This window comes from Pseudomonas sp. P5_B3 (genome assembly GCF_056400405.1).
Genome location: NZ_JBFULI010000010.1, coordinates 1 through 57193, shown reverse-complemented (window position 1 = coordinate 57193; position 57193 = coordinate 1). Strand labels below are relative to the sequence as shown.

51 protein-coding genes (1 of these 51 cut by a window edge) are annotated in these 57193 nt (G+C 59.6%); 24 read left to right on the top strand and 27 right to left on the bottom strand.

The features are described from left to right. The 4 genes from AC1DRN_RS08955 to rpsU form a co-directional block, all read right to left on the bottom strand. Positions 1-2207 carry the 5' portion of a bifunctional diguanylate cyclase/phosphodiesterase gene (locus AC1DRN_RS08955; RefSeq protein WP_477786672.1) on the bottom strand. It extends 1540 nt beyond the left edge of the window, so 2207 of the gene's 3747 nt are visible here — the first part of the coding sequence; the start codon lies at positions 2205-2207; the stop codon falls past the left edge of the window. A gap of 122 nt (positions 2208-2329) precedes the next feature. After that, entirely contained in the window at positions 2330-4177 is a 1848-nt protein-coding gene (gene rpoD, locus AC1DRN_RS08950; RefSeq protein ID WP_223456930.1) for an RNA polymerase sigma factor RpoD, read from the bottom strand. Between the two features lie 67 nt (positions 4178-4244). Beyond that, complete coding sequence (dnaG, locus tag AC1DRN_RS08945; RefSeq protein ID WP_223456932.1) at positions 4245-6212, bottom strand: DNA primase; 1968 nt, start codon at positions 6210-6212, stop codon at positions 4245-4247. A 459-nt stretch (positions 6213-6671) separates the two neighbouring features. After that, positions 6672-6887 (bottom strand): 30S ribosomal protein S21, encoded by a 216-nt coding sequence (gene rpsU, locus AC1DRN_RS08940; protein ID WP_002551877.1) that lies wholly within the window; start codon positions 6885-6887, stop codon positions 6672-6674. Positions 6888-7086: 199 nt separating this feature from the next. On the opposite strand from rpsU, the gene tsaD reads away from it, so the two are divergent. Then, a complete protein-coding gene (gene tsaD / locus AC1DRN_RS08935) occupies positions 7087-8112 on the top strand; it encodes a tRNA (adenosine(37)-N6)-threonylcarbamoyltransferase complex transferase subunit TsaD (protein ID WP_223456933.1) in 1026 nt (341 codons plus the stop codon). Between the two features lie 23 nt (positions 8113-8135). On the opposite strand, the gene plsY is transcribed toward tsaD, so the two are convergent. Further along, the gene (plsY, locus tag AC1DRN_RS08930) at positions 8136-8705 is read right to left on the bottom strand and encodes a glycerol-3-phosphate 1-O-acyltransferase PlsY (protein ID WP_223456934.1); all 570 of its coding nucleotides are present in this window, start codon (positions 8703-8705) and stop codon (positions 8136-8138) included. 74 nt (positions 8706-8779) lie between these two features. On the opposite strand from plsY, the gene folB reads away from it, so the two are divergent. Both folB and folK read left to right on the top strand, forming a co-directional pair. Next, positions 8780-9136: a dihydroneopterin aldolase gene (gene folB / locus AC1DRN_RS08925; RefSeq protein WP_223456935.1), complete on the top strand. Its 357-nt coding sequence runs from the start codon at positions 8780-8782 to the stop codon at positions 9134-9136. Beyond that, a complete protein-coding gene (folK, locus tag AC1DRN_RS08920) occupies positions 9127-9645 on the top strand; it encodes a 2-amino-4-hydroxy-6-hydroxymethyldihydropteridine diphosphokinase (protein WP_223456936.1) in 519 nt (172 codons plus the stop codon). Before folB ends, folK begins: the two co-directional genes overlap by 10 nt. Before the next feature lie 82 nt (positions 9646-9727). Here the strand turns inward: folK and AC1DRN_RS08915 are convergent, their stop codons facing one another. The 11 genes from AC1DRN_RS08915 to AC1DRN_RS08865 all read right to left on the bottom strand — a co-directional run bounded on the left by AC1DRN_RS08915 (position 9728) and on the right by AC1DRN_RS08865 (position 23923). Beyond that, complete coding sequence (locus AC1DRN_RS08915) at positions 9728-10957, bottom strand: multifunctional CCA addition/repair protein (RefSeq protein WP_223456938.1); 1230 nt, start codon at positions 10955-10957, stop codon at positions 9728-9730. 63 nt (positions 10958-11020) lie between these two features. Further along, the gene (locus AC1DRN_RS08910; protein WP_223456940.1) at positions 11021-12583 is read right to left on the bottom strand and encodes a SpoVR family protein; all 1563 of its coding nucleotides are present in this window, start codon (positions 12581-12583) and stop codon (positions 11021-11023) included. Then, entirely contained in the window at positions 12580-13851 is a 1272-nt protein-coding gene (locus AC1DRN_RS08905; RefSeq protein ID WP_223456942.1) for a YeaH/YhbH family protein, read from the bottom strand. Before AC1DRN_RS08905 ends, AC1DRN_RS08910 begins: the two co-directional genes overlap by 4 nt. 203 nt (positions 13852-14054) lie before the next feature. Further along, complete coding sequence (locus AC1DRN_RS08900) at positions 14055-15977, bottom strand: PrkA family serine protein kinase (protein WP_108216905.1); 1923 nt, start codon at positions 15975-15977, stop codon at positions 14055-14057. A gap of 297 nt (positions 15978-16274) precedes the next feature. Then, the gene (gene glpE, locus AC1DRN_RS08895; RefSeq protein WP_223456945.1) at positions 16275-16604 is read right to left on the bottom strand and encodes a thiosulfate sulfurtransferase GlpE; all 330 of its coding nucleotides are present in this window, start codon (positions 16602-16604) and stop codon (positions 16275-16277) included. Positions 16605-16637: 33 nt separating this feature from the next. Continuing rightward, complete coding sequence (locus AC1DRN_RS08890) at positions 16638-17519, bottom strand: symmetrical bis(5'-nucleosyl)-tetraphosphatase (protein ID WP_223456947.1); 882 nt, start codon at positions 17517-17519, stop codon at positions 16638-16640. Beyond that, a complete protein-coding gene (gene apaG / locus AC1DRN_RS08885) occupies positions 17519-17899 on the bottom strand; it encodes a Co2+/Mg2+ efflux protein ApaG (RefSeq protein ID WP_223456948.1) in 381 nt (126 codons plus the stop codon). The genes AC1DRN_RS08890 and apaG overlap by 1 nt, the downstream gene beginning before the upstream one ends. Before the next feature lie 115 nt (positions 17900-18014). Then, entirely contained in the window at positions 18015-18833 is an 819-nt protein-coding gene (gene rsmA, locus AC1DRN_RS08880; RefSeq protein ID WP_223456949.1) for a 16S rRNA (adenine(1518)-N(6)/adenine(1519)-N(6))-dimethyltransferase RsmA, read from the bottom strand. After that, positions 18830-19819 carry a 4-hydroxythreonine-4-phosphate dehydrogenase PdxA gene (gene pdxA / locus AC1DRN_RS08875; RefSeq protein ID WP_223456952.1) on the bottom strand — a complete coding sequence of 330 codons (990 nt, stop codon included), beginning with the start codon at positions 19817-19819 and terminating at the stop codon, positions 18830-18832. The genes rsmA and pdxA overlap by 4 nt, the downstream gene beginning before the upstream one ends. Then, the gene (surA, locus tag AC1DRN_RS08870) at positions 19816-21132 is read right to left on the bottom strand and encodes a peptidylprolyl isomerase SurA (protein WP_411740676.1); all 1317 of its coding nucleotides are present in this window, start codon (positions 21130-21132) and stop codon (positions 19816-19818) included. The genes pdxA and surA overlap by 4 nt, the downstream gene beginning before the upstream one ends. Beyond that, positions 21113-23923, bottom strand: a complete 2811-nt coding sequence (locus tag AC1DRN_RS08865; RefSeq protein WP_223456956.1) for an LPS-assembly protein LptD — start codon at positions 23921-23923, stop codon at positions 21113-21115. Before AC1DRN_RS08865 ends, surA begins: the two co-directional genes overlap by 20 nt. Positions 23924-24053: 130 nt before the next feature. Between AC1DRN_RS08865 and AC1DRN_RS08860 the strand changes: the two genes are divergently transcribed. Genes AC1DRN_RS08860 through AC1DRN_RS08850 form a run of 3 tightly spaced genes read left to right on the top strand, consistent with a single transcriptional unit; the run spans position 24054 to position 26510 of the window. After that, positions 24054-25073, top strand: coding sequence for an aminoglycoside phosphotransferase family protein (locus AC1DRN_RS08860; protein ID WP_223456959.1), 1020 nt, complete (start codon positions 24054-24056; stop codon positions 25071-25073). Continuing rightward, positions 25070-25741 carry an N-acetylmuramate alpha-1-phosphate uridylyltransferase MurU gene (gene murU / locus AC1DRN_RS08855; RefSeq protein ID WP_223456961.1) on the top strand — a complete coding sequence of 224 codons (672 nt, stop codon included), beginning with the start codon at positions 25070-25072 and terminating at the stop codon, positions 25739-25741. Before AC1DRN_RS08860 ends, murU begins: the two co-directional genes overlap by 4 nt. Before the next feature lies 1 nt (position 25742). After that, entirely contained in the window at positions 25743-26510 is a 768-nt protein-coding gene (locus AC1DRN_RS08850) for a TerB family tellurite resistance protein (RefSeq protein ID WP_223456963.1), read from the top strand. Between the two features lie 138 nt (positions 26511-26648). Here the strand turns inward: AC1DRN_RS08850 and AC1DRN_RS08845 are convergent, their stop codons facing one another. Beyond that, positions 26649-27638 carry an alpha/beta hydrolase family protein gene (locus AC1DRN_RS08845; protein ID WP_223456965.1) on the bottom strand — a complete coding sequence of 330 codons (990 nt, stop codon included), beginning with the start codon at positions 27636-27638 and terminating at the stop codon, positions 26649-26651. 73 nt (positions 27639-27711) lie between these two features. On the opposite strand from AC1DRN_RS08845, the gene AC1DRN_RS08840 reads away from it, so the two are divergent. The 10 genes from AC1DRN_RS08840 (at position 27712) to trpE (ending at position 40162) form a co-directional block, all read left to right on the top strand. Beyond that, positions 27712-30108, top strand: a complete 2397-nt coding sequence (locus AC1DRN_RS08840) for a PAS domain-containing sensor histidine kinase (protein WP_477786671.1) — start codon at positions 27712-27714, stop codon at positions 30106-30108. A 75-nt stretch (positions 30109-30183) separates the two neighbouring features. Then, complete coding sequence (locus AC1DRN_RS08835) at positions 30184-30813, top strand: response regulator (protein ID WP_008051638.1); 630 nt, start codon at positions 30184-30186, stop codon at positions 30811-30813. A 354-nt stretch (positions 30814-31167) separates the two neighbouring features. Then, positions 31168-32292 carry an ABC transporter ATP-binding protein gene (locus AC1DRN_RS08830; protein WP_223456969.1) on the top strand — a complete coding sequence of 375 codons (1125 nt, stop codon included), beginning with the start codon at positions 31168-31170 and terminating at the stop codon, positions 32290-32292. 46 nt (positions 32293-32338) lie between these two features. Then, complete coding sequence (locus tag AC1DRN_RS08825; protein ID WP_223456971.1) at positions 32339-33382, top strand: ABC transporter substrate-binding protein; 1044 nt, start codon at positions 32339-32341, stop codon at positions 33380-33382. 158 nt (positions 33383-33540) lie between these two features. Then, complete coding sequence (locus AC1DRN_RS08820; protein WP_223456973.1) at positions 33541-34788, top strand: ABC transporter permease; 1248 nt, start codon at positions 33541-33543, stop codon at positions 34786-34788. 12 nt (positions 34789-34800) lie between these two features. Next, on the top strand, positions 34801-35625 hold the full coding sequence (locus AC1DRN_RS08815) for an ABC transporter permease (protein ID WP_046039496.1): 825 nt from the start codon (positions 34801-34803) through the stop codon (positions 35623-35625). 231 nt (positions 35626-35856) lie between these two features. Continuing rightward, positions 35857-37005: an iron-containing alcohol dehydrogenase gene (locus tag AC1DRN_RS08810; protein ID WP_223456975.1), complete on the top strand. Its 1149-nt coding sequence runs from the start codon at positions 35857-35859 to the stop codon at positions 37003-37005. A gap of 115 nt (positions 37006-37120) precedes the next feature. Further along, on the top strand, positions 37121-37795 hold the full coding sequence (rpe, locus tag AC1DRN_RS08805) for a ribulose-phosphate 3-epimerase (RefSeq protein ID WP_223456976.1): 675 nt from the start codon (positions 37121-37123) through the stop codon (positions 37793-37795). After that, on the top strand, positions 37792-38610 hold the full coding sequence (locus AC1DRN_RS08800; RefSeq protein ID WP_223456977.1) for a phosphoglycolate phosphatase: 819 nt from the start codon (positions 37792-37794) through the stop codon (positions 38608-38610). The genes rpe and AC1DRN_RS08800 overlap by 4 nt, the downstream gene beginning before the upstream one ends. Positions 38611-38680: 70 nt before the next feature. Next, positions 38681-40162 (top strand): anthranilate synthase component I, encoded by a 1482-nt coding sequence (trpE, locus tag AC1DRN_RS08795; protein ID WP_223456978.1) that lies wholly within the window; start codon positions 38681-38683, stop codon positions 40160-40162. A 169-nt stretch (positions 40163-40331) separates the two neighbouring features. Here the strand turns inward: trpE and estP are convergent, their stop codons facing one another. After that, on the bottom strand, positions 40332-42242 hold the full coding sequence (estP, locus tag AC1DRN_RS08790; protein WP_223456979.1) for an esterase EstP: 1911 nt from the start codon (positions 42240-42242) through the stop codon (positions 40332-40334). Between the two features lie 408 nt (positions 42243-42650). On the opposite strand from estP, the gene AC1DRN_RS08785 reads away from it, so the two are divergent. The 4 genes from AC1DRN_RS08785 to AC1DRN_RS08770 all read left to right on the top strand — a co-directional run bounded on the left by AC1DRN_RS08785 (position 42651) and on the right by AC1DRN_RS08770 (position 45981). Beyond that, positions 42651-43244, top strand: a complete 594-nt coding sequence (locus tag AC1DRN_RS08785; protein ID WP_007980194.1) for an aminodeoxychorismate/anthranilate synthase component II — start codon at positions 42651-42653, stop codon at positions 43242-43244. 9 nt (positions 43245-43253) lie between these two features. Further along, positions 43254-44303: an anthranilate phosphoribosyltransferase gene (gene trpD / locus AC1DRN_RS08780; protein ID WP_108231610.1), complete on the top strand. Its 1050-nt coding sequence runs from the start codon at positions 43254-43256 to the stop codon at positions 44301-44303. After that, a complete protein-coding gene (gene trpC, locus AC1DRN_RS08775) occupies positions 44300-45136 on the top strand; it encodes an indole-3-glycerol phosphate synthase TrpC (protein WP_223456980.1) in 837 nt (278 codons plus the stop codon). The genes trpD and trpC overlap by 4 nt, the downstream gene beginning before the upstream one ends. A 143-nt stretch (positions 45137-45279) precedes the next feature. Beyond that, a complete protein-coding gene (locus AC1DRN_RS08770) occupies positions 45280-45981 on the top strand; it encodes a lipoate--protein ligase family protein (protein ID WP_223456981.1) in 702 nt (233 codons plus the stop codon). Here the strand turns inward: AC1DRN_RS08770 and crp are convergent. Beyond that, positions 45978-46622, bottom strand: a complete 645-nt coding sequence (gene crp, locus AC1DRN_RS08765) for a cAMP-activated global transcriptional regulator CRP (protein ID WP_223456983.1) — start codon at positions 46620-46622, stop codon at positions 45978-45980. The genes AC1DRN_RS08770 and crp overlap by 4 nt on opposite strands. A gap of 228 nt (positions 46623-46850) precedes the next feature. Between crp and AC1DRN_RS08760 the strand changes: the two genes are divergently transcribed. Together AC1DRN_RS08760 and speD are read left to right on the top strand one after the other, a co-directional pair. Further along, the gene (locus AC1DRN_RS08760; RefSeq protein ID WP_007941657.1) at positions 46851-47273 is read left to right on the top strand and encodes an OsmC family protein; all 423 of its coding nucleotides are present in this window, start codon (positions 46851-46853) and stop codon (positions 47271-47273) included. Between the two features lie 239 nt (positions 47274-47512). Further along, positions 47513-48304, top strand: coding sequence for an adenosylmethionine decarboxylase (gene speD / locus AC1DRN_RS08755; RefSeq protein ID WP_007986012.1), 792 nt, complete (start codon positions 47513-47515; stop codon positions 48302-48304). Positions 48305-48436: 132 nt separating this feature from the next. Here the strand turns inward: speD and coq7 are convergent, their stop codons facing one another. From coq7 to hemJ, 6 genes are all read right to left on the bottom strand, one after another. Next, on the bottom strand, positions 48437-49084 hold the full coding sequence (gene coq7 / locus AC1DRN_RS08750; protein ID WP_096515638.1) for a 2-polyprenyl-3-methyl-6-methoxy-1,4-benzoquinone monooxygenase: 648 nt from the start codon (positions 49082-49084) through the stop codon (positions 48437-48439). 148 nt (positions 49085-49232) lie between these two features. Continuing rightward, on the bottom strand, positions 49233-49571 hold the full coding sequence (locus tag AC1DRN_RS08745) for a histidine triad nucleotide-binding protein (RefSeq protein ID WP_007906873.1): 339 nt from the start codon (positions 49569-49571) through the stop codon (positions 49233-49235). 80 nt (positions 49572-49651) lie between these two features. Next, positions 49652-50440 (bottom strand): SDR family NAD(P)-dependent oxidoreductase, encoded by a 789-nt coding sequence (locus tag AC1DRN_RS08740; protein WP_223456986.1) that lies wholly within the window; start codon positions 50438-50440, stop codon positions 49652-49654. Between the two features lie 61 nt (positions 50441-50501). Next, positions 50502-51467, bottom strand: coding sequence for a DUF805 domain-containing protein (locus AC1DRN_RS08735; protein ID WP_223456988.1), 966 nt, complete (start codon positions 51465-51467; stop codon positions 50502-50504). A gap of 93 nt (positions 51468-51560) precedes the next feature. Beyond that, positions 51561-52529, bottom strand: a complete 969-nt coding sequence (locus AC1DRN_RS08730) for an NAD(P)H-dependent flavin oxidoreductase (protein WP_223456990.1) — start codon at positions 52527-52529, stop codon at positions 51561-51563. Between the two features lie 33 nt (positions 52530-52562). Further along, positions 52563-52994 (bottom strand): protoporphyrinogen oxidase HemJ, encoded by a 432-nt coding sequence (gene hemJ, locus AC1DRN_RS08725; RefSeq protein ID WP_223456992.1) that lies wholly within the window; start codon positions 52992-52994, stop codon positions 52563-52565. 135 nt (positions 52995-53129) lie between these two features. Between hemJ and argC the strand changes: the two genes are divergently transcribed. Further along, a complete protein-coding gene (gene argC, locus AC1DRN_RS08720; protein ID WP_008051660.1) occupies positions 53130-54164 on the top strand; it encodes an N-acetyl-gamma-glutamyl-phosphate reductase in 1035 nt (344 codons plus the stop codon). A 166-nt stretch (positions 54165-54330) separates the two neighbouring features. Beyond that, on the top strand, positions 54331-54681 hold the full coding sequence (gene erpA / locus AC1DRN_RS08715; RefSeq protein ID WP_007906865.1) for an iron-sulfur cluster insertion protein ErpA: 351 nt from the start codon (positions 54331-54333) through the stop codon (positions 54679-54681). A gap of 68 nt (positions 54682-54749) precedes the next feature. Here erpA and AC1DRN_RS08710 read toward each other — a convergent pair whose 3' ends face one another. Together AC1DRN_RS08710 and AC1DRN_RS08705 are read right to left on the bottom strand one after the other, a co-directional pair. Beyond that, on the bottom strand, positions 54750-55841 hold the full coding sequence (locus AC1DRN_RS08710; RefSeq protein ID WP_223456994.1) for an anhydro-N-acetylmuramic acid kinase: 1092 nt from the start codon (positions 55839-55841) through the stop codon (positions 54750-54752). A gap of 3 nt (positions 55842-55844) precedes the next feature. Next, positions 55845-57193 (bottom strand): peptidoglycan DD-metalloendopeptidase family protein (locus AC1DRN_RS08705; protein WP_477786670.1); only part of this gene is annotated, 1349 nt, incomplete at its 5' end.

The following is a 57193-nucleotide window of genomic DNA, read 5'->3' as shown; positions in this document are numbered from 1 at the left end:
TGCAGGCCCGAGGCGAGCAGGCGCGGCGTGTGGCCCAGCGCTTCGCTTTCGCTGTAACCGGTGATTTCGGTAAACGCACGGTTGACCGCGCTGATGTGCTGTTGGGTATCGGTGATCAACACGCCTTCGGCGGTGCTTTCGAACACGGTGGCGGCCTGTTGCAGTTTTTCCTGCATCAGGTGCCGCTCGGTGATGTCCCGGGCGATGGTCAGCATGCAGTCCTCATCGCCAATCGGCAGCGGACGGCTGGACACTTCACAAAGGCGGATCAGCCCGTCGCTGCGGCGGATATGGCAGCTGAAATCGCGAACAAAACCGTCGCGGTGCAGCAGATCGAGCATTTGCTTGCGTTCATTGAGGTTGACCCAGATTCCCAGGTCCAGCGCTGAACGATCCACCGACATGGCGCTGTTGAACCCGGTGATGCGGCTAAAACCCTCGTTGACCTCCAACAGCAAGCCATCGCTTTGCCGGGACAGCAGCAAGCCGTCGGGGGAGGCATGGAAGGCCTTGGCGAATTTTTCTTCGGAAGTTTGCAGCTGTTGCTGGGTTTCCTTGAGCTGGGTGATATCCCGCACCACGACCACCAGTGCCGGTGTCATGTCGAGGTTGAACGGTTCTGCAGAGATCAGGCCGGTAAACACCTGGCCGTTGCTGCGACGAAAGGGCATTTCCAGGTTGCGGATGCTGCCGGCCTGCAAGCGTTGCAACAGGCCTGGTCCAACACCGGGAATCCCCCAGATGTTCAGGTTGGTGGCGGTCTGGCCAACGACGTCCTCGGCCTTGAGGCCGATCTGTTCTTCGAATGCTTCGTTGACTTCCAGCAGGCAACCGTCGCTCAGGCGCGCGATCACCAGAATGTCCGGGCATTGCTGGAACACGGATGCGAATTTCTGTTCCGACAGGCGCAATGCTTCTTCGGTGCGCTTGGCGTCGGTGATATCGATCATCAACCCGCGCAGCACCGGCTCATGCCCGTGTTCGATCAGGCTGACGATATCGCGCACCCACAGGCAGCGGCCGTCGGCGGTGATCACCCGGTAGTCGAGGCGGTGATCGCGCCCGGCCAGCACTTCGTGATCGCAGAAGGTCTGGGCGCGGGTCAGGTCGGCGGGGTGAATGATGTTGCGCCAGAAGCCCGGAATCAGCCAATGGGACAGGGGATAACCGAGAAGGTCTTCGGCGTGGGGCGATACATAGCTGTAGGTGAAGTCGGTGACTTTTGCTTCCCAGGCGATGGCCGACAGGCTCTCCACCAGGCCGCGGTAGTGGTATTCGCTGCTGCGCAGTTCCTGTTYAAGGTCGACCCGGCGGGCGATTTCCGAGCTCAAGCGGCGGTTGATGCGGATAACCACCGCCAGTACGGTAGTCAGCAGCAGCAATCCGGGCAGGCCATACACCAGCAGGTCATTCCAGAAAGTTCGATGATCGAGGACGTTGCCGACCCAATGCTCTTGAATGGCGCTGACTTCAGCGGGGCTCATGTCTGCCAGGACTTTGTCGAGAATACCGACGAGCATTTGGTTGTTGCGAGGTACCGCCATGGCCAGTTGATAGCGATAGGGGGTTTCACCGCTGACATACAACCCATCGAGCCTGAGTTGGCGCAGGCTCCAGACGCTGGACGCCAGATCGCCCACCACTGCGTCCACTGCGTCAGTGGCCAGTGCCTGCAATGCCGAGCTGACGTTGGGCATCGCTACCAGGTTCAGGTCGGGATGGTGGGTGCGCAGCAGCTCGTGGGGGGCGTAGTTTTCCACCACGGCGATTTTCAGTCCGTACAGTTCTTGCAGGTTATGTGGCTGGGGGCCCCCGACATGGGCCAGGATGACAATCGGAAAATCCAGATAGGGACGGGTGAACGACAGGTATTTCTGGCGTTCCGGGGTCGACATGATGCCCGGTAGCAGGTCCAGTTTGCCCTTTTTGGCTTGTTCCAGGACGGCGGTCCAGCTCACTGGCTCGATGGGGGTGAGCCGGATTGCCAGCCTTTTGCGGATGACCTCGATGTAATCCGCGGCAAGGCCCTGGTAGCGGCCCTCATCGTCGCGAAACTCGAAGGGCGGCCATGATGCATCGACACCCAGGCGCAAGTCCGGGTGAGCCGCCAGCCAGCTACGTTCTTCGTCGGTTAGAGTCAGCGCGCCAGCCGTTGCGGTCCAGGTCATCAGCGACAGCAAAAAAAGCACGGTCGGCAGTCTGGGCATAACGGTCTCGTTATGGCTCGGGGGAATGTTTCGAGTGTAGACGGCTACAGGGCGGAGGGGGGGAGCGGGGGGATTTAATCTGTACAAAGCAAAACCCCCGGCCTGGGCCGGGGGTTCTGTGATCACTCGTCGAGGAAGGAGCGCAGATGCTCGCTTCTCGTCGGGTGGCGCAGCTTGCGCAGCGCCTTGGCTTCGATCTGACGAATCCGCTCACGGGTCACGTCGAACTGCTTACCAACCTCTTCGAGGGTGTGGTCGGTATTCATGTCGATACCGAAGCGCATGCGCAGTACCTTGGCTTCACGGGCAGTGAGGCCGGACAGCACTTCGCGAGTCGCTTCTTTAAGGCTCTCAACGGTTGCAACATCGATTGGCGACTGCATGGTCGAGTCTTCGATGAAGTCACCCAGATGGGAGTCTTCGTCATCACCGATCGGGGTTTCCATGGAGATCGGCTCTTTTGCGATCTTCAATACCTTGCGGATTTTGTCCTCAGGCATTTCCATGCGTTCGCCCAGCTCTTCCGGGGTCGGTTCGCGACCCATTTCCTGCAGCATCTGCCGGGAAATGCGGTTGAGCTTGTTGATCGTCTCGATCATGTGCACCGGAATACGGATGGTGCGGGCCTGGTCGGCGATCGAGCGAGTGATCGCCTGACGGATCCACCAGGTGGCATAAGTCGAGAATTTGTAGCCGCGGCGGTATTCGAACTTGTCTACCGCTTTCATCAAGCCGATGTTGCCTTCCTGGATCAGATCGAGGAATTGCAGGCCACGGTTGGTGTACTTCTTGGCGATCGAGATCACCAGACGCAAGTTGGCTTCAACCATCTCTTTCTTCGCGCGGCGGGCCTTGGCCTCACCGATCGACATGCGACGGTTGATGTCCTTGATCTCGGCGATGGTCAAACCGGTTTCGGTTTCCAGCGCGGTCAGCTTCTGCTGGCAACGGATGATGTCCGGCTGCAGACGACCAATGGCTTCGGCGTATTTGCCTTTGCCTTTGGCCAGGGCATCAGTCCAGCTTTCGTCGACTTCGTTGCCCGGGAACTGGCGCAGGAAATCGGCACGCGGCATGCGTGCATCACGAACGCAGAGCTGCATGATTGCGCGCTCTTGCTGACGCAGGCGATCCAGGGCACTGCGAACACGCTCGACCAGGCCTTCGAATTGCTTCGGCACCAGTTTGATCGGCATGAACAGCTCGGCCAGGGCCAACAGCTCGGCAATTGCTGCCTTATTGTTGCGACCGTGCTTTTTCAGCGCCTTGCGGGTGATTTCCATCTGATCGGCCACAGCGCCAAAGCGCTGAGCAGCGATGATCGGATCCGGACCGCTTTCGGCTTCTTCTTCGTCATCCGAGGCTTCGGCGTCATCGTCGTCAGAGTCGTCGTCCGCTTTTGCGGCCTTCGCGTCGATCGGCGGCGGCACTTCTGCCGCAGGTGGCGCGATGCCGTCGTCCGGGTCGATATAACCGCTCAGGACGTCAGACAGGCGACCACCTTCGGTGGTGACGCGGGTGTACTCGGAGAGAATATGATCAACCGTGCCAGGGAAGTGCGCGATTGCGCTCATCACCTCACGGATGCCCTCTTCAATACGCTTGGCGATTTCGATTTCGCCTTCACGCGTGAGGAGCTCCACCGTACCCATTTCGCGCATGTACATGCGCACCGGGTCGGTAGTGCGACCAATGTCGGTCTCGACCGCAGCCAACGCTGCAGCGGCCTCTTCGGCTGCGGCTTCGTCGGTATCGGCGTCGGCCAGCATAAGGGAATCCTTATCTGGCGCAACCTCGAATACGTTGATCCCCATGTCATTGATCATGCGGATGATGTCTTCCACCTGTTCCGGATCTGAAATATCCTCCGGCAGGTGGTCGTTGACCTCCGCGTAAGTCAGGTAGCCCTGCTCACGACCAAGGGTGATCAACTCTTTGATACGAGACTGCTGTTGCGCTTTTCCGGACATAACACCCTATCCACTGAAGGTCTTGGCGGGCAAAAAACAAGCCGAGGATTATACCTGAGCAATGACCTCACGCGCCAGTTGAGGTCGGGTTTGATGCGGAAACATTGCGACTCAAGAGGTCGCGCAGTTGATTTTTCTCTTCGCTGGTCAATTCGCTTTGACGCGCTTTTCGCAGAAGTTGTTCCAGGTTTCGCTCGCGTTGGCGGGCTGACAAGCTAGTAATGGTGTCGAAAAACTGTTGTTCAAGGTTATCTCCATCAATCAGCCATTCCTTTTCCGCCAGGGCCTTGAGCAAGCGGCCCTGTTCTGTGCCGTGCCAGCGCGCGATCAGTTGAATTGAGTTTAGCTTGGGATTCTTCTGCACAGCTTCGAGCAGCGCCACCAGCAATTGCGTGTTGGTGTGATCCTCGGCGGCGAAGTGCCCGGCATCCTCGACTTTTTCGGCCAGTTGCGGGTGATGCAGCAACGTGCGCAAGGCGGCGAGGGTCGGCGGTTCTACGGCGGCGGGCACCCGTGGCGTGCGGGGTTGATCGCGATCACCGCCCCGTTTGCCATTCTTGTCCCACGGTTTCTTGTCCCATTTCTTGCCTCCTGCACCGGGTTTCTTCGGCGTCCATTCCTGCTGCGGCGCATACATTTCCTGTGCCTGCGGCTGATGATAGTCGCTGTAATCGGGCATYGCGTCGTAATCGATGCTCGGGTCGTAAGCCGGCGGCGCTTCTTGCGGGGCGCTTTGTGCCAATTGACTCACCGCTTCGCCGCTCAGGCCGGTGATTTCGCTCAGGCGCTGACGCATCAGGGTGCGCAGGTTGGCGCCCGGGACTTTGTCGATCAGTGGCGCGGCGAGGGTGGCCATGTGGGCCTTGCCCTCGAGCGAGCGCGGGTCGGCTTCTTCCGTCAGCTGCTGGAAGAAATAATCGGCCAGAGGCTGCGCGTGCTGGTTGATCCGTGCGCGGAAGGCATCGGTGCCTTCAGAGCGGACCAGGGTGTCCGGGTCTTCGCCTTCGGGCAGGAACAGAAAGCGTGCACGACGACCGTCCTGCAGGCTCGAAAGTGTCGCCTCCAAGGCCCGCCATGCCGCATTGCGGCCGGCCTGGTCGCCGTCGAAGCAGAACAGCACGCTGGGCACGACGCGAAACAGCCGCTTGAGGTGTTCCTCGCTGGTGGCGGTGCCCAGGGTCGCGACGGCATTGCGCAGGCCTTGCTGGGCCAGGGCAATGACGTCCATGTAGCCCTCGACGACGATTATTTCGTCGAGGTTGCGGTTGGTCTTGCGTGCTTCGTACAGGCCGTAGAGTTCCTGGCCTTTATGGAAAACCGGGGTTTCCGGGGAGTTCAGGTACTTCGGCTTGTCGTCGCCCAATACCCGGCCACCGAAGGCGATGACGCGGCCGCGACTGTCGCGGATCGGAAACATCACGCGGTCGCGGAAACGGTCGTAGCGTTTGCCGCTTTCGGCGTTTTCGATCAGCAGGCCGGCATCGATCATGGCTTTTTGTTGCAGGGTATCGCTGCTCAAGTGCTTGAACAGGTTGTCCCAGCCAGGTGGAGCAAAGCCGAGGCCGAAGTCCCTGGCAATTTCGCCGGTCAGCCCGCGCCCTTTCAGATAGTCCACGGCGGCCTTGCGCGATGGATGGCTTTTCAGGGCTTGGCGATAAAAGTCGGCGGCAGCGGTGAGCAGCGGATACAGCGGCGAATCAGTCGGCTGCCGCGGTTTGTGCGGGCGGCCGCTTTCTTCGCGGGGAATTTCCATGCCGGCGGCTTTGGCCAGTTCTTCGACCGCCTGGACGAAATCCAGGTTGTCGTGGTCCATGATGAAGCCGAGGGCGTTGCCGCCAGCGCCGCAGCCGAAGCAGTAATAGAACTGCTTGTCGGGGCTGACGCTGAATGACGGAGTCTTTTCTTTGTGGAACGGGCAGCAGGCGGTGTGGTTCTTGCCGGCCTTTTTCAATTGCAGGCGCGAGCTGACCACATCGACGATGTCGGTGCGGTTCAGAAGGTCGTCAATGAAGCTCTGGGGAATTAGCCCGGCCATGGCGTTCTCGTCATCTGCGCTGAAAAGGGGTCCGAAACATTGTTTGAGGCGCGCAAAGTGTGCGGCTCGACCAGTGTCGTCTGCGTAATCGCTATCGGGAAGTGTATCTGCCGAAAATCCACTGACGTTAATGCCAATCAGTATTCGACTGTTTGAATGTGTTGCGCTGAATCCGCTGCGGCCAATCATAGGCCCCGGATAGCTCATCATCTGGCACGCAAGCAGGTGCCTTGGGCTGATCGTCGTGAGAGGAATCAGTGGGTGTGCTCGTCAGTAGCCTTGAAAGGCTCGTCAGAAAAGACGTGCACCGCTGGCAAAAGAGCCAGGTCTGACGCGGTGAAGCAGATTTGTCTCGGTCGCGTCTGCGGCTTTGACAGTGAAGCATCAAGCGTTTTACGCAATGCCATAAGCCCGGCTGAGGGCCGGGCTTGGCAGAAGCTTGCTACGATCGTCTGTGTATTAGTACAGACGAACGGCGCGGCGCTGTTCGCGCTGAACTTTCTTGGCGTGACGCTTAACAGCGGCTGCTGCTTTGCGCTTACGCTCAGAAGTTGGCTTCTCGTAAAATTCGCGGCTACGAACTTCAGCCAGTACACCGGCTTTTTCGCAGGAGCGCTTGAAACGACGCAGAGCTACGTCGAAGGGTTCGTTCTCTTTTACTTTGACGGCTGGCATCCAGAGCTACCTTCATTCATTACCGGGGTCAACATCCTCGCGGCAAAAGAGCACTTGAAGACGTCGGTTTTTAAGGGTTGCGGATGTTAACCCCTCAACGCTCGGAATGCAAAGCCTCTGATCGAAAACCGCTGGTCGGGGCATCACGCGACGACTATTATGCGCGCCTTCGAATTCAGCCTAAACAAGGCGCAAACCCATGCTAGTACTGGGATTAGAAACCTCCTGCGACGAAACCGGTGTCGCACTTTACGACAGTGAACGCGGCCTGCTGGCTGACGCGCTGTTCAGTCAGATCGACCTGCACCGTGCCTATGGCGGTGTGGTGCCGGAGCTGGCTTCGCGCGATCACGTCAAACGCATGCTGCCCTTGATCCGTCAGGTGTTGGCTGAGGCCGACTGCGTGCCGACCGAGATCGATGCGATCGCCTACACCGCGGGTCCTGGTCTGGTGGGCGCGTTGCTGGTAGGGGCTTCCTGTGCTCAGGCGCTGGCCTTTGCCTGGGGTATTCCGGCCCTTGGCGTGCATCACATGGAAGGCCACTTGCTGGCACCAATGCTGGAGTCGCAACCGCCGGAATTCCCGTTCGTCGCTTTGTTGGTGTCGGGTGGCCATACGCAACTGGTTCAGGTCGACGGAATTGGTCAGTACACGCTCCTGGGCGAAACCCTGGATGACGCTGCCGGCGAAGCCTTCGACAAGACGGCCAAGATGATGGGCCTCAATTATCCGGGCGGACCGGAGATCGCTCGCCTTGCAGAGCATGGCGTTGCAGGACGTTTTGTCTTCCCGCGTCCGATGTGCGACCGCCCGGGCCTGGATTTCAGCTTCAGCGGCCTGAAAACTTTTGCGTTGAACACCTGGCAGCAGTGCGTCAGCGCCGGGGACGACGGCCAGCAAGCCCAATGCGACATCGCGCTGGCGTTCCAGCAGGCCGTGGTGGAGACTTTGACCATCAAGTGCAAGCGCGCCCTGAAAGCCGCCGGCATGAAGCGCCTGGTGATCGCTGGGGGCGTCAGTGCCAACAAGGCGTTGCGCACTTCCCTGGAAAAAATGCTCGGCGACATGAAGGGCGATGTGTTTTATGCCCGTCCGCAGTTCTGCACCGATAACGGCGCGATGATCGCCTTTGCCGGCTGCCAGCGCTTGCAGGCCGGTCAGCAGGAAAGCCTGGCGATCAGTGTGCAGGCGCGTTGGCCGATGGAGCAGTTGTCGGCGTTGTGATGAATGGCGCTCATGCCCGGCAACTAAAAATGCCGTTCGCGCCCGGCAAACAGGTCGCGTAGATTGCCGCGATGGCGCCAGACGATCAGCCCGGTGAGCGTGCTCATGGGCAGCAGGGCCGCTGGTTCTTGCCAGGCCAGCAACGGCAGGGTCAGCGGTGTGGCGATCAGGGCGGCCAGGGAGCTGGTACGGGTCAGGTAGAACGTCAGGAGCCAGGTGCAGACTGCCAGAAGGGCTGCGGGCGGGTACAGTCCCAGTAACATGCCGGCAGCGGTGGCGACACCTTTGCCGCCGCGAAAGCGGAAGTACAACGGAAACAAATGGCCGATGACGGCATAGACGCCGATCCAGGCTTGCTCCTGTTGCGAAAGGCCCGCAAGACGCGCAATCAGTACCGGCAGCAGGCCTTTGCAAAGGTCGCCGAGCAGGGTCAGGATGGCGAGCTTCTTGCCGGCCAGGCGCAACATGTTGGTGGCACCGGCATTGCCAGAACCACTCATTCGCGGATCGGGGATACCGGTCAGGCGGCTGAGCAAAATGGCAAAGGACAGAGAGCCGAGCAGGTAGGCGAGGATCGCCAATAACCAAAACATGCTAACTATTCCGGGCGAGGAAGCCCTGATTCTAACGGCGCATTGCGCCCTTGTCGTGTAGCGGAGAGAAGTGCTTGGACAGAGTGTTTATCGAGGGCCTGGAAGTCGACACGGTGATTGGTGCCTACGACTGGGAGCGAAGCATCCGACAGTGCTTGCGTCTTGATCTGAGCTTCGCCTGGGATAATCGCCCGGCCGCAGCCGGTGATGACCTGACCCTGGCGCTCGACTACGCCAGTGTTTCCTCGCGCATTCAGGCGTTTGCCGAGCAGGCGCAGTTCCAGCTGGTTGAAACCTTTGCCGAGCGCCTGGTTGAAGTGCTGATGAGCGAATTCAAGATCACCTGGGTGCGCCTCAAGCTGACCAAGCCAGGTGCGATTCCTGCCGCCACCGGCGGCGTGGGCGTGGAGATCGAGCGCGGATGTCGCTGACTCAGGTGTACCTCGGGCTCGGTAGTAATATCGAGCGTGAAACCCATTTGCGGGCGGGGCTCGATGCTTTGGCGGCGTTCCTTGTCGATATCCGCTGTTCGGCGGTGTTCGAAAGCCTGCCGGTGGGTATCAAGAGCGGGCCGTTCTTCAATTTCGTGGTGTCGGCGTATACCGATCTGCCATTGATGGAGCTGGATCGGCGGCTGAAATTCATCGAGGCAGATAACGGTCGTTATGCACCGGATCGCCGAGGTTTGCCGCTGGATATCGACGTGTTGCTGTTTGGTGATCTGGTGGGCAACTTCGATGGCTTGATCTTGCCGCGGGCAGAAATTCTGAAAAATGCTTTTGTTCTGTGGCCGTTGTCGTTGATTGCGCCTGATCGGGTGCATCCGGGTGTAGGCAAGAGCTTTGCGACCTTGTGGGCTGAAGCGCAGATTGATCAGGTGTTGGCGCCAGTGGCTTTCGAATGGCGTGGTGAGCAGCTGACACCTTCAGATTTGATGTGACAGTTATGACGCCATCGCGAGCAAGCTCGCTCCCACAGGTAGGATGCAGTCCTTGTGGGAGCGGGCTTGCCCGCGAAGCTTTTCAGGTCGATGCACTTTCCTTGTAAGCTTTCAGCGCCTTCAGGCGCTCGCGCTTGATCGCCTCACCGAGTTCCGGTCCCTTGAATCCCTTTTCCAGCAATGGCTGAGCCGCCACGCTGCGAGCAGCGGTTGCTGCGCCGCGCAAATAATCCGCCTGTGGATAACTTCTTTCTTCCAGTCCTTTGCGCCCGCGCGCATCCATCTCGCATGCAGCGATGAACTCCTCGAACCGCTGTGGCCGACGGAAAACGTCGAAGCTTTGCAGCAGTTCCAGCAATGTCGATGGCTTCAGCTCATGGGCGCGATGCCCGTGGGTGTGATACTCGCCCACCAGCAGAGCCAGTTCCTGGCAGTCTCTCGGCACCTTGAAGCGTTCATTGACCGCTTTGATCAGCTTCAACCCCTTGAGCTCGTGGGCTATGTGTCTCGGCCATTCTTGCTCTGGCGTCAGGCCTTTGCCCAAATCGTGCAGCAGGCAGGCCCAGCGTACGGTCAGTGGCTGTTTGTGTATGGCGGCTTGCTGCAAAACGCTCAGGGTGTGCGCGCCGGTATCGATTTCCGGGTGATGGGCCGGGGGTTGTGGTACCCCGAACAGCGCGTCGACCTCGGGCATAAGTACCTTGAGTGCGCCGCATGCGCGCAAAACCTCAACAAACACCTGTGGCTGATCTTCCATCAGTGCGCGGGAAATTTCCTTCCAGCTGCGCTCCGGGGTCAGCGCCTCAAGTTCGCCTGACTCGCTGAGTTGGCGCATCAACTCCAGGGTTTCCGGGGCAACGGTAAAACCCAGCGTCGCGTAGCGCGCCGCGAATCGGGCAACACGCAGTACCCGGAGCGGATCTTCGGCAAATGCTGGGGAAACATGGCGAAGCAGGCGTGCTTCGAGATCGCGCTGGCCGTGGTACGGGTCAGTCAGGTTTTGCTGATCGTCTTCGGCCATGGCATTGATGGTCAGGTCGCGACGGATCAAGTCTTCTTCGAGGGTGACTTCAGGGCTGGCGTGAAAAGTGAACCCGCCGTAACCGCGCCCGCTTTTGCGCTCGGTGCGGGCGAGGGCATATTCCTCGCCGCTTTTTGGATGAAGGAACACCGGGAAGTCCACACCCACCGGGCGAAAGCCCTTGGCGAGCATTTCTTCGGTGGTGGCGCCGACCACGACCCAGTCGATATCGGTAACCGGTTTGCCCAGCAGGCGATCACGTACTGCACCGCCGACCTTATAAATACGCATAAAAAACCTCCGTTAGCTCGACAGGATAACCGTTGCATCGAGCTTTCGGAGGCACAAACCGRATCAAAGATGGATGACGGCCAGGTCCAGGCGGCCGTAATCACCTTCGCTGTGATCACTTCTGGGTGGTACATGGTGGGTTTTCATCACCTGATCGCCTTGCAGGGTTTCCAGGTGAATATCGAAGCCCCAGAGGCGGTGCAGGTGTTTGAGTACTTCTTCGGTGGAATCACCCAGCGGTTTGCGGTCGTGTTGCTGATGGCGCAGGGTCAGGGAGCGGTCGCCACGACGGTCGATGCTGTAAATCTGCACGTTGGGCTCGCGATTGCCCAGGTTGTATTGCGCCGCCAGGGTTTCACGGATGATGCGGTAGCCGTCTTCATCGTGGATCGCTGGCACCAGCAGATCGTCCTTTTGGTCGTCATCGAGAATGCTGAACAACTTCAGGTCTCGGATCACCTTCGGCGACAGGTACTGCAGGATGAAGCTCTCATCCTTGAAGCTGCTCATGGCGAACTTGATGGTGGACAGCCAGTCGGTGCCGGCAATTTCCGGGAACCAGCGGCGATCTTCCTCGGTGGGTTCTTCGCACATGCGTCGGATGTCCCGGTACATGGCAAACCCGAGAGTGTAAGGGTTGATTCCGCTGTAGTAAGGGCTGTCGAAGCCCGGCTGAAAGACCACGCTGGTGTGGGATGTCAGGAATTCCATCATGAAGCCGTCGGTGACCAGACCTTCGTTGTACAGGTCATTCATCAGCGTGTAATGCCAGAACGTGGCCCAGCCTTCGTTCATCACTTGGGTCTGGCGTTGAGGGTAAAAATATTGAGCGATCTTGCGCACGATCCGCACGATTTCCCGTTGCCACGGCTCCAGTAGCGGAGCGTGTTTTTCGATGAAGTACAGGATGTTTTCCTGCGGCTCGGCGGGGAAGCGTGCATTGTCCTTGTCACTGTACTTGTCAGCGCCTTTTGGAATGGTGCGCCACAAATCGTTGATCTGCTTCTGCAAATGCTCTTCCCGATCCTTTTGCCGGCGGCGTTCTTCCTCTGCGGAAATCGGATAAGGGCGTTTGTAGCGGTCGACCCCGTAGTTCATCAGCGCATGGCAGGAGTCGAGCAGGTCCTCGACCGCGTCGATGCCGTGGCGTTCTTCGCATTGCATGATGTACTGCTTGGCAAACACCAGGTAATCGATGATCGAACTGGCGTCGGTCCAGGTGCGGAACAGGTAGTTGCCTTTGAAAAAGCTGTTGTGCCCGTAGCAGGCATGGGCCACCACCAGCGCCTGCATGCAGATGGTGTTTTCTTCCATCAAGTAGGCGATGCATGGGTCGGAGTTGATCACGATCTCGTACGCCAGCCCCATCTGGCCGCGGGTGTAGGATTTTTCAGTGCTGAGGAAATGTTTGCCGTACGACCAGTGGTGATAACCCAGCGGCATACCGACGGAAGCGTAGGCGTCCATCATCTGCTCGGCGGTGATAACTTCGATCTGGTTCGGGTACGTATCGAGGGCGTAACCCGCCGCAATACGACTGATTTCGCGGTCGTAGGCCTGGATCAGCTCGAACGTCCATTCGGAGCCGGTGGAAATGGGTTGGCGCTTCTGCTCTTTGGCGGTCATGTCACTAACCTGCGCTGGAAGAGTTCACGGAAGACCGGATAGATATCCCCGGCCGAGACCAGTTGTTGCTGGGCAAATGTGTCGGAAAAGGCTTCGGCAATGCGCTCGTATTCGAACCACAGGGCCTGGTGTTCGCGCGGGGTGATCTCAACGTAAGTGTAGTACTGCACGAATGGCATGATCTGGTTGATCAGGATGTCACGGCAGATCGGAGAGTCATCGTTCCAGTTGTCACCGTCGGAGGCCTGGGCGGCGTAGATGTTCCACTCGTTGCTCGGATAACGCTCGGCCATGATCTCCTGCATCAGTTTCAGGGCGCTGGAGACGATGGTGCCGCCGGTTTCCCGGGAGTAGAAAAATTCCTCCTCATCCACTTCGCGGGCGCTGGTGTGATGGCGGATGAACACGACGTCGATCTTTTCGTAGTTACGCTTGAGAAACAGGTACAGCAGGATAAAGAAGCGCTTGGCGATGTCCTTGGTCGCCTGGGTCATCGAGCCGGACACGTCCATCAGGCAGAACATCACGGCCTTGGAGCTGGGGTTGGGTTGCTTGATGAGCAGGTTGTACTTGAGGTCGAATGTGTCGAGAAACGGTATGCGGTGAATGCGCGCGCTGAGTTTTTCGATTTCAGCTTCTATTTCCTGAATATCGCCGAAATTATCTGGTTCTTCCAGCTTGATTCGCAGAAGTTCTTCCTTGGCTTCGCGCAGTTTCGCCCGGCTGCTGCCGGACAGGGCGATTCGCCGGGCGTGGGCTGAACGCAGGGTACGGATGATGTTGATCCGCGACGGGTTGCCCTCGTTACTGATCCCGGCCCGCACGGTCTTGAAGGTATCGGTGCCGGTCAGGTTGCGCTTGACCAGGTTGGGCAGTTCGAGATCCTCGAACATGAATTCGAGGAACTCTTCCTGGGTGATCTGAAAGACGAATTCGTCCATCCCTTCACCGGAATTGCCGGCCTTGCCGGGGCCTCGACCGCCACCGCCTCCCGGTGGCCGGGCGATATGTTCGCCACTGGTGAATTCCTTGTTGCCCGGGTGCACGACCGTCTGCTTGCCGCCGCGACCGTGGTGAAGCACCGGCTCGTCGATGTCGCGGCCGGGAATGCTGATTTGTTCGCCGTGTTCCATATCGGTAATGGAGCGCCGGCTGACCGCCTCTTCGACAGCCTTTTTGATGTGGTCACGGTAACGCCGCAGAAACCGCTGACGGTTCACCGTGCTCTTGTTCTTGCCATTGAGACGTCGGTCGATCACATAGCTCATGACTGCTCCTTAGAAGCTGTCCTGAAAGGGGCGAGCGGTGATACAGCATCGAACCGAGAGCCGAGGGATATTGAACGCTCCCCCAAGCGCTTTGGATGCTGCCTGAACTCGCTACCGACTTTCGAACACCTCCCAGAGGCCTGTGTAACAGAAAAGCCCACACAGGTCTCTGGCTGACGACAACCGGTCTGACCGGCAGCGGGTTATTGTGATTTTCTGACTCGCAGGTACCACTCGGACAGCAGTCGTACCTGTTTGTCGGTGTAACCGCGCTCGACCATCCGTGTGACGAAGTCGTTGTGTTTTTGCTGGTCCTCTTTGCTGGCCTTGGCATTGAAGCTGATGACTGGCAGCAGGTCCTCGGTGTTGGAGAACATTTTCTTCTCGATGACCACCCGCAGTTTTTCGTAGCTGAGCCAGGTCGGGTTCTTGCCGTTGTTGTTGGCCCGGGCACGCAGGACGAAGTTGACGATTTCGTTGCGGAAATCCTTCGGATTGCTGATGCCGGCCGGTTTCTCGATTTTCTCCAGTTCTTCGTTCAACGCTACGCGGTTGAGGATCTCGCCGGTTTCCGGGTCGCGGTATTCCTGGTCCTGGATCCAGAAGTCGGCGTACAGCACATAGCGATCGAAGATGTTCTGGCCGTACTCGCTGTAGGACTCGAGGTAGGCGGTCTGGATCTCCTTGCCGATGAATTCGATATAGCGCGGTGCCAGGTACTCCTTGAGGAAGCGCAGATAGCGTTCGCGGGTCTCCGCCTGGAACTGTTCCTGCTCGATCTGTTGTTCCAGCACGTAGAGCAAATGCACCGGGTTGGCGGCAATTTCGTGCGGATCGAAGTTGAACACCTTCGACAGGATCTTGAACGCGAAACGGGTGGAAAGACCGTTCATGCCTTCGTCGACACCGGCGTTGTCGCGGTATTCCTGGATCGACTTGGCTTTCGGATCGGTGTCCTTGAGGTTCTCGCCGTCGTACACGCGCATCTTCGAGTAGATGTTGGAGTTTTCCGGCTCCTTGAGGCGCGAGAGCACGGTGAACTGGGCCAGCATCTTCAGGGTATCCGGCGCGCAATGAGCCTTGGCCAGCGAGCTGTTGAACAGCAGCTTGTCGTAGATCTTCACTTCGTCACTGACCCGCAGGCAGTACGGCACTTTGACGATGTAGATCCGGTCGATGAAGGCTTCGTTGTTCTTGTTGTTGCGGAAGGTATGCCATTCCGATTCGTTGGAGTGGGCCAGCAGGATCCCGGTGAACGGAATCGCACCAAGACCTTCGGTGCTGTTGTAGTTGCCTTCCTGGGTCGCCGTCAGCAATGGGTGCAGCACCTTGATCGGTGCCTTGAACATTTCGACGAATTCCATCAGGCCCTGGTTGGACCGGCACAGGGCGCCCGAGTAGCTGTAGGCATCGGCGTCGTTCTGGGGGAATTCCTCCAGTTTGCGGATATCGACCTTACCCACCAGTGCCGAGATGTCCTGGTTGTTTTCATCGCCCGGTTCGGTCTTGGCCACGGCGATCTGGTTGAGGATCGACGGATAGAGTTTGACCACGCGGAACTGGCTGATGTCGCCACCGAATTCGGCCAGGCGCTTGGTGGCCCATGGCGACATGATGGTATTGAGATAGCGCCGTGGAATGCCGAAGTCTTCCTCGAGGATCGCGCCATCTTCGGTGGCGTTGAACAGACCCAGGGGTGACTCGAAAACCGGCGAGCCCTTGATCGCATAGAAGGGTATTTTTTCCATCAGTTGCTTGAGCTTCTCGGCCAGGGACGATTTACCGCCACCGACGGGGCCAAGCAGGTAGAGGATCTGTTTCTTCTCTTCCAGGCCCTGAGCGGCGTGGCGGAAATACGACACGATCTGGTCGATGCATTCTTCCATCCCGTGGAAGTCTTCAAAGGCCGGATAGCGGCGGATCACCTTGTTGGAAAAGATTCGCGACAGTCTCGAGTTGGTCGAGGTGTCGAGCAGCTCCGGTTCTCCGATAGCCAGCAGCAGACGCTCGGCGGCGGAAACATAGGCGCTGCGGTCCTTTTTGCACAGCTCCAGGTACTCTTGCAGAGAGAGTTCTTCCTGGCGTGTGGACTCGAAGCGTTGTTGGAAGTGGCTAAAGATACTCATGACGTCACCTCGCTCGATACGTGGAGCCGACGCCGGATCACTCAGTCGATGCTGGCAGCAACCGAACAGGCGGTTGCTGTTTACCCCCCAGAACTCCCTCAAGGCTTACCGCCCCGAAAGCTACTCCCGATGACCCGTGCGCCGGTGTACCGGCTCTCCCCTGTTTTGGATGGCCTGCGCTTAAGGATAGTTGGGAATTCGGCAGGTAAAGGCTAGATGCGTAATTGTTTGTGGCAGACCGTTCGTCTGCCACCGCGCCAGCCCGCGTGAGCCGGGGCCTGCAACGTTACAAAAAAATTATTCGGGGGTGCCTTGCGCGGTTTCCGCAGGATACGTCGTACGCCACAACTCGAATCCGCCATCCATGCTGTAGACGTCGGAGAAGCCCTGGCTGATCAGGTAGGCGGCGGCGCCCTGGCTGGAATTGCCGTGATAGCAGACCACCACGGTCGGTGCGTCGAGGTTGGCACCCTGGATGAAAGCGTGCAGGGAATGATTGTCCAGATGCCTGGAGCCTGCGATGTGCAGGGCGGCAAAAGTGGCCGGGTCGCGGACGTCGACCACCACCGCGCCTTGTTCGCGCAGGGCTTGGGCCTGTTCCGGGGGGATACGTTTGAATTCGCTCATGGCGGGCTCCTGTGGCTCGGCTGAATGGGCAGTCTAGCGCGGGGCGCCGGCTGACGATATTTGGGGAATGGATAAGGCGACTGGCGGCACGGCATGACCGTGTTCGTCGCATTTGCAGGAAAGGCGCTCACCGCTGTCGACGTTCATCAGGGTCAGGGCGCCGCCCCAGACGCAACCGGTGTCGAGGGCCGAGATGCCTGGCTCGTCGCACTTGCCCTCCAGTGCTGCCCAGTGACCGAAGATGATTTTCACATCCCTGGTCTTGCGCTCCTTGTGCTGGAACCAGGGCTTGTAGCCAGCGGGCGCGGTATCGAGGCCTTCTTTGCTCTTGAGGTCGAGTTTGCCTTCGGCGGTGCAAAAACGCATGCGCGTGAAATAGTTGGTGATCACCCGCAGGCGCGTCACGCCTTTGAGGTCATTGTCCCATTTCGCCGGATCGTTGCCGTACATGCCATCGAGGTAAGACGGCAACAGGTTGTCGTCACGCAAGGCAGTCTCGACTTCGGCAGCGCACTTCAAGGCTTTGCGCAGCGACCACTGGGGTGGAATGCCGGCATGGACCAGTGCAATGTTGCGCTGTTCGTCGTAGTGCATGAGCTTTTGCTGGCGCAGCCATTCGAGCAGTTCGGCGCAATCCGGCGCTTCAACGATCTCGCGCAAGGTATCGGCCTTCTTCAGGCGTTCGATGTTGCGTCCGGCCGCCAGCAGGTGCAGGTCGTGGTTGCCGAGCACGCACACCAGCGATTCGCGAATGCTGTAGAGGAAGCGCAAGGTTTCCAGAGACTGCGGGCCGCGGTTGACCAGGTCGCCTACCAGCCACAGACGATCCCGTTGTGGGTCGAACGCCACTTGTTTGAGCAGGCATTGCAGGGCTTGAAGGCAGCCTTGCAGGTCGCCAACAGCGTACGTTGCCATCAGTGCAGGGCTCCGGGCACCGCCAGGCGGAAGGGCGCGATGATGGCATCGAAATGTTTGCCGTCGTCGGAAAGCATCTGATAGGTGCCTTGCATGGTGCCGACCTTGGTGGTCATGACCGTGCCGCTGCTGTAGGTGTGGCTCTTGCCGGGGTCGATCAACGGCTGCTGACCTACCACGCCTGCGCCGCGCACTTCTTCGACATGCCCGTTACCATCGGTGATGACCCAGTGCCGTGAAAGCAGTTTGGCGGGCAACTGGCCATTGTTTTGCACGGTGATGGTGTAGGCGAAGGCAAAGCGGTCGTGCTCGGGTTGCGATTGTTCTGCCAGATAGCGGGTGACGACGCTGACGTCGACCTGATAACGAGGATCGGACATGCAAGGGGCCTTAAAAACGAAGCGGGACGCGGGGCGTAGCTGATGGAGTTCAGTCTAGGCCAAGTATCGGGTAGTAGACCAGAGTGGCGTCCTACCCGATAGCGCTCATCGCCTGTCAGTCAGCGATAGGCTTTTGTGACGCTTGCTCGCTGAGCTTGTCGGCCAGGCGCACGAAGGCGGCCAGGTCGAGTTGCTCGGGACGCAGGCTGCCATCGACACCGGCGGCTTCGATTTCGTCATTGCTCAGCAGCAGCTTGAGGGTATTGCGCAGGGTTTTGCGGCGCTGGTTGAAGGCCTCGCGCACGACGCGCTCCAGCAAGCGGTGGTCCTTGGCCGGGTGCGGCAGTACCGCGTGGGGCACCAGGCGCACGATGGCCGAGTCGACTTTCGGCGGCGGGTTGAATGCCCCCGGGCCAACGTTGAACAGGTGCTCGACCCGGCAGTGGTACTGGACCATGATCGACAAGCGGCCCCAGTCACCACCACCAGGGCCGGCCGCCAGGCGCTCGACCACTTCCTTTTGCAGCATGAAGTGCATGTCGCGAATCAGATGCGAGTTGTGCAACAGGTGAAAAATCAGCGGCGTGGAGATGTTGTACGGCAGGTTGCCGACCACCCGCAGGCTACCTGGCGCGGCATTCAGGCTATTGAAGTCGAACTTCAGTGCATCGCCCTGATGCAGATTGAAGTTGCTCTTGCCGGCAAACTGCTGGTTGAGGATCGGGATCAGGTCCTTGTCCAGCTCCACCACGTCGAGTTGCGCGCCGCTGCTGAGCAGGCCTTGGGTCAGTGCGCCCTGGCCCGGGCCGATTTCCAGCAGGCGGTCGTCGCTCTTGGCATGGATGGAACGCAGGATGCGGTCGATAACGCCAGCATCGTGCAGGAAGTTCTGGCCAAAGCGTTTGCGCGCCTTGTGTTGGTATTGCTCGGTCATAAACGGGTCTCGGCCATCTGGTAGGCGGTTTCCAGGGCGACTTGCAGGCTGCCGGTGTCGATCTTGCCGCTGCCGGCCAGGTCCAGGGCAGTGCCGTGGTCGACCGAGGTGCGGATGATCGGCAAGCCGAGGGTCACGTTGACTGCGGCGCCGAAGCCTTTGTACTTCAGCACCGGCAGGCCCTGGTCGTGGTACATCGCCAGCACCGCATCGCAGTGCTCCAGATATTTTGGGGTAAACAGAGTGTCGGCGGGCAGGGGGCCTCGAAGGTCCATGCCCTCGCCGCGCAAGCGCTCTAATGTGGGTTCGATGATATCGATTTCTTCATGGCCCAGGTGTCCGCCTTCGCCGGCATGCGGGTTGAGCCCACAGACCAGGATGCGTGGCCGGGCGATGCCGAACTTGTTTTGCAGGTCGGCGTGCAGGATTCGCGTGACGCGTTCCAGGCGCTCAGGCGTGATCGCATCGGCAATCTCGCGAAGGGGCAGGTGAGTGGTCACCAGGGCCACGCGCAAGCCACGTGTGGCCAGCATCATCACCACTTGCGCGGTGTGGGTCAGGTCGGCGAGGAATTCCGTGTGCCCGGAAAAGGCGATGCCGGATTCGTTGATCACGCCTTTGTGCACAGGCGCGGTGATCATGCCGGCAAAATCCCCGCTCAGGCAGCCTTGGCCGGCCCGGGTCAGGGTTTCCAGAACGAAGGCAGCGTTGGCCTTGTCCAGTTGCCCGGCAACGACCTTGGCATTGAGCGGTGTATCCCAGACATACAGGCTGTTGGCGGGAGCGGGTGCATCCGGCCAGTTGTCCGGTGTGACCGGCAGCAAGTCGACAGCCACGCCCAGTTGCGCGGCCCGCTCAATGAGCAGGTCGCGGCTGGTAATGGCAATCAGGGGGTGGGGCTGGGCTTGCGAGGCGAGCAGCAGGCACAGGTCGGGACCTATGCCGGCTGGTTCGCCGGGTGTCAGCGCGAAACGTTGGAGTTTCACTGCGCTGCCTGGTCGGCGCCAGGGAGTTTGATTTCCACGTACGCTTCGTCACGGATCTGACGCAGCCAGGTTTGCAGCTCTTCGTCGTATTTGCGGTTACGCAAAACGGTCATTGCTTGCTGCTCGCGAGCCTGCGTGGTGCTGTCGGTGGCGCGACGGCCAAGGACTTCCAGGACGTGCCAGCCGTATTGAGTCTGGAACGGCCTGGACAGTTGACCTTGCGGGGTCTTGGCCATCACTGCGCGGAACTCGGGCACCAGCGCGTTCGGGTCGATCCAGTTCAGGTCGCCGCCGTTGAGGGCGGAACCCGGGTCTTCCGAGTAACTTTTCGCCAACTCGGCGAAGTCTTCGCCAGCCTGGATACGGCTGTAGAGCGACTCGGCCAGGGCCTTGGTTTTCGCTTCGTCGCGGATCGGGCTCGGTTTGACCAGGATGTGGCGCACATGCACTTCATCGCGCATCTGGGTCTCGCCGCCACGTTTGTCGAGAATTTTCAGGATGATGAAACCGCCCGGGGTGCGCATTGGCTGGGTGACATCACCTACCGGCATGGTGCTCAGCAGGCGATCGAACGGCGGAGGCAATTGAGCGGCTTTGCGCCAGCCCATGTCGCCACCTTCCAGTGCGGTTTCGCTGGCTGACTTGGCGATTGCCAACTGACCGAAGTCAGCGCCTTGCTTGAGCTGCTGGTAAATTGTGTCGGCCTGTTTGGCTGCATTCTGAATCGCGTCGGAGTTGGCGCTTTCCGGCGTAGGAATCAGGATGTTGGCCAAGTGGAACTCTTCGGACAGCTGCATTTTGCCCAGGTCGGAAGCCAGGAAGTTCTTCACTTCCTGCTCGGAAACCTGAATGCGTTCGGCAACCCGGCGCTGGCGCACGCGGCTGATGACCATTTCGCGACGAATCTGCTCACGCGCGTCGTCGTAAGACAGGCCATCGCGAGTAAGGGCGGCGCGGAACTGCTCGACCGACATGTTGTTGCGCTGGGCAATGGTGCCGACTGCCTGGTTCAACTCCTCATCGGTAATGCGGATGCCGGAGCGATCGCCGATCTGCAATTGCAGGTTTTCGACGATCAGGCGCTCAAGTACCTGCTGCTCCAGCACGCTGGCCGGCGGCACGGCAGAACCGCGCTTGGCAATGGTTTGCTGAACGTCATGAACGCGCTGGTCCAGTTGGCTCTGCATGACCACGTCGTTGTCGACGATGGCCACCACTTTATCGATGGACTGTACGGCGGCACTGGCCGCCGTACTCAGGAACAGCGCGCCCAGCATCAGCGGGCGCAGACAATCAGAAAGCTTGGTCTTCACGTTCACGATAACCTTGAATGCCTTTGTCGAGGAAGCTCTCGGCCTTGGCGCCGGTGAGGCCGCCGAGTCCCTTCAGAACAATTTGGAGGAAGACGCCATGGTCGCCTTTTTCGTTTTGCGGTGCTTGCTGGCTGAACTCGTCATAATCAACGAAGTAACGGTTGATCAGGCGCAGTTTCCAGCAGCAGCTGTCGTACTCGAAACCACCGAAGGCTTCCAGGGTACGGTTGCGGTTGTAGTCATACTGCCAGCGGCTGATGGCGCTCCATTGCGGCACGATCGGCCAGATCACCGAGAAGTCGTGCTGTTGGATCTTGTAGTAATCCTTCACGAAGTTAGGCTGGCCAGGGGTGCCGTAGTCACCGCCGAACTGCCATTGACCGGTGGTCTGGTTGTAGATCACCTGGTCGTTACGATAGCGATAGCCAACGTTGACGACCTTGTTCGGATTGTCTTCAGGCTGGTAGTGGAACATCGCGCTGCCCGAGCGAGGGCTGCGGCTGTCCGGGTCCCAGTTGTAGTCGGCGGTGGTACGCCAGTCGCGGTTCCAGCGATATTCGTATTCCAGCGCATATGGGGAAACGCTGGCTTGGGCATCGGCGCGGGTTTTTGGATTGATGCCCGGCAATTGAACTTCGCGGTCCTTGAAGTACAAGGCCTGGCCGACACTGATGCGTTGACGCTCAAAACCGTTGTCTTCGATCCAGCGGCTGGTCACGCCCAGGGACAGCTTGTTCTCGTCGCCGACACGGTCGGAGCCTGAGAAGCGGTTGTCACGGAACAGCGACGCATAGTTGAAGGTGTATTCGCTGGTATCGAATACCGGGATGTCTTCCTGGTCGACTTCAGGCACGTACAGGTAGAACAGGCGCGGCTCGAGGGTCTGGCGGTAGTTCTTGCCGAAATACTGGGTATTACGATCGAAGTACAGGCCGCTGTCGATGCTGGCGATCGGCACGCCGCGGTTCTGGTTGCTGTCAAAATTACCATTGAAATTTTTAGTCCCGGTGGCAGCTGCGGCTTGTTCTTGCTGCGCGCTTTGAGTTTTGCCGAGACCGTCCAGGTCCAGTTGGTACTGGGTGTACTGGTACTTGAGTGTTGGCTTCAGGAATCCGTAGGTCCAGTTCAGTGGCAGGCTGACAGCCGGTGCCAGGTTGAGGCGGTCGCCATTGGCGCGTGCCAGACCGACAACGTTGGTATCAAGCCGTGGCGACACATTACCGTCTTCGTCGGTGTAGGTACCGTTCTGCAGATCCCGGTCAAACCGCACGAGTTCGGTGCTGTACGTGAAGTCCAGACCTTCCGGATGATAAGGCAGCATACCGTCGAGGGTGAGCTGCGGCAGGCGGTCGTACGGTGTAATGTTCGATACGGTCGCCAGTTGGTATGCCTGAGCGTTCGCGCGGGCGGTATAGCTGTCGCCACGATAGGTCACGGAACCCTGCTGGTTCACGTAGTCGTTGGTTTTCACGCCAATCTGGTCGGTCTGCAGATCCTGGAAGTAATACGGATCGCTGATCTTGGTGTAGTCGACTTGCGTGAGCACTCGCGAGTCCAGACCACCCTTGTGCTGCCAGTTGTACATGTAGCGGGTTTTTTCAGCGTCGGTCTGCTTGTCGCGCTCGTCGCTTTCGTCGTTGAGGTAAGCCGCACCGAACTGGCCTTCGCTGGCCTTGGTCAGGTAGCGGAATTCGCCTTCCATCAACAAGCCGTGCTTTTCCATGTAGCGCGGGTACAACGTGGCATCGTAGTTCGGCGCCAGGTTGAAGTAGTACGGGGTGACCAGCATGAAGCCGGTATCGCTGCCGGTGCCGATGCTCGGCGGCAGGAAGCCGGACTGGCGACGATCGTCGATCGGGAAATAGATGTACGGCGTGTACAGGACTGGAATGTCCTTGACCCGCAGCGTCACGTTGGTCGCCGTACCGAAACCGGTGGCCGGGTTCAGGGTGATGTTGTTGCCCTTGAGCTGCCAGGCGTTGTTGTTCGGTTCGCACGTGGTGTACGTACCATCCTTGAGGCGGATGATCGCGTTCTCGGCACGTTTGGCGTACAGCGCATTACCGCGGACGCGGGATTTGTGCATCACGTATTCGGCGTTGTCGACCTTGGCTTCACCGGTGTCGAGCTGCACGTCGGCGTGGTCGCCGACGATCAATGCGCCGTTGTCGCGAATGCGCACGTTGCCGTTCAGGTCGCCCCGGCTCTCGGCTTGGTACAGGTTGGCTTCGTCGGCTTCGACCTGCATGCTGCCCTGACGCATGACAACGTCGCCGGCCAGTGTCGCGACCTGCTCATCCTGCTTATAGCGGGAGGCTTTTGCGCCGATAAAGGTTGGTGCGTCACTTTTATTCGTCTTGTCATTCATGCCAGGACGAATCGGTTCGACATAGGAACCAGAGCAATAAGGACCGGTTTCGGCCAATTGTGCGGCGGTGAGTTGCTCGCGGGGAACCCAGTCGAGGTGACTGTAGTCTGCGCTACGCGACTTCAGGCCAAGGCCTTTGGATTCGGTGACCAGCACCGGCCTGGCGCCAGTGTCTTCGCTGGAACCGCTCTCGGCCGGGGCTTCGCCGGTGGCGGAAACTGCGCTACCGTCATGAACGGGACGCGGTGGCAAAGCAGCCGCCGGCGCCTTTGGCGCACAGTCCCAGGAACCCGAAGCAGAGACTGAGCAGTCAAACTGTTCCGCGGCGACCACGTAGGAAGTGGCAAGGGGTTGCAGCGCCAGCAAACTGCCGGTAACCAACAACGGAAATTTTTTACGAAACGCGGGGGATTTCAATGCCATCTTATTAGTCCGGGCTTCCTGCGTGCCATCTGCCCGCGGTGTGGGCCGCACGCCTCTCGATGGTCTGAAAAAGATGCTGGATAATAAAGCATGACCCGCTTGACGGCTAGCGCCGTCGGAGACCCTTGCAATGCCTGATCAAGATGTACGCTTGCAACACCTGAAAGTTTGGCTCGATGAACAATTGACGACCTTTTTTGCCGAGCAAAGTTGGGGCGCCGTCCCCCCGGCCACGTTGACTGCGGCCAGCAGCGACGCGAGTTTCCGGCGGTATTTCCGCTGGGAAGGCGGTGGCAAAAGTTTCATTGTGATGGACGCGCCGCCGCCCCAGGAAAACTGTAAACCCTTCGTGGATATCGCCTTTTTGCTGGCGAAATCCGGAATAAATGTGCCGAAAATTTATGCCGAAGACCTCGAGCGTGGTTTTCTTTTGCTCAATGACCTGGGCAACAAGACCTATCTGGACGTCATCGACAACGAAAACGCCGACGATTTGTTCAAGGATGCCCTGCAAGCGTTGCTGGCTTTCCAGCAGTTGCCGATGGTTGCGCCTTTGCCGAGCTATGACGTGGCCTTGCTGCGTCGTGAGCTGGAACTGTTCCCCGAGTGGTATGTGAAGCGCGAATTGGGCATCGAGTTCGACGCGGCGCAGCAAGTACTCTGGCAGCAGGTCAGCGAACTGTTGATCGACAGTGCCCTGGCACAGCCAAAAGTCCTGGTGCATCGTGACTACATGCCGCGCAACCTGATGCTCAGCGAGCCCAATCCCGGTGTGCTTGACTTCCAGGATGCGGTGTATGGCCCGGTGACCTATGACGTAACCTGCCTGTTCAAGGACGCCTTCCTCAGTTGGCCCGAGGCACGCGTGCACGGCTGGCTCGAAAACTACTGGCAGCAAGCAGGCGCCCTCGGCATTCCAGTTCAACCCGAGTTTGAGGACTTCCTGCGGGCCAGCGATTTGATGGGTGTGCAACGTCACCTGAAAGTCATCGGCATTTTTGCGCGCATCTGCCATCGCGACGGCAAACCGCGTTATCTGGGCGATGTGCCACGTTTCTTTGCGTACATAGAAGCGGTGATCGCTCGCCGCCCTGAACTGGCCGAGCTGGATGTGTTGCTGGCCAGTCTGCGCGCCGGAGTGGAAGCATGAAGGCAATGATTCTGGCTGCGGGCAAAGGCGAGCGCATGCGCCCGCTGACCCTGACCACGCCAAAACCGCTGGTTCGTGCAGGCGGCGTGCCGCTGATCGAATATCACCTGCGAGCACTGGCCGTGGCCGGGTTCACCGACATCGTGATCAATCACGCCTGGCTTGGTCGGCAGATCGAAGACTACCTGGGCGATGGATCGCGCTATGGCGTAAGCATTCAGTACTCGGCGGAAGGTGAACCCCTGGAAACCGGCGGCGGGATTTTCCGCGCGTTGCCGTTGCTGGGGGATGAAGCGTTTGTCGTGGTCAACGGCGACATCTGGACCGATTACGACTTCAGCGTGCTGCATCAACCCATCAACGGCCTGGCGCATCTGGTGCTGGTCAGCAACCCGCCACATCATCCGGCCGGGGACTTCAGCCTGGTCGGAACCCAGGTGCGCGACGGTCAGTCGCAGGCCCCTACCCTGACCTACAGCGGCATCGCCGTGTTGCATCCGCAGTTGTTCGACGGTTGCACCGCAGGAGCCTTCAAGCTCGCGCCGCTGTTGCGCAAGGCCATGGCTGATGGTCAAGTGACTGGCGAACAGTTGAAAGGGCGCTGGGTCGATGTCGGCACTCATGAGCGTCTGGTCGAAGTTGAAACATTAATCGAAGCGAGCCGCTGACATGTTGTGGCCAGGGACTCTGATTGGAGCCGGAGCAGGCTTTGCCATAGCCAGTATTCCGGGGGCCTTGCTCGGCGCGTTGTTGGGGCAGGCGCTGGACCGGCGCTTGCACCTGCAGAGCTGGGGGCATTTGCGGGAAAAGCTGGGCGGTCGCCCGGTGTTGCGTAACGATGAATTGCTGTTTGTCCTGTTGGGGCGCCTGGCCAAGTGCGACGGCCAGGTGATGGCCGGGCACATCGATCAGGCCCGAGCGGAAATGCGTGCGCTGGATATGTCCGAGCCGGCCCAGCGTCGTGCGATTGCCGCGTTCAATCGCGGCAAATCGGGCCGCGACCGGCTACGCGGTTATCTGCGTCGCCTGAGTGCCCAGCCCCATGCGGCGGAGGGCGTGTTGCGCGCCTGCTGGCGAATGGTCTGGGCCGATGGTCGTGCCGGCAGCAGCGAGCGTGAGTTGATCGGCCAATGGGGTCAGTGGCTGGGCTGCACGCCACACCAGGTGCAGGCGCTGGCCCACGACTATGAGCCGCAGAAGCGGCCATTGGCCAACAGCGCGCCAAGTTATCAGGACGCCTTGAGGCTTTTGGGGGTGTCGGCCACCACTGAACCGGCGCAGATCAAGCGTGCCTATCGGCGTCTGCTCAGTCGCCATCATCCGGACAAGATTGCCGGCAGTGGCGCGACGGCGTTGCAGGTACGTGAGGCTACCGAGCGAACGCGTGAACTGCATAACGCCTATACGCTGATTCGGGAGCGGCGGGATTTTCGCTAACAGGAAAGACTTGTGTCGTCTGTGATGGCCCTATCGCGAGCAAGCTCGCTCCCACAGGTTTTGTGTCGATAACAAAAATTGTGTTCGACGTTAATCCTGTGGGAGCGAGCTTGCTCGCGATGAAGGCGACACAGTCTTTCAGTCTGTCGCAGGCTGCGGATTCAACCAGCCCCGCACCCGCCGGAACAGTTGCTCCTGTTCGGCCCTGGTATCGGGCAACGCCTTGAGCGCGACCTGGCTGAATGCCGATGACTTCAAGCGCTTGCTGGCCTGCAGGCGTTCCAGTGCTGCGTTGCGATCTGGCGCTTTGTCCTTGTAGTAAATATCCGCGGTCGGCAGTTTCAGGGTCGGGGTCAGCTCCGCCAGCCCGGGCTTCGCTGCCACCGGTGTCCGGGCGGCGACCATCACCAGCTTTTCGACTTGCGACGGCTGCTTCTCGCTCAGGTAACGCGTGGCCCAATAGGCGCCGGAACCATGCCCCAACACCACGATACTGCGGGCGCTTTGCTGTTCGGCGAAGGCGAGTGCGGCGTCGATCCGGGCGAAGATGCGCTCGGCATCGGCCTTGGACTGCTCCTCAGTGGTTTCAGCGATGACTTTGTCGGCCACATCGGCCTCGCCTCCGGCTACCTGTTCGATGGGGGCCGCAGTGGTCGAGTCTTTGCTGCCGGTTTCGGGGGCCTTGGGAGCTGGCGCTGCTTCTACGATACGTGGCGCAATGGCATCGCTTTGCAGGTCCGGCAAGGTGATACTCAGGCTGCTCCACTCGGCGTCCGGCAGTTTGCGCCGCAAAGGACCGACCGCTTGCGGCCAGTCAACGGTTTCGCCGGCGCCGGGGATGATAATCACCGCGCCTTTGGGTTCGGCGGTATTGGCCGGTTTCCACAAGGCCAGAAACGTGTCGGTGCCCGCTTGCAGTTGTTGCTGTTCCTGAGCCGGGATTTTTCGCTCAAGTGCAGTCGCTTCTTCCTGACTACGCTCAGGCAACGGCTGACGTTCGAGTGGTTTTTCTTCGGCGGTTTTTTCTGCTGCTGCAGGCGCCGGGTCGGCCGCCTCGACGGAAAAAGCGCATGGCAGGATCAGCGACAGGCACAATGCTGGCAGTGCCAGGCGGTAGACAGGGGGCATCGGATATTCCAGGCCAGAAGTTGTTCCGGCAGCCTAATGGGTTGGTCAGTATTTGTCAGTGTGTGAGAGTTCAATGATGCGTTTACGCTGCCTGTGGGTTATCGGCTGTTTGTGGTTTCCCTTGATGGGTTGGGCGGCGGCCATGCCCCCGGAGCACGTTGCCCAACTGACTCCGAAACAACAGCACTGGCTGGCGCAGCAGGATGAGTTGCGGGTCGGCGTGGTGTTGCAGGCGCCCTATGCGCAATATGATCGCCGCTTGCAGCGCCTGTCCGGGGTGAATGTCGACTTGATGAAGTGGCTGGCAAAGACCCTCAACGTCGAACTGAGCTGGCGCAACTTTCCCGACCTTGAACAACTGGAGGCGGCTGCACGCGAGGGCGAAATCGACATCGCCCCGGGGCTGACCCAAACCCCTGGCGGATTGCGCCTCTGGCAGTTTTCCGACCCTTACATGCGAGTGCCGCAACTGGTGGTCAGCGACCAGAAAAGCGCGGGCGCGGTCGAGCTGGAAAAGCTCGACAGCCAGACCCGCGTCGCCGTGCGCATGCCCAGCACCATCGCCGATTACCTGCGTAGCAACTATCCGCACCTGAATCTGCAAGGCGTCCCGATGGAGCGTCAGGCATTGCAATTGCTGACTGGCCAGCAGGCGGGTTATGCGGTTGTTGATGAGGCGCAATTGGGGCGCCTGTCCGTCGAGCCGGAGTTCGCCGGGTTGGTGGTTGTCGGGGATGTCGGCTTGCCGCAGCTGCTGCGAGTGGCCACGCGCCGCGACAAGCCGGAACTGGCGGGCATCGTCGAAAGTGCATTGCGGGCTATCCCGGCCAAGGACCTGGAGCAATTGCACAATCAATGGCTGCAACCCAAGTACCCGCGGCTCACCGAGTCCCCGGGTTTCTGGCAAAACCTCTGTTTATTGCTGGCCGTGCTGGCGTTGAGCTGCATGGCCATAGTGTTCTGGCAGCGTCGCCAGCAGCACAACCTGGAACAGCGCCTGCTGGCCGCGCAGGAAGACATTGCCTTGCGCGCCGCCAGCGAAGAGGCATTGCGGCTCACCCAGTTTTCCATCGATCAAAGCACCGTCGGTATCCTCTGGGTCAACTGGGACAGCCACGTGCGCTACGCCAACCGCGCGGCGGAAAGCATGCTTGGCTATCCGGCTGGCGGGATCATTGATCGGCCCTTGATCGATTTCGAACCCGGCCTGCACATGGACCGCTGGCTGAATCTGTGGAAGCGCGCCCGGGCCAGTGAAGAAGGCCCGCAAAGCTTCGAAACCAATTGCGTGCGCGCTGACGGCAGCATTCTGCCGACCGATGTCTCGTTGAGTTTTCTGCGCTTTCGCGATGGCGAATACCTGGTGGTTTACCTCAACGACGTCACCGAGCGGCGCCGTGCTCTGGCCGCCTTGCAGGAAAGCGAGGCGCGGCTGCAAGGCATCGCCGCCAATGTTCCGGGGCTGGTATTCCGCCTGGAGCGGGCGCCGGTGACCGGTCAGATCGACTTTGCCTACATCAGCGAAGGCAGCGAAAGCCTGGTGGGTTATTCGCCAGCCACGCTGGCGCATCGCGATAAAGGCCTGCGCAGCATCGTGCATCCGGATGACAGGGCCAGCTATCACCAGACCCAGGATCATGCGCTGGATACCGACAGCGACTGGTCGTGGCAAGGTCGAATTCTCACGCGCCAGGGCGAAYAGCGATGGGCGGAAATCAAGGCCATCACCCGTCAGCTGGAAGACGGAGCCTATGTCTGGGACGGTATCGTCTGGGACATCAGCGAGAGCAAGCGCATCGAACTTGAACTGGCCAGCTCCCGGGAACAACTGCGTGAGTTGTCCGCGCACCTGGAAAGCGTGCGCGAAGAAGAAAAGGCGCGCATCGCCCGGGAAGTTCACGATGAGCTGGGTCAGATGCTGACCGTGCTCAAGCTGGAAACCTCCATGTGCGAACTGGCTTACGCGCAACTCGATCCAGGCCTTAACGAGCGCCTGGGCAGCATGAAACGCCTGATCGCTCAACTCTTCCAATTGGTTCGCGACGTGGCGACTGCATTGCGCCCGCCGATTCTCGATGCGGGTATTGCCTCGGCCATCGAATGGCAGGCCCGACGGTTTGAGGCGCGCACGCAGATCCCGTGTCTGGTGCAGGTGCCGGACAATCTCCCGGTGCTCAGCGACGCCAAGGCTATCGGCCTGTTCCGGATCCTTCAGGAAGCGCTGACCAATGTCATGCGCCACGCCCAGGCGCATACTGTCGAACTGACGCTGGCGCTGGAAGGCGACGAGTTGTGTCTGACGGTCAGCGATGACGGTGTAGGATTTGTCGCCGCGCTTGGCAGGCCAGCGTCCTTTGGGATTGTCGGCATGCGCGAGCGGGTATTGATCATGGGTGGTGAGTTATCCCTTGAGAGTGAGCCGGGTGAAGGCACGACCCTGAGTGTGCGGGTGCCATTGGGTGGGGCCTGATTTTTAATGTTGTCTGGGCTGACACCTTTGTGGGAGCGAGCCTGCTCGCGATAGATCTTGAATCTGGAGAAGTCTGTGATCCGTGTACTGGTAGCCGAAGACCACACCATCGTCCGTGAAGGCATCAAGCAGCTGATTGGCCTGGCCAAGGACCTGCTGGTGGTGGGGGAGGCGAGCAATGGCGAGCAGTTGCTCGACACCTTGCGTCATGTGCCCTGCGAAGTGGTGTTGCTGGACATCTCCATGCCAGGCGTCAACGGTCTGGAAGCGATTCCGCGGATTCGCGCCCTGAACAATCCACCGGCGATCCTGGTGTTGTCGATGCACGACGAAGCGCAGATGGCCGCCCGGGCGCTGAAGGTCGGGGCTGCCGGTTATGCAACCAAAGACAGCGATCCGGCACTGTTACTGACGGCCATTCGCAAAGTGGCGTCTGGCGGGCGTTATATCGACCCGGAACTGGCCGACCGCATGGTCTTCGAGGTCGGCCTGACCGACTCGCGTCCATTGCACTCGTTGCTCTCCGAGCGCGAATTTTCCGTGTTCGAACGCTTGGCCCAGGGCGCTAACGTCAACGACATCGCCCAGCAACTGGCGCTGAGCAGCAAGACCATCAGCACGCACAAGGCGCGGCTGATGCAGAAGCTCAACATCACCTCGCTGGCGGAACTGGTGAAGTACGCGATGGAGCACAAGCTCCTCTAAACAACACCGCAATCAAAACTGTAGGAGTGAGCCTGCTCGCGATGGCGCGCTGGATCAGTCAATGCAATGTTGACTGGCCAGGACGCCATCGCGAGCAGGCTCACTCCTACAAGGGATCTCCGTCTGGTTTTGGATGGCAGGCATATCCAATAGCGACAGCCGTTTTGCTCGCTTTTGCGGCTTGCAGCTCGACACTTGTAGCTGCCATGTCCATTTGCGCCATTCTTGTAGGGCAATCCCTACCCCCAACCTTCCATCCGGCTGAGGCGAATCTCTCTTGCCCCCCGATTTGCGCGGTCCCCAGCGTCCACTAGGCTTAATCCCACAGCAGTCATCAATAACAAAGGTGTGGGTATGAGCCAGGTCGATTCAAGTGCAGGGGCCAATGATGTTCTGGTCAGCTTTCGTGGAGTGCAGAAGAGCTACGACGGCGAGAACCTGATCGTCAAAGACCTCAACCTGGACATTCGCAAAGGCGAATTCCTCACCTTGCTCGGACCGTCCGGCTCCGGCAAGACCACCAGCCTGATGATGCTCGCCGGCTTCGAAACGCCGACCGCGGGCGAAATCCTGTTGGCGGGGCGCGCCATCAACAACGTGCCGCCGCACAAGCGCGACATCGGCATGGTTTTCCAGAACTACGCATTGTTCCCGCACATGACGGTGGCCGAGAACCTTGCGTTTCCGCTGACCGTGCGCGGCATGAACAAGAGCGACGTCAGTGCCCGGGTCAAGCGTGTGCTGAGCATGGTCCAGCTCGATGCCTTCGCCCAGCGCTATCCGGCGCAGCTTTCCGGCGGTCAGCAACAGCGTGTGGCATTGGCCCGTGCGCTGGTGTTCGAGCCGCAACTGGTGCTGATGGACGAGCCCCTCGGCGCACTCGACAAACAACTGCGTGAACACATGCAGATGGAGATCAAGCACCTGCACCAGCGCCTGGGCGTCACCGTGGTCTACGTGACCCACGATCAGGGCGAAGCCTTGACCATGTCCGACCGTGTGGCGGTGTTCCACCAGGGCGAAATCCAGCAGATCGCGCCACCGCGCACCCTCTACGAAGAGCCGAAGAACACCTTCGTCGCCAACTTCATCGGCGAGAACAACCGCCTCAATGGCCGACTGCACAGCCAAACCGGCGACCGTTGCATTGTGGAGCTCGGGCGCGGTGAGAAGGTGGAAGCCTTGGCGGTCAACGTTGGCCAGACCGGCGAGCCGGTGACCCTGTCCATTCGTCCGGAGCGAGTGAGCCTCAATGGCTCCAGCGACCAATGCGTCAACCGCTTCTCCGGGCGAGTCGAGGAATTCATCTATCTGGGCGACCACGTCCGGGTGCGCATGGAAGTCTGCGGCAAGACCGACTTCTTCGTGAAACAACCGATTGCCGAGCTCGATCCAGCGCTCGCCGTCGGCGACGTGGTACCGCTTGGCTGGCAGGTCGAGCACGTTCGTGCGCTCGACCCTCTTTTAGAGGCGAACTGATCGCCCCGCAATACCAACACCAACCTGCACGTGGAGAGAACAATAAATGTTGAGATCCCTGAAATTCACCGCTTTGGCACTGGGCATGATGGGCGCGGCGCACGCAATGGCGGCCGGCCCGGACCTGACCGTAGTGTCCTTTGGCGGGGCGAACAAGGCGGCACAGGTCAAAGCCTTCTACGCACCGTGGGAAGCGGCAGGTAACGGCAAGATCGTGGCCGGCGAGTACAACGGCGAAATGGCCAAGGTCAAGGCCATGGTCGACACCAAAAGTGTGTCCTGGGATCTGGTAGAGGTTGAGTCGCCGGAACTGTCCCGTGGTTGCGACGAAGACATGTTCGAGCAGCTCGATCCGAAGTTGTTCGGCAAGACCGAAGACTACGTCAAGGGCGCCATCCAGCCTTGCGGCGTGGGCTTCTTCGTGTGGTCGACCGTGCTGGCCTACAACGCCGACAAGCTGAAATCCGCACCGACCAGTTGGGTGGACTTCTGGGACACCAAGCAGTTCCCGGGCAAGCGTGGCCTGCGTAAAGGCGCCAAGTACACCCTGGAATTCGCATTGATGGCCGACGGCGTTGCGCCGAAAGACGTCTACAAGGTGCTGGCCGGCAAGGACGGTCAGGACCGCGCGTTCAAGAAGCTCGATGAGCTCAAGCCGAACATCCAGTGGTGGGAAGCCGGCGCACAACCGCCGCAATACCTCGCTTCCGGTGACGTGGTCATGAGCTCGGCCTACAACGGCCGGATCGCTGCCGTGCAGAAAGAAAGCAACCTGAAAGTGGTGTGGAACGGCGGCATCTACGACTTCGACGCATGGGCCATTCCGAAGGGTCTGGACAAGGCGCGTGCCGAAGCGGCGAAGAAGTTCATCGCTTACTCGGTACAGCCGCAGCAGCAGAAAACCTACTCGGAAAACATCGCCTACGGCCCGGCCAACATCCAAGCCGTACCCTTGCTGGCCAAGGATGTCCTGAAAGACATGCCGACCACCCCGGAAAACATCGCCAACCAGGTGCAGATCGACGTCAGCTTCTGGGCTGACAACGGCGAGCAACTGGAACAGCGCTTCAATTCCTGGGCTGCGAAGTAATGCTTCGCCTGTAGGAGCGAGCCTGCTCGCGAAAGCGTCGGCACATTCAACATTGATAGTGACTGATACATCGCAATCGCGAGCAGGCTCGCTCCCACATTTATAAGTTCGAGGTGGTTCTCCGCCTCTGTAACGATCAAAGATTCCCGGAGTACGTCATGGCTATCGCCGTTCCCCTGAACGAGGGCACCAGCCCCACCTTGAAGCAGCGGCTCAAGCACGCCGAGCGGGTCAACCGCTGGAAGGCCCAGGCGTTGATCGCGCCGCTGATGCTGTTTCTGTTGCTGGTGTTCCTGGTGCCGATCGTGGCGCTGCTCTACAAAAGCGTTGGCAACCCGGAAGTGGTCGGCGGCATGCCGCGCACCGTGACCGCCATCGCCAGTTGGGACGGCCGCGGCCTGCCCGCTGAACCGGTTTACAAAGCAGCGGCCGAAGACCTCGCCGAGGCTCGCAAGAACCAGACCCTGGGCGATCTGTCCAAACGCCTGAACATGGAATTGGCCGGCTACCGCAGCCTGCTGACCAAAACCGCCCGCGCCTTGCCGCTCGCAACCGAGCCGGCTTCTTATAAAGAAGCGCTGGAAGGTCTCGATGAGCGTTGGGGCGATCCTGCCTACTGGCAAGCGGTGCGCCGCAACACCAGCAGCATCACCCCGTATTACCTGCTGGCGGCCGTCGATCATCGCATCGACGACCTCGGCGAAATCGCCCCGGCGACCCCGGATCAGGCGATCTACCTCGACATCTTCGCCCGCACCTTCTGGATGGGCCTGATCATCACCATGATCTGCCTGGTGCTGGCGTATCCCCTGGCTTACCTGCTGGCCAACCTGCCATCGCGGCAGAGCAACCTGCTGATGATTCTGGTGCTGTTGCCGTTCTGGACGTCGATCCTGGTACGGGTCGCGGCGTGGATCGTGTTGCTGCAATCGGGTGGCCTGATCAACAGCGGCCTGATGGCCATGGGCATCATCGATAAGCCGATCGAGCTGGTGTTCAACCGCGTCGGTGTCTACATCTCGATGGTGCACATCCTGCTGCCGTTCATGATCCTGCCGATCTACAGCGTGATGAAAGGCATCTCGCCGACCTACATGCGTGCCGCGATTTCCCTCGGCTGCCATCCGTTCGCCAGTTTCTGGCGGGTGTACTTCCCGCAGACCTATGCCGGTGTCGGCGCCGGTTGCCTGTTGGTGTTCATCCTCGCCATCGGCTACTACATCACCCCGGCATTGCTGGGCAGCCCGAACGATCAAATGGTCAGCTACTTCGTCGCCTTCTACACCAACACCAGCATCAACTGGGGCATGGCGACCGCACTCGGTGGATTGTTGCTGCTGGCGACCGTGGTGCTTTATCTGATTTACAGCTGGCTGGTGGGCGCCAGTCGCCTGCGCCTGAGCTAAGGGGAGAACGAAATGCTGAGTCCTTATATGTCGCCCATCGAACGGGTGTGGTTCTACAGCTTGCGGATTCTCTGCGGCTTGATTCTGTTGTTCCTGATCCTGCCAGTACTGGTGATCATTCCGCTGTCGTTCAACTCGGGGAGTTTTCTGGTCTATCCGCTGCAAGGCTTTTCGCTGCACTGGTACCAGGACTTCTTTGCCTCGGCGGAATGGATGCGTTCGTTGAAGAACAGCATCATCGTGGCCCCGGCAGCGACGGTACTGGCGATGATCTTCGGCACGCTGGCGGCGATTGGCCTGACCCGCGGCGATTTTCCGGGCAAGCCGCTGGTGATGGCACTGGTGATTTCACCGATGGTGGTGCCGGTGGTGATCATTGGTGTGGCCAGTTACCTGACCTTCGCTCCACTGGGATTTGGCAACAGCTATACCTCGCTGATCGTCGTGCATGCCGTGCTCGGTGTGCCGTTTGTGATCATCACGGTGTCGGCGACCTTGCAGGGGTTCAACCAGAACCTGGTACGGGCCGCTGCGAGCCTGGGCGCTTCGCCGTTGACCACGTTCCGCCGGGTAACCTTGCCGCTGATCGCGCCGGGGGTGATCTCCGGAGCGCTGTTTGCCTTTGCGACTTCGTTCGATGAAGTGGTGGTGACGCTGTTCCTCGCAGGTCCCGAACAAGCGACGCTGCCGCGACAGATGTTCAGCGGCATCCGCGAAAACCTCAGCCCGACGATTGCCGCCGCCGCGACGCTGCTGATTGCCTTCTCGGTGATCCTGTTGCTGACCCTGGAATGGTTGCGCGGGCGTAGCGAGAAACTGCGTACTGCGCAGGTCTGACGGATCACCCCGATCAACTGTAGGAGCGAGCCTGCTCGCGATGAACCTGAGAGCGCCGCGGGGTGTCAGATTTCCCGCGGTATCGTTGAAGTTCATCGCGAGCAGGCTCGCTCCTACAGGTGTTTTTTGTGGTTTTCGGCAGGGTCGGTCATTCACCGCCTGAATAGAAGACAACCCGCAATCCCCAGCTACTATTGTGCCCAGCTCCCCTACCTATAAGAGGCTGCGCACATGGGTCTTTCCTCTTTCAAAATCGCTCACAAATTGATCACCGGCGCAGGTGCCATCGAGCAACTGTCTGCCGAGCTGACGCGTCTGGACATCGACAACCCACTGATCGTCACTGATGTCGCTTTGGTGAAATCCGGCACAGTAGAACTGGCACTGGCGCAGCTGGGCGAACGCAGCTACGAGATTTTCGACCGGGTACTGCCGGACCCGGAAATTGCCATCGTCGAAGATTGCATGCAGGTCTATCGCGACGGTGGGCATGACGGCTTGATCGGCCTGGGCGGCGGCAGTGCCATCGACATTGCCAAGAGCGTGGCGGCCTATGCCGGATACCACGGCGCGCTGGAGGATCTGTTCGGTATCGATCAGGTCCCGCGCAAAGGCCCGCCGCTGATCGCCATCCCGACTACGGCTGGTACCGGCTCGGAGGTGACCAACGTCGCCATCCTTTCCGACAAGGTCGCGCAACTGAAGAAGGGCATCGTCAGCGACTACCTGTTGCCGGACGTGGCGCTGGTCAGCCCGCAAATGACCCTGACCTGTCCGCGCAGCGTCACGGCGGCCAGCGGTATCGATGCGCTGGTGCATGCCATCGAGTCCTATCTGTCGGTCAATGCCTCGCCGATTACCGATGCCCTGGCCATTGGCGCCATCAAGTTGATCGCCAGGGCATTGCCCAAGGCCTACGCCAACCCGTCGAACCTGCAAGCCCGGGAAGACATGGCCACCGCCAGCCTGATGGCCGGCATGGCGTTCGGCAATGCCGGGGTTGGCGCGGTGCATGCGCTGGCGTATCCGCTGGGCGGGCGTTTCAACATTGCCCATGGCGTCAGTAATGCCTTGCTACTGCCCCATGTCATGACCTGGAACAAGATGGCCTGCATCGAACGCATGCAGGATATCGCCGAGGCCATGGGCGTGAAGACCGCTCACTTGAGCATCAACGAAGCGGCCGACAAAGCCGTGCAAACCATGACCGAGCTGTGTGCCGCCGTGGAAATTCCCCAGGGGCTGCGCAGCTTCGGTGTGCCCGAGGACGCCATTCCGTTCATGGCCGTGGAAGCGGCGGGGGTCGAGCGCTTGATGCGCAACAATCCGCGTAAGTTGAGTGCCGTCGATATCGAAAAGATCTATCGCGCGGCGTACTAGAGCTTCTGCCGTTGATGAATGATGGCAAGGTCCAATCATCGCGCTCACGGTGCGCGCGTCAAAGCATGAGGTATACAATGCGCGCCATCGTGATTCCGCTCAGAAAAGGTGCGTCATGCAGCCCTTCGTAATTGCTCCGTCGATTCTCTCCGCCGACTTCGCCCGCCTGGGTGAAGAAGTGGACAACGTCCTGGCCGCTGGCGCCGACTTCGTGCACTTCGACGTCATGGACAACCACTACGTACCGAACCTGACCATCGGCCCGATGGTCTGCGCGGCACTGCGCAAGTACGGCGTGACCGCGCCGATCGACGCGCACCTGATGGTCAGCCCGGTGGACCGCATCGTCGGCGACTTCATCGAAGCCGGCGCTACTTACATCACCTTCCACCCGGAAGCCACCCAGCACATCGACCGCTCCCTGCAATTGATCCGCGAAGGCGGCTGCAAGTCGGGCCTGGTGTTCAACCCGGCGACCCCGCTGGATGTGCTCAAGCACGTCATGGACAAGGTCGACATGATCCTGTTGATGAGCGTCAACCCGGGCTTCGGCGGGCAGAAGTTCATCCCCGGCACCCTCGACAAGCTGCGTGAAGTGCGGGCGCTGATCGATGCGTCGGGCCGTGACATTCGCCTGGAAATCGACGGCGGCGTGAACGTGAACAACATCCGCGAAATCGCGGCGGCCGGTGCCGACACCTTCGTCGCTGGCTCGGCCATCTTCAATGCGCCGAACTATCAGGAAGTCATCGACAAGATGCGTACCGAACTGGCGCTGGCTCGCCCATGAGTGGCTTTGAGCAGCTGTTCTCGGGGAAGCTGCCGCGGCTGGTGATGTTCGATCTGGACGGTACGTTGATCGACTCGGTCCCGGACCTGGCGGTGGCTGTGGACAAGATGCTGCTCAAACTCGGGCGCAAACCTGTCGGCATCGAATCGGTGCGTGACTGGGTGGGCAACGGCGTACACATGTTGGTGTGCCGGGCGTTGGCCAACCATATCGACGCCGAGGGTGTCGATGAAGTCGAGGCCGAGCATGCCTTGGAGTTGTTCAACGGCTTTTACGAGGACGGTCATGAGCTGACGGTGGTTTACCCCGGCGTGCGTGACACCCTCAAGTGGCTGAACAAACAAGGCGTCGAGATGGCACTGATCACCAACAAGCCGGAGCGTTTCGTCGCGCCGCTGCTGGATCAGATGAAAATCGGCCGCTATTTCCGCTGGATTATCGGCGGTGACACCCTGCCACAGAAAAAGCCTGATCCGGCCGCGCTGTTTTTCGTGATGAAAATGGCCAACATTCCGGCTTCGCAGTCGTTGTTCGTCGGCGATTCGCGCAGCGATGTGCTGGCGGCGAAAGCGGCGGGGGTCAAGTGTGTGGCCCTGAGCTACGGCTATAACCACGGACGGCCGATTGCCGAAGAGTCGCCGGCACTGGTGATCGACGACCTGCGCAAGCTAATTCCCGGTTGCCTGGATCCGGCCGCTGAGATAACGTTGGCCGACGCTGTCAAACCCCCTTCTGGAAACGCCATCGTGGTGGTCACTCGCAAACTCTGGATGAAAGTCATCAAGGCCCTGGCCCGCTGGCGTTGGCGCGCCTGACTTGATCCTGGCCGGCTATCCGGCGCGTTTGCATACCTGACTGTTCGATCCTCAAGCCACGAGGCACCTCATGATCCGCGAAGAATTCCTGCGTTTGGCCGCTGCCGGCTACAACCGCATCCCGCTTGCCTGTGAAACCCTGGCCGACTTCGACACACCGTTGTCGATCTACCTGAAGCTGGCCGACGAGCCCAATTCCTACTTGCTGGAGTCCGTACAGGGCGGCGAGAAGTGGGGCCGTTACTCGATCATCGGCCTGCCGTGCCGTACCGTGCTGCGGGTTCATGACCATCACGTCAGCGTGACCGTCGATGGTGTCGAAACCGAAAGCCACGACGTGGAAGACCCGCTGGCCTTCGTCGAAGCCTTCAAGGCTCGCTACAACGTGCCGACCATTGCCGGCCTGCCGCGTTTCAACGGCGGCCTGGTGGGCTACTTCGGTTACGACTGCGTGCGTTATGTGGAAAAGCGTCTGGGCAAGTGCCCGAACCCGGATCCGCTGGGCGTGCCGGACATCCTGCTGATGGTTTCCGACGCGGTGGTGGTGTTCGATAACCTGGCCGGCAAGATGCACGCAATCGTCTTGGCTGACCCGGCGCAGGAAGACGCCTTCGAACAAGGTCGCGCACGCCTGGAAGAGCTGCTGGAAAAACTCCGTCAGCCGATCACCCCACGCCGTGGCCTGGATTTCAGCAAGCAGCAAGCGGCCGATCCGGTATTCCGCTCCAGCTTCACCCAGAACGATTACGAAAAAGCCGTCGACACCATCAAGGAATACATCCTGGCCGGTGACTGTATGCAGGTCGTGCCGTCCCAGCGCATGTCGATCGACTTCAAGGCGGCGCCGATTGATCTGTATCGCGCGCTGCGCTGCTTCAACCCGACGCCTTACATGTACTTCTTCAACTTCGGCGACTTCCATGTCGTCGGCAGTTCGCCGGAAGTGCTGGTGCGGGTCGAAGACAACCTGATCACCGTGCGCCCGATTGCCGGCACCCGTCCACGGGGCGCCAACGAAGAGGCTGATCTGGCGCTGGAAAAAGACCTGCTGTCGGACGACAAGGAAATCGCCGAACACTTGATGCTGATCGACCTCGGTCGCAACGACACCGGTCGCGTATCGGAAATCGGCTCGGTGAAGCTCACCGAGAAAATGGTCATCGAGCGTTATTCCAACGTGATGCACATCGTGTCCAACGTCACCGGGCAACTGAAAGCCGGACTGACGGCAATGGACGCACTGCGGGCGATTCTGCCGGCGGGCACGTTGTCCGGCGCACCGAAGATTCGTGCGATGGAAATCATCGACGAACTGGAGCCGGTCAAGCGTGGCGTCTACGGCGGCGCGGTCGGTTACTTCGCCTGGAACGGCAACATGGACACCGCCATTGCGATCCGCACGGCGGTGATCAAGAACGGCGAACTGCATGTGCAGGCCGGTGGCGGCATTGTGGCTGACTCGGTGCCGGCGCTGGAATGGGAAGAAACCCTGAACAAGCGTCGCGCGATGTTCCGCGCCGTTGCGCTGGCAGAACAAACCCCGGAAAACTGAGCTAACCACAAATCCTGTGGGAGCGAGCTTGCTCGCGATGGGGCCATCACTGTCACATTGATGTTGTCTGACCCTCCGCTATCGCGAGCAAGCTCGCTCCCACAATGACCTCACCAGCATAAAAAAACGCGGCGCCTGTGAGGGCGCCGCGTTTTTTATTGGCTGCACATCAGAAGTCCAGCGCAACACCTACGTTGATGCCCTGTTGGGTAAAGTCGTCGTCCTTGCGGATGTTGTAGCTGGCGCGCAGTGCCAGTTCCTTGGTGAGGTTGTGGCTCACCCCCAGGTTCACACGTTGCAAGTGACTTTGCGGGGTGTAGCCTGCCAGCGTGAACTGGTTGTTTGGCAGGCTGTTGAGGTTGATGCTCACGTCCTGGGTATCGTCGTTGTACTCACGTTCGATTGCCGCTTCGCCGAAAACCTGGGTTTGCGGGGTGATCTGGTATTTGCCCTGCAGGCCAGCGCCCAGACGCCGGGAAATACGCTCCTGATCGGCGAAGGTCAGCGCCGTGGAATCGTTGCCGTCCTCCGAGTAACCGTCGACTTGCACCTTGGCGAAATCGGCGCTGACAAACGGCGACAGGTGCCAAGGGCTGCTGGCTTGTTGCGCAATGTCGTAACCCACGCGTGCGCTGAAGGCCTCGACGTAGCCGCTGGTGTCGCCTTTTTCGCTGCGCTCGTTGGCGCCCAACTGGAATTTACGCTTGAGGCTGTCGTAATCCAGATGCCCAGCCGTCAACGCCGCATCAGCCCACACACGGTTTTGCTGGTACTGGGCGAAAGCCGTGCCCAGGTAAGTGTTGAGCTTGTAGTCGGAGTCGTTTGCGCCGGCTTCGAGTTTCTGGTTATAGAAACCGGCCACCAGGCCGACGCGCCAGGCATCGTCGAGACGGTAGCTGCCGCCGATGTTCAGGTTGGCTCCGTTGCCGTCGGCGCTTGCCACGCTGTCCTGGCCGTCAAAGTCCTGATGCTGTCCGCCGCCGGAAACAATGGCTCGCCATTGGCCGACGCCTTGCCAGTTTTCCCAATCGGCCAGCCACTGATTGCGCAATTCATCCTGATGCGCACGGACGGTGCCCTGGGCCATTTCCGGCAGCAAGGTCAGCTCCCACGGCGCCGCCAGTAGGGAATAGGCGTAATCGGCAATCAGGCGCTGCCCGGCTTCGGTGGGGTGCACCGAGTCGTTGTAGATCAGCTTGGTCGGGTCCGGCGTGGCGCTGTTGATGCCGTAGCGGGCGTTCTCGGTGCAGCCGTTGCCGCTGAAGCAGGTGGCGATGAGGTTCTGGTCGGTGGCCAGGCCAAACTGTGCCGGGTTGGCGAACGTCTCTTTGAGCAGTACCGGAATGTTGAGCGGGATGACTTCGGCATTGATGTTTTGCAGTCGGCTTACCAGTTCAGTGTTGAACTGGGCGCTGAGTTGGGACGTGAACGCTTGCAGCGGGGTGCCGTTGAACGCCGGGGTAAAGCCGATATCGGGCAGCAACCAGACCATGACGTACTTGGCGCCGGCGGTTTGCAGCGTCTGTACGCTGTCGGCCAGGCGGTCGGCGGCGGCACTGGCCTGGGGCAGACTGGTGACTCGACCTTGCAGGAAGTCGTTACCGCCGCCCGACAGGTAATACAGTGCGTTCGGGTCGGCACGGAAGTTATTGGATGGAAGATAGCCGGCCCGGGTGCGTTCGCCGGTGGCGGAGGTGCTGGTAATCGAATCAAGAATCTGGTCGGTACGGTAGCCGCCTACAGCCCAGTTGTTACCATCAGGCAGGCCTTCGTTGGCGCGAACTGCTGAAGCAGAGGATGCCGTCTGGTCTGGTGAAAACCCCAGTTTTCCGCCCAGAATCTGCGTGGCGTTGAGCGAGCGGACTTCGCCGCTGCCATCCAGGTACACCGGCCCCGTCCGGTTGGTGAAGCGCTGCGTCGCCCCGGCAGGCCCGCCCGTGTCGGCAAAGGTCCCAGCGTCGTTGAGGCTGTCCCCGAAGACAATGAAACTTGTATAAGGATTAGGTGCGGCGTTCGCCTGGGCGCATGCGATCGCGAGCAAGCATCCTGCGAGTGGTACAAACAACGACTGTTTGATCATGAGCAAGTCCGTTTATTTATTGTTGTAGTGAACGAAACGACAGTACCAAAAACTTCCGGCCTTTTGCCATCTGTCGCGAAGCCTTTGATAGTTTCGCGGGCAGCACCCCCGGCGATATTGCGCGCTCTGCCCAGCTAAGTTACTGTGCCGGGACGTACGAACGAGACCTTCCCCGTGTTGATCATCAGTAAACTCCTGGATCAAGTCATCAAGGCACATGCCCGCTGGCGTTGGCGCGCCTGAATTCTTTTGCCGGCCTCGCCGGACCTGTACCGCTTTGCCTTCTTTACCTGTTTGAAATGCCGCTTTGCTGGCGCTACTCCAGCATCTGACAAAGCGCAGCGCTCTGCGGGTAAATCATTCGAAGGCCATCTTTAAAGTCAGTGAATTCAAGAGGTTCTTAACGCCATGTTGCTGATGATCGATAACTACGACTCCTTTACCTACAACGTTGTGCAGTACCTGGGCGAGCTTGGCTCCCAGGTCAAAGTCGTGCGCAACGATGAACTGACCATCGCTGAAATCGAAGCCCTCAATCCTGAGCGTATCGTTGTGTCCCCCGGTCCTTGCACCCCGACCGAAGCCGGCATCTCGATTGAAGCGATCAAGCATTTCGCCGGCAAACTGCCGATTCTTGGCGTCTGCCTCGGCCACCAGTCCATCGGCCAGGCCTTTGGCGGTGATGTGGTGCGCGCCCGCCAAGTGATGCACGGTAAGACTAGCCCGGTATTTCACGAGGACAAGGGGGTGTTCGCAGGCCTGAATCGCCCGCTGACGGTCACTCGCTATCATTCATTGATCGTCAAGCGCGAAACCCTGCCCGATTGCCTGGAGCTGACGGCCTGGACCCAGCTTGAAGACGGCTCGGTCGACGAGATCATGGGCCTGCGTCACAAGACCCTGAACATCGAGGGCGTGCAGTTTCACCCAGAATCGATTCTCACCGAGCAGGGCCACGAACTGTTCGCCAACTTCCTCAAACAAACCGGCGGCACGCGCTAAGGACTTTTCATGAATATCAAGACAGCCCTGAGCCGCATCGTCGATCATCTCGACCTCAGCACCGATGAAATGCGCGATGTCATGCGCGAAATCATGACCGGGCAATGCTCGGACGCGCAGATTGGCGCGTTCATGATGGCCATGCGCATGAAGAGCGAAAGCATCGACGAAATCGTCGGCGCGGTGTCAGTGATGCGCGAATTGGCGGACAAGGTCGAACTCAAGACCCTCGACGGTGTGGTCGATGTGGTGGGCACTGGCGGCGACGGTGCCAATATCTTCAACGTGTCGACCGCTGCTGCGTTCGTGGTTTCCGCTGCTGGCTGCACCGTGGCCAAGCATGGCAACCGTGCAGTCTCGGGCAAGAGCGGCAGTGCCGATCTGCTGGAGGCGGCCGGTATCTACCTGAACCTGACACCGGTGCAAGTGGCGCGCTGTATTGACAACGTTGGTATTGGTTTCATGTTTGCCCAGACCCATCACTCTGCGATGAAATACGCTGCAAGCCCGCGCCGCGAATTGGGTCTGCGGACCTTGTTCAACATGCTCGGCCCGCTTACGAATCCGGCGGGTGTGAAGCATCAGGTGGTCGGAGTATTCACCCAGGCCCTGTGCCGGCCGCTGGCGGAAGTGCTGCAGCGTCTGGGCAGCAAACACGTGCTGGTGGTGCATTCGAAGGATGGTCTGGACGAGTTCAGCCTGGCTGCGCCAACGTTTGTCGCTGAGTTGAAGGATGGCCAGATCACCGAGTATTGGGTCGAGCCGGAAGACCTTGGCATGAAGAGCCAGAGCCTGCATGGCCTGGCGGTGGATAGCCCGGCGGCGTCCCTGGAACTGATTCGCGATGCCTTGGGCAAGCGCAAGACCGAAAACGGTCAGAAAGCGGCCGAGATGATCATGCTCAATGCCGGTGCCGCGCTGTACGCCGCCGATCATGCCAGCAGTTTGAAAGAGGGAGTTGCACTTGCGCACGATGCGCTGCACACCGGCCTCGCTCGGGAAAAGCTCGAGGAGCTGGGTGCGTTTACCGCGGTATTCAAAGTGGAGAATGAGGGATGAGTATACCGACGGTTCTGGAAAAGATTCTGGCGCGCAAAGTCGAGGAAGTGGCCGAGCGCAGCGCTCGCGTCAGCCTCGCCGAGCTGGAAAGGCTGGCCAAGGTGGCCGATGCGCCCCGTGGTTTTGCCAAGGCCTTGCTGGCTCAGGCCAAGCTGAAGCAGCCGGCAGTCATTGCCGAAATCAAGAAAGCCTCGCCGAGCAAAGGCGTGATCCGCGAAAACTTCGTTCCCGCCGACATCGCCAGAAGCTACGAGAAGGGCGGCGCGACCTGCCTGTCGGTACTCACTGACATCGACTACTTCCAGGGCGCCGATGCGTACCTGCAGCAGGCCCGCGCGGCGTGCCAGCTGCCGGTGATCCGCAAGGACTTCATGATCGATCCATACCAGATCGTCGAAGCCCGGGCCTTGGGTGCCGATTGCGTGCTGTTGATCGTTTCCGCGCTGGATGACGTGAAAATGGCCGAACTGGCCGCCGTGGCCAAAAGCGTCAATCTCGATGTGTTGGTGGAAGTCCACGACGGCGACGAACTGGAGCGGGCCTTGAAAACCCTCGACACTCCACTGGTTGGCGTGAACAACCGCAATCTGCATACCTTCGATGTCAGCCTGGAAACCACCCTCGACCTGTTGCCACGTATTCCGCGCGATCGTCTGGTCATCACCGAGAGCGGCATTCTCAACCGCGCCGATGTCGAACTGATGGAAATCAGCGACGTCTACGCGTTCCTGGTCGGTGAGGCGTTCATGCGCGCCGAAAGCCCGGGCACCGAGTTGCAGCGTCTGTTCTTTCCTGAGCGCGGTGTGCCTGTCAGCGGCTCGACTCTCGACTAAAAAGCATCGCGAGCAAGCTCGCTCCCCCAGGGTTTGATGGTGGCCAGAAAATCTATGGGCTGCCGGGATCAAATGTGGGAGCGAGCTTGCTCGCGATAGCGGCATAAGAAGCACCACAGACTTTATGTCCTACGGAATACCTTATGACCTCACCTATTTCCCTGACCATCGAAGCCGGCCTGCAAGCCGAACAGGATCTGTTGGCCTCGGTCTGTGCCGGCAACGCGGAATTCGGTCTGTTGTTCTGGCAACCGAGTGACCAGGCATTAGTGATGCCGCGTCGCTTGAATCGCTTGCCAGGCTTTGAATCCGCATGTGAAGTCTCGGCAGCGGCAGGCTGGCCAGTGTTGTTGCGCGATACCGGCGGAGAACCCGTTCCGCAATCCGACACCACGATCAACATCGCTCTGGTCTACGCACCGCCGCGCAGCGAAGGCGACCTTAACCGCATCGAATTCGGCTACCGGCGTCTATGCGATCCAATCTGTCAGTTACTGGATGAGTTGGGAGGCACTTCATCCCTGGGTGAAATTGAAGGCGCCTTTTGTGACGGTCGCTTCAACGTCAACCTCGACGGACGCAAGATGGTCGGTACCGCCCAGCGCTGGCGCCAGAGCCAGAGTGGGCAGCGTCCGGTAGGACTGGTCCACGGAGCGATGCTGATCGATAACGAGCGAGAGTCGATGGTCACCGCGGTCAATCGTTTCAACGAGGCCTGCGGGCTGGAGCAACGCGTACGCGCCGAAAGCCACATCGCGCTGCATGAGAAGTTCACGGCACCCAATGCACTGGCACGTCTGGACGAACTCTACCGGTTGATGCTGGCACAGATGTTCAACGCTTAACGCGTACCAAAGACCACCATGGTCTTGCCTTTGACGTTCACCAGGTTGCGTTCTTCCAGATCCTTGAGGACGCGACCGACCATCTCCCGGGAACAACCGACAATCCGCCCGATTTCCTGACGGGTCACCTTGATTTGCATGCCATCCGGGTGAGTCATGGCGTCTGGCTGTTTGCACAGCTCCAGCAGGCAGCGGGCGACGCGACCGGTTACGTCAAAGAATGCCAGGTCACCGACCTTGCGCGTGGTGTTGCGCAGGCGCTGTGCAATTTGCCCGCTGAGCACGTAAAGAATGTCCGGATCCTGCTGGGACAACTCGCGGAATTTCGCGTAGCTGATTTCCGCGACTTCGCATTCAACCTTGGCCCGCACCCAGGCGCTGCGCTCCTGCTCCAGGCCAGCTTGCTCAAACAGACCCAACTCGCCAAAAAAGTCCCCGGTGTTCAGGTAGGAAATGATCATTTCCCGGCCGTCGTCATCTTCGATCAGGATGGTGACTGAGCCTTTGATGATGAAGAACAGCGTTTCCGAGCGGTCGCCGGCACAAATGATGTTGCTCTTGGCCTGATAGCGGCGGCGCTGGCAATGCATCAACAGCTTGTCGAGGTTCTTGATCTTGGGGTTGGGGGCAATCGCAACCATGGTTGTATCCCGAAAAGACTGCACGGTGTGTTTGGTTTTTATGAATAGTGAACGCTGGAGTAAAGCTGGCCATACGCCATTGAATTGGCGTCAGCTTAACAGACACTTCCTGCAATATTCGAGCATTTACCTACAAGGCAGTGGGATATGTCCTAAGACGCCGGGCGCTGTCAATCACGGGGCCTGTGCTAAGCTGGCGACCCTTTTTTATACAGTGGAGTCTTGGCGATGAAGGCACGCATCCAATGGGCTGGCGAAGCCATGTTCCTCGGCGAATCCGGTAGCGGTCATGTCGTGGTCATGGACGGTCCGCCCGATGCCGGCGGACGTAACCTGGGTGTCCGGCCGATGGAAATGCTGCTGCTGGGTGTCGGCGGTTGCAGCAATTTCGATGTGGTCAGCATCCTCAAGAAGTCCCGCCAGGCGGTCGAAAGCTGTGAAGCGTTCCTTGAAGCCGAGCGTGCGACCGAAGATCCAAAGGTATTCACCAAGATTCATATGCATTTTGTGGTCAAGGGCCGCGGGCTGAAAGAAGCCCAGGTCAAACGCGCCATCGAGCTGTCTGCCGAGAAGTATTGCTCGGCCTCGATCATGCTCGGCGCGGCAGGCGTGGCAATTACCCACGACTATGAAATCATCGAGCTCGGTTGAATCGACATTCAACTATCATAAAAGCAGTGCAGACTCTGGCGAACACAAGCTGACGTCTGCATAATGCGCCACTTTTTTCAGGGTAGTGGCCCGTCAGCCGACAGGCCTCGCACCCGAACAGACAACCAAAATCGCCATCGCGAAGAGGTGTTAACCGTCCTACGCAGGTGCGTTGTTCGCATTTGACGGGCATGCTTGATCACGCGGCCGGGCCGCAAACACATAGAGAGTTTTTAACGGTGAAAAGCAAACTCAAGCTCCACGGGTTCAATAACCTGACAAAGACCTTGAGCTTCAACATCTATGACATCTGCTACGCGGAAACCCCGCAAGACCAGCAGGCTTACGTCGAGTACATCAATAAAGAGTACAACGCGAAACGCCTGACGCAGATCCTCACGGAAGTTGTCGATATCATTGGTGCCAACATCCTGAACATTGCCAGTCAGGACTATGAGCCGCAGGGCGCCAGCGTCACGATCCTGATCTCGGAAGAGCCGGTAACCCCGACCGACAGTCAGATCGAAGAATCCCCGGGCCCGCTGCCTGAAATCATTCTTGCTCACCTCGACAAGAGCCACATCACGGTGCACACCTACCCGGAAATCCATCCGGTCAGCGGTATTGCAACCTTCCGAGTGGACATCGACGTGTCGACTTGCGGGGTCATTTCACCGCTTAAAGCGCTCAATTTCCTGATTCACCAGTTCGATTCGGACATCGTGACCGTGGACTACCGTGTGCGCGGTTTCACCCGTGACGTTGAAGGCAAAAAGCACTTCATCGACCACGAGATCAATTCGATCCAGAACTACCTCTCCGATGACACGTACGACGCGTATCAGATGACCGATGTGAACGTGTACCAGGAAAACCTGTTCCACACCAAGATGCTGCTGAAGAACTTCGAACTGGATAACTACCTGTTCGGCGACGCCACCAGCAACCTGTCCTCTGAGCAACGCGCCCAGGTGACCGAGCGGGTGAAACACGAAATGCTCGAAATCTTCTACGCGCGTAACATGGCGTAAGATTCATCGAACACAAAAAAGGCGACTCCCTCACGGCAGTCGCCTTTTTTATTGTTACCACCAAAACCTGTGGGAGCGGCGGTGCGGCGATCCGACTTGCCTGCGAAGAGGCCTTATCAGGCAACAGAGATATCAGATCCGATAAGTACTCTTGGTCATCACCTTGGCCATCAGACTCATCCCGAACTTCACCGGTGCCGGAAAGCGGAACCCGCCAGCCTCCAGCGCACTTTCGGCATGCTGTTCTTCATCGATGCGCATCTGCTCAAGAATCGCCCGGGATTTTTCATCCTCGGCCGGCAATTGCTCCAGATGTTCGTTCAGGTGTTTGCACACCTGGTCTTCCGTCGCCGCAACGAACCCCAGGCTGACTTTATCGCTGATCAGGCCGGCCACTGCGCCAATCCCGAACGACATGCCGTAAAACAAGGGGTTGAGGATGCTGGTGTGGCTACCCAGTTGATGGATGCGTTGCTCGCACCAGACCAGGTGATCGATTTCTTCTTCGGCGGCATGCTCCATCGCAGCACGTACTTGCGGCAGCTTGGCGGTCAGCGCCTGCCCCTGGTACAGCGCCTGGGCGCAGACTTCGCCGGTATGGTTGATGCGCATCAGGCCGGCAACATGGCGCGTGTCTTCGTCGCTCATTTTCGCATCCGGCTGCACGATGGCGGGCGACGGACGGTACGGCTGGCCGCTGAAGGGCAGCAGGGTGCGCATCGCGGCATCGGCTTGCAGCAGAAGGCGGTCGATTGGCGAGTAGTGACGTTGGGTAGTCATGCTGACCTCCGGGGGAATTTCGGCGGCCAGTTTAACCCAATCGGCCGGGGAAGGATTGCGCTGGGTCATTGTGCTGCAGAGGCTGTGACAGTCCTGTGATGCCCTTGTGGGAGCGGCGCACCGCCGCTCCCACAGGGGGAGGCAGTAATCAGCCCGGCGGCCAGTGCATCTGGCGCTGACCCAGCACGTGCATATGAATGTGGTAGACGGTTTGCCCACCCAGTTCATTGCAGTTCATGACCACCCGGAAACCTTCTTCACAGCCCAACTCCAGAGCCAGACGCTGCGCGGTGAACAGAATATGCCCGGCCAGCGCCTTGTCGTCCTCGGTCAGGTCGTTCAAGGTGCGAACCGGTTTTTTCGGGACCACCAGGAAATGTACCGGTGCCTGTGGGGCAATGTCGTGGAAGGCCAGTACCTGGTCGTCCTCGTAAATGATCTTCGCCGGGATTTCCCGGTTGATGATCTTGGTGAACAGAGTATCCACAGCTGTTTTCTCCGTTGTTTGGGCTGGGCTGAGTGTACTCATGGCGTATGCCTGCGCCCAGCCTTTTACCTTGAGTTGGATCAGCGCGGGCAGTACGCCTTGTTGATCATGCCGGCGATGGTGCGAGTCAGCCAGCGCGCGCCGAGCCGCGGCAGGAAGGCGAGCCAGCGGTTGCGCCGCCCGGGAATAATGATCGCTTTATTCTTTTCCAATGCGCGCACGGTGTAGAGCGCCACTTCCTCGGGGCTCATCAACAGTTTGCTGTTGGTCAGTTTGTCGCTGTCGAGTTGTGCAGTACGGAAAAACGCCGTGCGGGTCGGCCCGGGGCAGAGCACCGAAACCTTGATCGCACATTTTTTCAGCTCGACGCGTAATCCTTCGGAAAAGTGCAGCACATATGCCTTGCTGGCGTAATAAGTGCTCATCCACGGACCGGGTTGAAACGCTGCCACCGAGGCCACATTCAGAATCTGCCCACCGCCTTGCAGGGCCATGCTGTTGCCGATGGCGTGGCACAGGCGGGTGAGGGCGAGGATGTTCACTTCGATCAGGTCTTGCTCGGTCATCCAGTCCTGGGCCAGAAACGGGCCGCATGTACCGATACCGGCGCAGTTGACCAACAGATCGATCTGCCGGTCGCCTTCTTCCAGTTCCAGCAGGAACCCGGACAGGCGCAGCGGTTCGCCCAGGTCGCAGGCGCGGAACAGCACTTCCACGCCGAACCTCTGGGTCAGTTCAATCGCAATGCTTTCCAGCTGATCACGTTGTCGGGCCACCAGAATCAGGCTGCGGCCGCGCCGGGCCAGCGCTTCGGCCATCGCCAGGCCGATGCCGCTGGAGGCGCCAGTGATCAGAGCGTAACGGGTCATGCAGTTCTCCATCGCAACAGCTCCGCGCCGCGACGCAGGTGTCACGGGCCAGGAGCGCTGTTCATTCTTTCGCAGAGTCTACAGGGGGCTGGGCCTCTTCGGCTGCATCGTCGGTGGAATTTGGCGCCGGTACGACTTCGACGTCGATTTCATCGGTGGTGACCGAACTGCTTTCGTAGCTGCTCTGGGCGGCGCTTTTGTATTCTTCCCGTATCGCCGTGAGACCACCGGCCAGCGAGCCGAACAGAACCAGCGCGATAACGATCAGCCACAGCGAAGACAATACCTTGACCGCGGTACTGTTCGGCGGAGGCGGCGGGCCGTAGGGGTTGGCTGTGTCGTTGCCCGGTACGACCATGATCACGAATGGAAAGAAACTGCCAACAAATGGCACCAGGTTCAGCAGCCACAGCCAGCCGGACCAGCCGACATCGTGCAAGCGTTGAACGGTGATCTGGATGCTGACGAATATAAATCCGGCGAAGAGGATCAAGGCCAGCAAGGCGCCCAATGTCAGGCCACCGGTCGAATCCGAGCCAATGAGGGCCAGAGCGAGCAATGCAAACGCCCCGCAAACAGCCATGAGGACCAGTGTCAGCACCAGCGTCCAGGCGAGGTAGCGCAAGCGGCCGATACGGCCATCGAAACTGAATGGCTTGAGCGTGGCGAATTCCGCCATGGCTTCGCCGACGGGTGCGCGAGGCGGCGCGTAAGGGGACTGCGGATCTGCCAAGGCCGCCTGGCTGCTGGCCGGAGTATGGTCATGAACGTCGGCGAGGTTCAGTTCGATCGGCGTTTCGGCTTCGATGCGGGCGTCGATACCGGTTTTGCTCAGTGCCTGGAGATAGATCTGGGCATCGGCTTGCGACAGGTTGCGTTTGAGCGCTACCGGACGTCCGGTAAACAGGCGCTCGATGGCTGAGACATCACTTTTGAACAGCTCGGCGAGATTGAGCTTTGCCGTGGTGATGTCGACACCGGGCAGCAAGGCGCCCTCGAATACGATCTTGAAATGGTTTTCGCCCATGTGCGAAGCATCCTTGTCGCGAGAGGTTGAAAGAAGAATGTTGTGCCTGGGCCAGTGTAAGGCCAGCCGGGAAAGACTGGCCAAGGTTTGCTGTCAGCGCGGCCAGCGTTTGGTCAACTGAGCAGCCTGCTCCAGGGCCGTGCGGTACTCCGCGTCGAGACGTGCAATCAACTGTTCGACGCTCGGCAAGTCTTCGATTTCTCCCACACCCTGGCCTGCGGACCAAACGGTTTTCCAGGCTTTGGCCTCATCGCTCACGGGTTTGAGCCTGGAACCGAAGTTGATCTCGCCCTTGCCTTGCAAGGCGGCCATGTCGAAACCGGCGGCCTCAAGGCTCTGGCGCATGAAACTCGCGGGGACACCTGACACGGCTGGAGTATGGATGATGTCTGCCGCTTTGGATGTCAGCAGCATTTCTTTGTAGGCGTCGGGCGCGTGACTTTCGGTCGTGCCGATAAATCGTGTGCCAAAGTAGGCCAAATCCGCGCCGAGCAGTTGGGCGGCAAGAATTTCGTGGCCATGGTTCAAGCAGCCGGCCAGCAACAAGGTCTTGTCGAAGAACTGGCGGATTTCGGCAATCAGCGAGAACGGGCTCCAGGTCCCTGCGTGTCCACCGGCGCCGGCGGCCACGGCGATCAAGCCATCCACGCCTGCTTCGGCCGCTTTCTCGGCGTGACGACGAGTTGTCACGTCATGGAACACCAGGCCGCCGTAGCTGTGCACCGCGTCTACCAATTCTTTCACGGCACCAAGACTGGTGATCACGATCGGTACTTTGTGTTCGACGCAGATCTCAAGATCCGCCTGTAAACGAGGATTGCTGTTGTGGACAATCAGGTTCACGGCGTAAGGCGCGGGGTTTTCCAGTGTCGCCAGCCCGGCTTCGATTTCTTCCAGCCAGGCCTTGAAACCACTGCTTTCGCGCTGGTTCAACGCTGGAAAGCTGCCGACCACGCCCTGGCGACAACAGGCGAGTACCAATTGCGGATTGGAAATCAGGAACATCGGCGCTGCCACTACAGGCAGACGCAAACTTTGTTCGAGCAGAGCGGGTAGCGACATTGGAAGTACCCCGGTGAGTTGTGCCTGTTGGATTTAGAACGGCCGAACGACGACCAGAATTACGATTGCCAGCAATATCAGAACCGGAACCTCATTGAACCAGCGATAAAAGACATGGCTGCGGGTGTTTTCGCCACGGGCAAAACGTTTTACCTGTGCGCCGCACATGTGGTGGTAGCCGATCAGAATCACCACCAGCGTCAGCTTGGCGTGCATCCAGCCACCCTGAGTGAAATACGCACTCGGGTTGAGGCTGATCAGCCAGCCGCCGAAGATCAGCGTAGCGATCATTGCCGGCCCCATGATGCCGCGATACAGCTTGCGCTCCATGACGCTGAAGCGTTCCTTGCTGATCGTGTCTTCACTTTGTGCGTGATAAACGAACAGTCGTGGCAGGTAGAACAGGCCGGCAAACCAGCACACGACGCTGATGATGTGAAGCGCTTTGAGCCACGGATAGAGCATTTTTAGTTATTCCAGGATTCACGTTAGCCGCAATAGTAGAGGCTTGACGCTCCGCACGTCACCTTGACGGTTGTCGCAGGGGCGCGCGGCCCCTATTATCGACGGCTTTCCAGTGGGTTCGTTGAGGGCAGGTTTATGGTCAAGGTCGGTATCGTCGGCGGCACGGGTTACACCGGTGTCGAACTGCTGCGTCTGTTGGCGCAACATCCGCAAGCTGAGGTGGTTGTCATCACTTCCCGATCCGAGGCTGGCCTGGCCGTGGCCGACATGTACCCGAACCTGCGAGGCCATTACGATGGCCTGGCGTTCAGTGTTCCGGACATCAAGACCCTGGGTGCCTGTGATGTGGTGTTCTTCGCCACACCGCACGGTGTTGCCCATGCCCTGGCGGGCGAGTTGCTGGCGGCCGGGACCAAGGTCATCGACCTGTCGGCCGACTTCCGCCTGCAAGACGCGGATGAGTGGGCCAAGTGGTACGGCCAGCCGCACGGTGCACCGGAGTTGCTGGACGAGGCGGTCTACGGCTTGCCGGAAGTCAATCGCGAGCAGATCAAAAAAGCGCGCCTGATTGCCGTGCCGGGCTGCTACCCAACTGCAACACAATTGGGTTTCCTGCCATTGCTCGAAGCCGGCCTGGCCGATACCGCGCATCTGATTGCTGACTGCAAATCCGGTGTCAGCGGTGCCGGTCGTGGTGCTTCCGTAGGCTCGCTGTACTCCGAGACATCGGAAAGCATGAAGGCCTATGCGGTCAAAGGCCACCGTCACCTGCCGGAGATTCGCCAGGGGCTGCGTCGTGCAGCAGGCAAGGACGTCGGCCTGACTTTCGTTCCGCACCTGACACCGATGATTCGCGGCATTCACTCCACGCTCTACGCAACCGTTGTTGATCGCTCGGTGGACCTGCAGGCGCTGTTTGAAAAACGTTATGCCAACGAACCGTTCGTCGATGTGATGCCGGCAGGCAGCCATCCGGAGACGCGTAGCGTACGCGGTGCCAACGTCTGCCGTATTGCCGTACATCGTCCTCAGGACGGCGATCTGGTGGTTGTTCTGTCGGTGATCGACAATCTGGTCAAGGGCGCCTCGGGTCAGGCCGTGCAGAACATGAACATACTGTTCGGGCTGGATGAGCGTCTGGGTCTGTCTCACGCCGGCATGCTGCCGTAAGGTTTATCGCGTACAGCAAAAGGCCCGTCTGACGGGCCTTTTTGCATTCTGGGCCGGCGACTGGAGTGGTTGATATACCATAACAATAGTTGACCGCTTTTCTAGGAGAAGCGGATAATGCGCGTCATCACGCAATATGACGGCGTTACGCCGGGAGATAGTCAGCATGAGCGTCGAATCCTTCACCCCCACGGCTTTGCAATTCACCCACGGTGCCGCGCACAAGGTGAAGAGCCTGGTCGATGAAGAGGGGAATGATCGCTTGAAGCTGCGCGTATTCGTTACGGGCGGCGGTTGTTCAGGTTTTCAGTACGGTTTCACCTTCGATGAGGAAGTGGCCGATGACGACACCATCGTCGAACGCGAAGGTGTGAGTCTGGTGGTCGATCCGATGAGCTTCCAGTACCTGGCAGGTGCCGAGGTGGACTATCAGGAAGGTCTGGAAGGTTCGCGTTTCGTCATCAAGAACCCGAATGCGACCACTACCTGTGGCTGCGGTTCTTCGTTCTCGATCTGATCAGCGCACCTGCATTACAAAGCGCCGCATGGCCTTAGGGCCCTGCGGCGTTTTGCTGTGTGGAGGATTTATGCGGGGTAGATGGCGCCCAGTACGCGCAAGCCGCGGGCACCGGTAACGCTCGGGCGGTTGGCTGCAATGCCTTCCAGGCAGCAATGAGCCAGCCACGCGAAGGCCATGGCTTCGACCCAGTCGGGGTCTACGCCGTAAGTGGCGGTGCTGCTGACACTGGCATTTGGCAGCAGGGCGGCCAGGCGACTCATCAACGCGGTGTTGTGAGCGCCACCGCCGCAGACCAGTAGTTCCTGCGTGTCTGCCTGGGCGCTTTGCAGAGATTCGATGATGGTCAGCGCGGTCAGCTCAAGCAGCGTCGCCTGAACATCTTCGGCGGCGAAGGCTGGCAGTTGTGCCAGGTGCTGTGTCAGCCAAGGCAGGTTGAATACTTCCCGTCCGGTACTCTTCGGGCCCTTGGTTACGAAGAACGGATCGCTGAGCAGCTCATTCAATAGAGCGGGTTCAACCTTGCCGCTGGCGGCCCATTGGCCGTCACGGTCATAGTTGTCGCCACGTTGCTGATGAATCCAGGCGTCCAACAGGACATTGCCCGGGCCGCAGTCGAAACCGGCAACAGGCTTGCCAGGCTCGATAAGGCTGAGGTTGCTGAATCCACCGACGTTCAGCACGGCACGATTGCCGGGACGCTCTTCAAACAAGGCTTCGTGAAAGGCGGGAACCAGCGGAGCACCTTGTCCGCCGGCAGCGACGTCGCGGCTGCGGAAGTCGCTGACCACGGTGATGCCGGTCAGCTCTGTCAGCAGGGCCGGATTGCCAATCTGCACGGTGAAACCGCGTGCAGGTTCATGGCGGATGGTCTGGCCATGGCTGCCGATCGCACGAATGTCGTCGGGCTTCAGTTGCTGTTGAGCGAGAAGAGCATGAATCCCTTGGGCTGCCAGTTTCACCCAGTTCTGCTGGGCAATGGCGGAGCGGGCGATTTCGTCCGGGCCGCTGGCGCACAAGCCGAGGAGCTCGGCGCGCAGGGAGTCGGGCATCGGGATGTAGTGGGAGGCGATCAGTCTGATCGCCGGGGCTTGCTCGATCAGTGCGATATCCAGGCCATCCAGGCTGGTTCCGGACATCACACCTATATAGAGCGCCATGACTTAGCGCTTGCTCGAAGCCAGCAGAGTGGCTTTTTCCTGTTCCATGCGCGCCATCAGTGGCTGGCTTTGGGCGAGGAAGCGTGGGCGTTCTGCCTTGGCAATCGGATCGGCCATTGGCAGTTTCTGGCCCAGCGGGTCGACGTGCACGCCATTGACCTGGAACTCGTAGTGCAGGTGCGGCCCGGTGGAGAGACCGGTGGTGCCGATATAACCAATCACCTGGCCCTGTTTCACCGTGCCGCCAGTCTTCACGCCTTTGGCGAAGCCTTGCATGTGGCCGTAGAGCGTGGTGTAGGTATTGCCGTGCTGGAGGACCACGGTATTGCCGTAGCCACCACGGCGACCGGCCAGCAAGACCTTGCCATCGCCGGCTGCCTTGATCGGCGTGCCGCGCGGTGCTGCGTAGTCGACGCCTTTGTGGGCGCGGATCTTGTTCAGGATCGGGTGTTTGCGGCCCATGGAAAATTTCGAGCTGATGCGGGCGAAGTCCACCGGTGTGCGGATGAATGCCTTGCGCATGCTGTTGCCGTCAGCGGTGTAGTAGCTGCTGTTGCCTTGTTTGTTGGTGTAGCGCACGGCGGTGTAGGTCTTGCCGCGGTTGGTGAAGCGCGCCGACAGGATCGGGCCAGTGCCGACGGCTTTGCCGTTGACCACTTTTTGCTCGTAGATCACGTCGAATTCATCGCCCTGGCGAATATCCTGGGCGAAGTCTACGTCGTAGCCAAACACACTGGCCATGTCCATGGTCAGGCTGTGAGACAGGCCGGCTCGGGCTGCAGACTGCGACAGCGAGCTGTTGATCACGCCGTGAACGTAAGCCGAGCGTACGGTCGGTTTCGCGGTAATGCGGTTGAACGTGTAGCCCTTTTCGTTCTTGGTCAGGCTGATGCTTTCGAGGTCGTTGAGCTTGCTGTGCAAGTTGGTCAACTGACCGTCAGGACTCAGTTCGAATTCGAGTTTTTGCCCATGCTTGAGCTGGCTGAACTGCTTGGCCTGCTTGTCGCTGGCCAGTATTTCACGCACCGAGGTGGCTGGGAGGCCGACCTTTTCGAACAGTGTAGAGAGGGTGTCACCCTTGGTTACGATCACTTCCCTGTGGCTGGCCGGCTTCTTTTCTTCGACGACTGGCGCAGGTGCGGGTGCCGATTCGGCTTGAGCGGTTTCCTGGATGTCTTCGGCGCTGTTGTCGATCTGCGCGAAGGGGGAGGTTGCTGGTTCATTTGTGGCTTGAACGGCGTCAGCAGCGTCTTGATCTTGTGTCAGTTGTTCAGCAGGACTTTCCAGTTCAAGACTCAGGGTTGTCTTTTTGGCTTCAACATCGCTGGAAGGGAATACCAGAAGCGCCAGGC

Bases quoted from the DNA above. Each gene is read 5' to 3' on its own strand.
- rpoD (WP_223456930.1), bottom strand. From the start codon at position 4,177: ATGTCCGGAAAAGCGCAACAGCAGTCTCGTATCAAAGAGTTGATCACC.
- rpsU (WP_002551877.1), bottom strand. From the start codon at position 6,887: ATGCCAGCCGTCAAAGTAAAAGAGAACGAACCCTTCGACGTAGCTCTG.
- tsaD (WP_223456933.1), top strand. From the start codon at position 7,087: ATGCTAGTACTGGGATTAGAAACCTCCTGCGACGAAACCGGTGTCGCA.
- plsY (WP_223456934.1), bottom strand. From the start codon at position 8,705: ATGTTTTGGTTATTGGCGATCCTCGCCTACCTGCTCGGCTCTCTGTCC.
- folK (WP_223456936.1), top strand. From the start codon at position 9,127: ATGTCGCTGACTCAGGTGTACCTCGGGCTCGGTAGTAATATCGAGCGT.
- AC1DRN_RS08915 (WP_223456938.1), bottom strand. From the start codon at position 10,957: ATGCGTATTTATAAGGTCGGCGGTGCAGTACGTGATCGCCTGCTGGGC.
- AC1DRN_RS08910 (WP_223456940.1), bottom strand. From the start codon at position 12,583: ATGACCGCCAAAGAGCAGAAGCGCCAACCCATTTCCACCGGCTCCGAA.
- AC1DRN_RS08905 (WP_223456942.1), bottom strand. From the start codon at position 13,851: ATGAGCTATGTGATCGACCGACGTCTCAATGGCAAGAACAAGAGCACG.
- AC1DRN_RS08900 (WP_108216905.1), bottom strand. From the start codon at position 15,977: ATGAGTATCTTTAGCCACTTCCAACAACGCTTCGAGTCCACACGCCAG.
- glpE (WP_223456945.1), bottom strand. From the start codon at position 16,604: ATGAGCGAATTCAAACGTATCCCCCCGGAACAGGCCCAAGCCCTGCGC.
- AC1DRN_RS08890 (WP_223456947.1), bottom strand. From the start codon at position 17,519: ATGGCAACGTACGCTGTTGGCGACCTGCAAGGCTGCCTTCAAGCCCTG.
- apaG (WP_223456948.1), bottom strand. From the start codon at position 17,899: ATGTCCGATCCTCGTTATCAGGTCGACGTCAGCGTCGTCACCCGCTAT.
- rsmA (WP_223456949.1), bottom strand. From the start codon at position 18,833: ATGACCGAGCAATACCAACACAAGGCGCGCAAACGCTTTGGCCAGAAC.
- AC1DRN_RS08865 (WP_223456956.1), bottom strand. From the start codon at position 23,923: ATGGCATTGAAATCCCCCGCGTTTCGTAAAAAATTTCCGTTGTTGGTT.
- AC1DRN_RS08860 (WP_223456959.1), top strand. From the start codon at position 24,054: ATGCCTGATCAAGATGTACGCTTGCAACACCTGAAAGTTTGGCTCGAT.
- murU (WP_223456961.1), top strand. From the start codon at position 25,070: ATGAAGGCAATGATTCTGGCTGCGGGCAAAGGCGAGCGCATGCGCCCG.
- AC1DRN_RS08850 (WP_223456963.1), top strand. From the start codon at position 25,743: ATGTTGTGGCCAGGGACTCTGATTGGAGCCGGAGCAGGCTTTGCCATA.
- AC1DRN_RS08845 (WP_223456965.1), bottom strand. From the start codon at position 27,638: ATGCCCCCTGTCTACCGCCTGGCACTGCCAGCATTGTGCCTGTCGCTG.
- AC1DRN_RS08830 (WP_223456969.1), top strand. From the start codon at position 31,168: ATGAGCCAGGTCGATTCAAGTGCAGGGGCCAATGATGTTCTGGTCAGC.
- AC1DRN_RS08825 (WP_223456971.1), top strand. From the start codon at position 32,339: ATGTTGAGATCCCTGAAATTCACCGCTTTGGCACTGGGCATGATGGGC.
- AC1DRN_RS08820 (WP_223456973.1), top strand. From the start codon at position 33,541: ATGGCTATCGCCGTTCCCCTGAACGAGGGCACCAGCCCCACCTTGAAG.
- AC1DRN_RS08815 (WP_046039496.1), top strand. From the start codon at position 34,801: ATGCTGAGTCCTTATATGTCGCCCATCGAACGGGTGTGGTTCTACAGC.
- AC1DRN_RS08810 (WP_223456975.1), top strand. From the start codon at position 35,857: ATGGGTCTTTCCTCTTTCAAAATCGCTCACAAATTGATCACCGGCGCA.
- rpe (WP_223456976.1), top strand. From the start codon at position 37,121: ATGCAGCCCTTCGTAATTGCTCCGTCGATTCTCTCCGCCGACTTCGCC.
- AC1DRN_RS08800 (WP_223456977.1), top strand. From the start codon at position 37,792: ATGAGTGGCTTTGAGCAGCTGTTCTCGGGGAAGCTGCCGCGGCTGGTG.
- trpE (WP_223456978.1), top strand. From the start codon at position 38,681: ATGATCCGCGAAGAATTCCTGCGTTTGGCCGCTGCCGGCTACAACCGC.
- estP (WP_223456979.1), bottom strand. From the start codon at position 42,242: ATGATCAAACAGTCGTTGTTTGTACCACTCGCAGGATGCTTGCTCGCG.
- AC1DRN_RS08785 (WP_007980194.1), top strand. From the start codon at position 42,651: ATGTTGCTGATGATCGATAACTACGACTCCTTTACCTACAACGTTGTG.
- trpD (WP_108231610.1), top strand. From the start codon at position 43,254: ATGAATATCAAGACAGCCCTGAGCCGCATCGTCGATCATCTCGACCTC.
- trpC (WP_223456980.1), top strand. From the start codon at position 44,300: ATGAGTATACCGACGGTTCTGGAAAAGATTCTGGCGCGCAAAGTCGAG.
- AC1DRN_RS08770 (WP_223456981.1), top strand. From the start codon at position 45,280: ATGACCTCACCTATTTCCCTGACCATCGAAGCCGGCCTGCAAGCCGAA.
- crp (WP_223456983.1), bottom strand. From the start codon at position 46,622: ATGGTTGCGATTGCCCCCAACCCCAAGATCAAGAACCTCGACAAGCTG.
- AC1DRN_RS08760 (WP_007941657.1), top strand. From the start codon at position 46,851: ATGAAGGCACGCATCCAATGGGCTGGCGAAGCCATGTTCCTCGGCGAA.
- coq7 (WP_096515638.1), bottom strand. From the start codon at position 49,084: ATGACTACCCAACGTCACTACTCGCCAATCGACCGCCTTCTGCTGCAA.
- AC1DRN_RS08740 (WP_223456986.1), bottom strand. From the start codon at position 50,440: ATGACCCGTTACGCTCTGATCACTGGCGCCTCCAGCGGCATCGGCCTG.
- AC1DRN_RS08735 (WP_223456988.1), bottom strand. From the start codon at position 51,467: ATGGGCGAAAACCATTTCAAGATCGTATTCGAGGGCGCCTTGCTGCCC.
- AC1DRN_RS08730 (WP_223456990.1), bottom strand. From the start codon at position 52,529: ATGTCGCTACCCGCTCTGCTCGAACAAAGTTTGCGTCTGCCTGTAGTG.
- hemJ (WP_223456992.1), bottom strand. From the start codon at position 52,994: ATGCTCTATCCGTGGCTCAAAGCGCTTCACATCATCAGCGTCGTGTGC.
- argC (WP_008051660.1), top strand. From the start codon at position 53,130: ATGGTCAAGGTCGGTATCGTCGGCGGCACGGGTTACACCGGTGTCGAA.
- erpA (WP_007906865.1), top strand. From the start codon at position 54,331: ATGAGCGTCGAATCCTTCACCCCCACGGCTTTGCAATTCACCCACGGT.
- AC1DRN_RS08710 (WP_223456994.1), bottom strand. From the start codon at position 55,841: ATGGCGCTCTATATAGGTGTGATGTCCGGAACCAGCCTGGATGGCCTG.